Source organism: Rhizobium sp. PP-F2F-G48 (assembly GCF_004342335.1).
Classification (GTDB): domain Bacteria; phylum Pseudomonadota; class Alphaproteobacteria; order Rhizobiales; family Rhizobiaceae; genus Ferranicluibacter.
In genome coordinates this window covers 57,672-114,698 of record NZ_SLVH01000012.1, presented here as the reverse complement: position 1 = coordinate 114,698, position 57,027 = coordinate 57,672, and the positions used below count along the sequence as shown (strand labels likewise).

The window sequence follows — 57,027 nt, the reverse complement described above, 5'->3', positions numbered from 1 at the left end:
GGCTCGCGCGCGACGATCGACACCGTCTCCTCGCCGTCTCGGAAATCCCCAAGGGGTGCTCCGTTGGTCGTGGTCTGAAGCATCTGGCGAATGCGCTGCGAGGTGACGCCGAGCGCGCGGGCGCGATCCTGATCGACGATCAGACGCATGGCCGGCACGGGCTCCAGCCAGTCGTCATGGACGGCGCCCAGCATCGGATTGCCCTGGAAGCGCTTCTTCACTTCGTCCGCAATCCGGCGGACCTCGGCGCGATCGGTGCCGCTCACGCGCATCTGCACGGGCCATCCGGTCGGCGGACCGAGGAAGAGGCGGTCCACCTTGGAACGGATCGACGGGAAGTCCTTCGCAAGCATGTCGCGCAGCTTCAGGATCAGTCTTTCGCGGGCCGGCTCGTCGTTTGCCATGACGAGAAGCTGGGCGAAGTTCGGGTTGCGCAGCTGCTGGTCGAGCGGAAGGAAGAAGCGTGGCGCGCCTTCGCCGATATAGCTTGCCACGAAACGCTTGTCCGGATCATCCAGGATACGGGCTTCCAGCGCCTTGGTCTGGGCCTCGACCTCCTTGATGCTCGTGCCCTCGGGAAGCCAGAGATCGACCATGATCTCGGGACGCGAAGATTGCGGGAAGAAGTTCTGTGGGATGAACTGAAACGCCCAGAGGCTGGTCACGAAGGTGCCGAGCGTCAGAGCAATGACGATCAGGCGGTGGCGCACGCTCCAGGCGACGGTGGCGCGCAGACGGCGGTAGAAGCGTGTGTCGAAGACATCATGATGCCCGCCGGCATGCTTGCGTTGCTTCAGGATCATATGGCCGAGCCATGGGGTGAAATAGACCGCCACGAACCAGGACACCACGAGTGCGATGCCGACGACGTAGAACAGGGAGCGGACGTATTCACCGGCCGTCGAGGCGGCAAAGCCGACCGGAATGAAACCCGCGATCGTGATCAGCGTGCCGGTCAGCATGGGGAAGGCCGTCGAGGAATAGGCAAAGCTCGCCGCTTCGATCTTGACGAGCCCTTCGTCCAGCTTGCGCTCCATCAACTCGACGACAATCATGGCGTCATCGACCAGGAGGCCGAGTGCAATGATGAGGGCGCCCAGCGAAATGCGCTGCAGGTCGATGCCGATTTCATACATGATGGCGAAAGTGGCGGCGAGCACGAGCGGGATCGCGATCGCGATCACCAGTCCCGAGCGCCAGCCGATCGACAGGAACGACACGACAAGCACGATGATGAGCGCTTCTGCGAGCGCCTTCATGAACTCGCCGACGGCTTCGGTCACCACCTCCGGCTGGTTGGAGATCTGCTCGATGTCCACGCCATAGGGCAGCGCGTCTTCGAAACGTGCATAGGTCGCCTCAATCGCCTTGCCGACATCGATGACGTTGAAACCCTTGGCCATGACCACGCCGATCTGGACGCTGTCCTGCCCGTTGACCCGGTATTTTCTGGAAAAGGGGTCTTCGAGCCCGGATGACACCGCGGCGATATCGCCCAGGCGCGTGATCTGGTTGCCGGAGCGCAGACGCAGGTTCTTGATATCCTCGACCTTCCGAACATCGCCTTCGACGGAGATGCGCACGGAGCGGTCGCCGGTATCCACATTGCCGGCAGGGTCGATCGCGTTCTGCCCGGCGAGCGTATCTCTGAGGTCGTTCAGCGTCAGCCCGCGCTCGGCAAGCGCCTTCGACGAGACGTCGATGAAGATCTTCTCCGGCTGGTCGCCGATGATCACGGCTTTCTCGACGCCGGGCGTGGCGAGAAGCATGTCGCGCGCCGTGATCGCGTAGGTCTTCAGTTCGGGATAGCTGTAGCCGTTGCCCGTCAGGGCATGAAGCGTCACGAAAGTATCGCCGAATTCGTCGTTGAAGAAGGGGCCGATGATGCCCGAGGGAAGCTCGGAGCGGATGTCGCCGACCTTCTTGCGGACCTGATAGAAGGCATCGGCGACCTGTCGGGCGTCGGTGTCGCCCTTCACCTGCAGCGTGATGATCGTGCTTCCGGCGCGGCTGTAAGAGCGGACGAAGTCGAGATGCGGGGTCTCCTGGAGCTTGCGCTCGATCTTGTTGACCACCTGATCCTGCATGTCCTCGATGGAGGCGCCGGGCCAGAGCGCCTGGATGACCATGACGCGGAAGGTGAAATCCGGGTCTTCCTTCTGGCCCATGTTCATCAGTCCGAACACGCCGGACAGGATGATCAGGCCGAACAGAAACCGCGCGATGCTCGGATGGCCGATCGCCCAGCGCGAGAGATTGAAACGTTGACGTGCGTCGGTGCTGGACGACGGCTGCGCGCCGTCATTCCCAAGGCCGGCTTCCCTTGGCAAGGCATTCTTCGGACCGGAAAGGGGACCTTGAGGTTTCATGGCGTCGTTCCGTTTTCGTTTGCCGGCGCGCAGGAGGCGGCGTGGCCGGGCGCTGCGGCAAGGGTTCAATGGGGTCGGTTCGGTGTCCGGGCAGCGATCAGCGGGCGGCTGGGGCCGGTCCCGCAACGCTTGCCTGATGCGGCAAGGCGTCGTTCGGCAGTTTGACCTTGAGGTCTTCGCGCATGAACTGTGTGCCGGCCGTCACCACGATATCCCCGGGCTTCAGGCCATCGGCGATGGTGACCGCCACGCCGCTGAAATCGGCAACGGTCACCGGACGCGCATGCACCGTTTCCTTTGCCGCATCGACCAGCCAGACGAGCGTCGTGTCGCCGTCCTTGGCAAGCGCGCTCAAGGGGATGGAGGCGAGGGCAGGGCCGTTCTCCTGTCGAGCAGAGACGGATGCGGTCATGCCCAGGCGAACACGCTCGTTTTCCGGCAGGCTGACGCGGACGGCAAAGGTGCGAGATTGCGCATCGGCGCTGCCGGCGATCTCGCGGACCTTGCCCGGCAGGGTCAGGCCGGCGCTCGACCAGAGCGTGACATCGACGGCCTTGCCCGGCGTAAAGGCAAAGATGTCCGTTTCCGGCACCGCGATCAGCACCTCCTTCTGGCCATCGGCCGCAACGGTAAGAACCGGCGTCCCCGCCGCGACCACCTGTCCGACCTCGGCACTGACGGCTGTGACGATCCCATCCCGATCGGCGGGCAGGGAACCGTAAGCGACCTGGTTTCGGGCCTGATCGAGCGACGAGCGGGCGGAGTCGCGTGTGGAAACAGCCTGATTGTAGGCCAGTTGCGCCTGTTCGAGCTGTGACTTCGAGGAGACCTGGGACGCAAACAATTCTTCCGCCCGCTTGCGGGAGAGCTCTGCCGTCTCGGCCTGCCGTTCGGCGGCAGACAGATTGGCCTCGGCCGCGCGAACGGACAGCGTGGTGTCCGTGGTGTCGAGCCGGGCGAGGACCTCGCCCTTCTTCACGGGGTCGCCGACATCGACGAGGCGCTCCGTCACCTTGCCGGCAACCCGGAACCCGAGGGCCGTCTCCGTCCGCGCCCGGACCGAGCCCGAATAATCCAGCATGCGGACCGTCTGGTCCTGCGCCACCGTAATGACGCGAACCGGCCGGAGGACGTCCGGTTTGACCTCCGCCTTTTCTTCGGAGCATCCTGCAAGGGCCAATCCCGACGCGACCACAAGAGCGAACGCGGTTGCATGGCGGAATGCTGCGGCGAATGGTTTCGACATGGCCATAATCCTTGTGCGTGTGGGCCGAGCGGTTGGGAGACCCGCGCCGGCCTGATCGTGAGCGTGGTCTTGAACGCGGGTCATGCCTTGAGCGCCTGGATCGCGAAATCGACCAGATCGTGCGGCTGAGCGCGATTTTCCTTGGCGGCGGATTGAGCGGCCATTTGCGGGTGGCAGAGCATGACGGTTGCGGCGCTGAAACACTTCGCCGCGACATGCGGATCCTGCTTGCGGAATTCGCCGGAGGCGATCCCCTCGGCGATGATCCGCGCCGTCAGGTCGTTGACGCGATCGATGTGGCGTTCGATGACATGCCACTCCCGTTCGATGGCGACGACGACCATCTCATGGACTTTCTCCTCGTCCATCATCGTTTCCATCGTCAGATTATGTTGTTCCAGCGTGTAGCGGCGCAGACGCTCGCTGGCACTCAGCGGCAAGGCTGCGATTCTCTGGGCCAGATCGTAGCTCGCGCCCAGCATGCGGCTGCAGAGCGCCTGATGGATTTCCACCTTTGATGCGAAGAAGCGATAGATATTGGCTGTGGACATGCCGAGCTCGCGGGCGATGTCGGCAACATTCGTCTTGCCATAGCCGTAATGTCGGAAGAGCTTCTCGGCGGTATCGAGAATGCGCACGACAGTGTCCTGCCGCGCCGCCTCCATCGTTTCAGTGTTCATGTAACCACTACCTTACGACTGACGAATTCTGTATTTCGTCAGTCGTAAGACAAAACTCGACCATCGTCAATCCGTCTGCGGAATGCCGTCGCCGCCTGCTGCAGAGCTACGACCTGAGGTTCGGCTAAAGTGCGATGCCCTGGTCGTCGAAGCGATACAGGAATTCTTCGTGGGGTTTCACGGTGACGCTCTGCCCGACAGGCAGGACCAGACCGCCATGGGTGCGAATCTGCAGGCGCGGAGCGCCATCGACATCCACGACCAGATAGGTGTCGCTGCCGAGATACTCCGCCGAAACGACACGGCCTTGCCATCCTCCACCGTCGTTGGCGGTGCCGGTCGAGGCCTGCACATCGAAGTGTTCCGGGCGCACGCCGATGGTCGCGGCGCGATATCGGTCGGCCAACGGACCCGTAATCAGGTTCATCTGCGGTGACCCGATGAAGGTTGCCACGAAAATATTGGCGGGCTTGCGGTAGAGATCGAGCGGGTGGCCGATCTGCTCGACCTTGCCGCCGTTCATCACGACGATCTTGTCGGCCATGGTCATGGCTTCGACCTGATCGTGCGTGACATAGACCGTCGTCGTCGCAAGGCGTTGTTGAAGCTCGCGAATTTCTCCCCGCATCTGCACGCGCAGCTTTGCGTCGAGATTGGACAGCGGCTCGTCGAACAGGAAGACTTTGGGTGCGCGAACGATCGCGCGGCCCATGGCGACACGCTGGCGCTGGCCGCCGGAAAGCGCCACCGGCTTTCTGTCGAGATAGCGCGTGAGATCGAGGATCTCGGCCGCCGACGCCACGCGCTTGCCGATCTCGTCCTTTGCAAGGCCCGCGAGCCGCAGGGCGAAGCCCATGTTGGATTCGACCGTCATGTGCGGATAGAGCGCGTAGTTCTGGAAGACCATGGCGATGTCGCGGTCGCGCGGTGCAAGGTCGTTGACGCGCGTCCCCTCGATCCGGATGTCACCCGACGTGATCGCCTCCAGCCCGGCGATCGCGCGCAGCAGCGTGGATTTGCCACAGCCGGACGGGCCGACCAGCGCGAGGAATTCGCCGTCTTCTGCCGTAACGGAAATTCCGTGCAGCACTTCCAAGACCCCATAGGACTTTCGGATTTCCTCAAGTTCCAAACGCGCCATCATCATCCCTCCCGACACGGTGCCCGACACAGTGCTTGACACAAAACAAAAGTGATTTAATCTAATTTCCACGGCCTGGGAAGATCGTTGTTGGAGGCGACAGGGCCGGAAGGGGAGCAGAGGCGGCAGGCAATAGGCTTGTGGCATTCGCAATCCGCGAGACGAGGATGTAAACGCGCACCGCCGCTTCGGGCATCGCTTTGGGCGAGACGAGGTCGGCCGCCTGAAAACGTTTGGGGAGGACATTTGAAATGAACACCAGAATTCTCACGCTCCTGTCGGCCGTCGCCATGACGCTGCCGGTTTCAGCTTTCGCACAGGATACCATCACCGGCGACACCGTCGGCCCGGCCGATGCGCCGAACAAGCTCGTCTTCCGCATGACCTCGGATGGTCCGCGCAACAACGACCCGGTTCTCGCCGAAGGCTACAGCAAGCTCTTCAATGCGTTCGTCGCCAATCATGCGGGATGGCAGGTCGAGTTGCAGATGATGTCCGGCGACATCAGCCAGGAACAGGCCCGCATGCTCGAACAGGCCAAGTCCGGCAATGCACCGGATTGCGCCGCGGTCGACAGCTTCGTGCTGCCGCTCTTCAAAAAGTCCGGCGTCCTGCAGTCGTTCTCGCCCTATTTCAAGAAGGAAGAGATCGACCAGCTGTTCCCGTTCATTCGGGAGGGCGTGACCGGTGCCGACGGGCAGATCTATGCCTGGTGGTGGTCGACCGACCTTCGCGTGCTCTACCGCAACACCGAAATCATTCCGGATGCGCCCGAGACATGGGACGATACGAAGAAGGCGGCGCTCGCCTCCGTCGAAAAGGGCATGGAGGGCATCCTCTTCAACGGCGGTCGCTATGAAGGCACGACCTTCGATTGGCTCTCCAACTTCTGGGGCCAGGGCGGAAAGCTCGTGGACGATGCCGGCAAGCCGATCTTCGGCGAGGGTGAGAACCGGGAGAAATTCGTCAAGGCCGTCAACTACTATCGCGACCTCGTGGAATCCGGTGCGGCACCGAAGCGGGTGGCGACGATCGGCAATTACGACGACTTCAACGCGGCAGCGGCCGCCGGCACCTCGGCTTTGTTCGTCGGCGGCAACTGGCAGTACAGCCAGCTGAAGTCGGTCCTCGAGCCGGAAGAGCTTGCGAAATGGAGCTTCTCGCGGCTTCCCGGCCCGACGAAGGACGAACGCTCCACCGGCACCGGCGGCTGGACGGTCGCGGCCTTCTCCAAGGACCCGGCAAAGGTCGAGATGTGCGCCAATCTCGCCCGTGAGATCTACATGGGCCCGGCCAACGAGCTGCAGGAACAGCTGCCGACCCGCGCCGACTTCTACTCGACCTACAAGATCTTCTCGAGCGACACCAACAAGGCGTTCGGCGAAGCCCTGAAGGTCGGGCAGGCCCGTCCGGGCGCGCCCGTCTATCCGGAGATCTCCAACCAGATCCAGATCATGATGGGCAAGGTGCTGACCGGTGCCGAGACTACGGATGCCGCGGTGGACGAAGCCTTCAAGGCCTCGACCGCAGCCTTCAGCCGCCTCTAGCATCAAGGTTCGGCGCGGGGTCGGTCCCCGCGCCGCACATGTCTCGCAGAAGGCCGTCATCATCATGACCTTGCAGAACGCAACCTTTGAACGCCATATGGTCGCCGGGCTCGCCCGCGGCAGACGGCACGATGCGCCGCGCGTGGTTCCTTGGGTGCTGCCGCTGATCCTCGTGCTCGGGTTGTTCTACCTCTATCCCGTCTTCGACGTCATGCGACTGGCCTTCATGCGGGCGACGCTTCTGGCGAACGACGGCACCTACACGCTGTCCACGCTGATCGAAACGCTGTCGCGGCCGGAGCTCGGCCAGATCCTCTGGGTCACCTTCGTCTTTACCGGCTCGAGCGTCGTCGCCCAGCAGTTGCTCGGTCTCGTCATCGCCCTCGTGGTGGTGCGCGGGGAGGGGCGCGGGCTGTTCGGAACGACCATCGTCCGCACGACGGCCTTGATCGCCTGGGTGGTGCCCGGCATTGCCGGCGGCATCATCTGGAAAATGCTGTTCAACGAAGCGCCCTTCGGCGGGCTCAACAGTATCCTGCGTCTCATGGGTGCTGCACCCGTGCAGTGGTTGTCCGATCCGGATCTCGTCATGTGGTCGGTCGTGCTGTCGAACGTCTGGCGCGGCACCGCCTTTTCCATGGTCGTCATGTATGCGGCGCTGAAGGCGATCGATCCCGTGCTCTACGAGGCGGCCTCCGTCGATGGCGCCAATGCCCGCCAGAAGCTGTTCTACGTGACCCTGCCGCAGTTGCGCGCCGCCATCCTCGTCAACATGATCCTGATCACCATCCAGACGCTCAACACCTTCGACGCGATCATCTCGCTCACCGGCGGCGGTCCCGGACGGGCAACCGAAGTGCTCTCGCTCTACACGTTCAACATCGTCTTCCGGAACTATGATCTTTCGGTCGGTGCCGTGCTGTCGATCCTGATGCTCGCGATCAGCCTGGGGCTTGCGCTCATCTATGCCGTGTTCCTGCCGAAGGGAGACGAATGATGTCGGCTTCCTCCCGCGAGAGACTGGGCGACGCGTTCAGCTACCTGTTCATGCTGGTGATCTTCGTCTTCTTCGCCTGGCCGCTGCTCTGGCTCCTGTCGCTGGCGCTGCGCACCCGCAAGGAAGTCTTTCTCGGCGTCAGCCGCTTCATCCCGAAGGCGCCGACGCTCGACAACTTCGCCATGATCCTCTCCTCCGACAAGTTCCTCGGCTACCTCTGGAATGCCCTGAAACTGTCCTCGCTCAGCGCCATCGGCTGCCTCGTCGTAGCACTGCCGGCGGCCTATGCCTTCTCGCGCTTCAAGTTTCGCGGCAAGGGCGGCTGGATGATGGCCATCCTGTCGGTGCAGATGATCTCGCCGCTCGTCATCCTGGTGCCGCTCTATCGCTACATGGCCGCGATCGGGCTGACCGACAGCCATTTCGGGGTCGTGATGGTCTATATCGCGCTTGCCGTCCCCACGGTGACATGGATTCTCAAGGGCTCGATCGACGGCATCCCGCGAAGCCTCGACGAGGCCGCACTGATCGATGGATGCACTCGGTGGGGTGTCTTCGTGCGGGTCATCCTGCCGCTCTCGACGCCGGGCATCGCGTCCGCCTTCATCATCTCGGTCATCGCCGGCTGGTCGCAGTTTCTCGTGCCCTTCCTGCTCATCACCCGCGAAGCCCTGACGCCGATCGGGGTCGGCATTTTCCAGTATGCCGGCACCCAGAACGATAGCTCCATCCAGTTGCTCGCCGCTGCCTGCCTCGTTTCCGTGGTGCCGGCGATCATCGCCTTCCTCTCCCTGCAGCGCCTCATTCTCGGCGCCATGACCGCCGGCGCGGTCAAGGGTTGATCCTTTCATGACACAGACCAGGACTTGAAGATCATGACACTCACACTTGCCCAACGTCTCGAGCGCTTCCAGGTGCGCATGGCCGAACTCGAATTCTGGCGCGTCCACAAGACCGCGAAGATCGACGGCTGGCGTTTCAACGACACGCCCATCGCGCTTGGCGAGGCGTGGCCGCAGATCCATGGCACGCAGCGCTTTGCAGGCTCGGCCGCGGTGCCGGCCGGCTGGCCGCTGGAGGATACGCGGCTCTACGTCGATCTCGGCGGCGAAAGCCTGATCACCATCGCCTCGGACGACGGCGTTTCGAAAACCGTCGGTCTCGATCCCTACCACCGCGAATTCGGCGTCCCTGCCGCACGCTTCACGGTGACCTCGGAGACCGTCGCCCGACTGCCCTTCGGCGAACCCGTCCGCAAGCCGCATCTTGAGCGGGCCGAACTGCTCTGGCTGGAACCGTCCGTCGACAAGCTCTGGCTGCTCGTCCGCCAGATCGCGGAAGCCATCACCGTTCTGGAAGGCCACGACGTCGTGCCGCATCTGCTGGATGCCGGCGAAGACGCGCTTCGCTCGCTCGACTGGCCTTCAGCGACGGCCGACTATGTCTCGCGCACGTCGATGGCGCTCATGCAGCAGAAGATCTGGCAGCTGCCGGACCTGAAAGCCGAGCCGGCGGGCCTCGAGGATCATCATCGCGCCAGCGTGATCAAGGCCTATGACGCGCTGATGGCGCGGCTTGCCGGTCTTCGCGAGCGTTTCCCGCCGCAGGGAAAAATCGCGCTGACGGGCCATGCCCATATCGATCTGGCCTGGCTGTGGCCCTATGACGAAACGCGCCGCAAGATCCGTCGCACCTTCCACACGGCCTTGTCGCTGATGGAAGGATCCGCCGATTTTCGCTTCAACCAGTCGACCGCGCATTACTATGCGCAGATCGCGGAAGACGATCCGGATCTCTTGGAGCGCGTCAAGGAGCAGGTGAAGGCTGGCAAGTGGGAAACCGTCGGCGGCCTCTGGATCGAGCCCGATACCAACATGCCGACCGGCGAGAGCCTGTCGCGGCAGGTGCTCTACGGACAGCGCTACTTCGAGCAGACCTTCGGCGTGCGCCACACGGTGTGCTGGCTACCGGATTGCTTCGGCTTTACCGGCGCGCTGCCGCAGATCCTGCGTCAGGGCGGTATGACGAGCTTCTTCACAATCAAGGTCAACTGGTCGGAGACGAACCGCTTTCCGGCCGATCTCTTCTGGTGGGAAGGCATCGACGGCAGCCGCGTGCTGGCGCACACCTTCGACAACCCGATGCAGGGCTATAACGGCTTCGTGCGTCCCGACTGCTTCGTGCCGACCTGGAAGAATTTCCGCCAGAAGGACAAGCACGAGACGACGCTGCTGTGCGTCGGCTATGGCGACGGCGGTGGTGGCGTGACGCCGGAGATGGTGATGCGCGAAGAGCAGCTTCGCGTCTTCCCGGCCATCCCTCAAGCCGAGTGGACGCGCGTCGAGGACTTCTTCGACGGCGCGCACGAGACGGCGGCCAAAAAGGCGCTGCATGTCTGGCAGGGCGAGATCTATCTCGAACTCCACCGCGCGACCCTGACGAGCCAGAGCGCGGTCAAGCGCCTTCACCGAAAGGCGGAACGCACGCTGATTACAGCGGAAACGGTCGCAGGCCTTGCCCATCTGATGGGAGCGGGCCGTCCCGCTTCCCTGGAGCCGACATGGCGTGTCGTGCTGAAGAACGAGTTCCACGATATCCTCCCCGGCTCCTCCATCGCCGAGGTTTATGTCGATGCCGTCCGCGAGCTCGACGGTGCGATTGCCGAGGGAACGGCCGCGCTCGATCAGGCGATGACCGCCCTTGCAGGCCGCCTGCCGGCAGCGTCCGGCGGCGACAGCGGAGCGGTTCTGGTCGTCAATCCGTCGCTGTCGCCGCGCGCGATCCGGCTCGATCTGCCCGATGGCTCCGTTTCGGCTGAGGGCACCTTGCCCCCGCTCGGCATTGCCGTGCTTCCGGCCTCGGCGCTTGCGCCGGCACCGGGCCTCACGGTCACGAAGAACACGCTGGAGAATGCCACCATCAAGGTGACGCTCGCCGAGGACGGATCGATTGCCAGCATCCTCCACAAGCCGACCGGCCGCGAGGCCATCGACGGGCGCGGCAATCGGCTCTATGCCTATACGGCCGACAAGCCGCGCAACTGGGACGCCTGGGACGTCGAGAACGACTATATCGAGAAGGCCGAGGAGATCACCGGTTTCGACGCGATCGAGATCGTCGAGACGGGTCCTCACCGGGTGGCAATCCGCATCAAGCGCACCTGGCGCCATTCGAGCATCGTGCAGACGCTGAGCCTCGGAGCGAATGCACGGCGTCTCGACATCCATACGGAGATCGACTGGCACGACCGCCGCGTCATGCTGCGCAGCCTCAGCGAGCTTGCGGTGAAGAGCAAGACCGCGACTTGCGAATGCGCCTATGGCGTGCTTGAGCGGCCGACGGGCTCCAACACCTCCTGGGACGAAGCCATGTTCGAGGCGCCCGCGCACCGCTTTGTCGACCTGTCCGAGCCCGATTTCGGCGTGGCCCTGCTCAACGACGCGAAATACGGGCACAGCATGCGCGGGAGCGTGCTCGGCCTGTCGCTGCTACGCTCGCCGATCTATCCCGACCCGCTGGCGGACGAAGGGCATCAGGCTTTCACCTATGCGCTAATGCCCCATGCGGGCACTTGGTACGAGGGCGGCGTTCGCGAGGAAGCCGAGGACCTGAACCAGCCGCTGATCGCCCTGCCGGTCACGGATCGCGCCGTCGGCGCGTGGCAGCCGCTTGCGCCCAAGGGCATTGACGCGGCCCTTTCCGGTTTCAAGCCGAGCGAAGAGGGCGACGACCTTGTCCTGCGCGTTTTCGAGCCAACCGGCCGTCGGGGGGATTTCTCCGTCTCCCTGCCTGATGGCTGGGCGACGAGCGGACCGGTGACCATCCTCGAGGAACCGATGGACGGCGTCGCCGCCACCGGGCTCCTGCCCTTCGAGGTCAAAAGCTGGCGTCTGACAAGAACCTGATCCTTCGAGCCTTTCTCCCCCGGCCTCTTTGGCCTACCTTGGCCTGCACATCGCACGATGTGCGGGCCTTTTTCATTCGACTTGAGACGAACACGATGCAGCACGATGGAAGCCTTCCCCCGAACAGAAGAGGAGACGTCGCGTGACCTTTGCCGGCTCCAACGGCGAACAGGCGGCGGCGCAGAACCGCGCCACGATCCTCAGCGATATCTATCGCGAGGCGCCGATTTCGCGCACGGAACTGGCCCAGCGCGCCCGCTTGACCAAGCAGACCGTGACCCGCATCGTCGATCGCCTGCTCGACGAGGGACTGGTGATGGAGGCGCGGCGGCGCCAGGGGTTGCGCGGGCAGCCGGCGATCGAGCTGGAGATCGATCCCGAGGGCGTTTTTTCGATCGGCGCCAACATCGATCGCGATCATCTCACCGTCGTCGCCGTGGACGCAACGGGGGCCGTGCGCGGACGCATCCATCATGAAGAGCGCTTCCTGATGCCGGAAACCTTCGTTGCGCTGATGGGAGACGCGGTGTCGTCCTTCCTGAGGCGCAAGGTGATCCAGGAGCCGCGCCTTGCCGGGATCGGTCTTGCCATTCCCGACTGGCTGGGCGAGGTGCCGGTGATCGGCCGGCCGGCCAGCTACGGCCGCTGGAGCGGCTTCGATGTGCGCGGCGCATTGTCGGGCATTACCAGTCATCCCGTCTTCATCGACAACGACGCCAATGCGGCGGCGCTCGGCGAGATCGAATATGGCTTCGGAACGGAGATCGGCAGCTTCTTCTACATCTTCGTCAACGCGTGCCTTGGGGGCAGTCTCGTCATCGACGGCATGCGCCACAAGGGCGCAAGCGGCCTCGGCGGCGAAATCGGCTGGCTCCCCGTCGTGATCGAGGAGGGGCCGGCCGCCGGCAAGACGCAGCCGCTCGGCGAGATGTTTTCGCTCTTCATCCTCTACGACCATCTCCGGCAGCACGGCGTTTCCGTCTCCACACCCGCCGAGCTGGCCGCTCTGACGGGTGCTGCGCGGGGCCTTGTCAGCGCCTGGCTGCGTAGGATCAGCATCACGCTTGCCGAAGCCATCATCGATATCGGCATGATCGTCGATCCCGATGCCGTGCTGATCGGCGGGCGTCTTCCGGTGCGGATCATCGATGAGCTTCTGGTTTACACCCGCGAAGAAATTACCCGTCGTGGCGTTACGCCGCCCTCCCTGCACCGGGCCGCAGGCTCGGAGGATGCCGCGGCACTCGGCGCTGCGACCATGCCGCTTGCCCACAGGCTCTGCCTGCCGACGGCAGAGGCGGCACAGCGGGAGCGCGTGCCGCTGACGGCACACGAGACCGGCGTCAGGCCGATCGCGCCAGCAGAAGCTCCATCATAGGCGTCATCGCCGCGCCGATCGCAATGCCGCCGCCTTCCAGCGATACCCGCCGGATGGGGGGGATCCAGGGCGCGGCCACGAAGGTGCGCGCCTGATCGTTTCGCTGGACCTGCATTTGCGCGATGAGACCGTCGAGCACCGCATCCGGAAGCGCCCCGCCAAGCAGCAGCGCCCCGGGCGAAACGAAGCCGGCAATGGCGACGACGGCCTCCAGCAGGCGCCCGGCCACGGTCTCGGTCCAGTCGGCAAGGGCGGAAGGTCCGGCCCTCTGGGCGCGGCGATAGGCGTGGCGATTGGCAACCTCCGTCAGGCTCGGGTGCAGGCGTCCGGGACGCATCTCGCCGATCTTTCCCGCCCTCCCGTTCATCCCTCGGAAGGTTTTGCCGCCGATGAACAGCCCCGCCCGTACCGTCTCGTCGATCAGCACCACGACCAACCCGCCTTCCGGCTCGCCAAGGCCGAGCAGACGCTCGCCGGTCAGGCAGGCTTCGGTGTCCGGCATCACGAAGACCGGCCGGCCCGGCAGGAGCCTCTCGATCATCTCCGCTTCGGGTGCGCATTCCGGCGCGAAGGCAAGGCCGAGGCCGACCGGCATGCATCCAGCCGTGTCGGCGAGCAGCACTGCCACGGCTTCGGGGAGCCGCGCCTGAAGGTCAGGGCCGTGGATGTCCGACCGAGCGGCAACGGTGCCCAGCAGATCGACAAGCGCCACCTCTGCCTTGTCCCCCGCGAGGCTGATGCCCAGCCCGTAGGCGCCGCCGCGCTGCAATGCGAATTCCGCGGCGTGGTAGCGTCCGGTGCCGGAGCGCTTGCGTTTGAGAACCAGCCCCTGGGCGTCGAGGCGGTTCATGATGCCGGTTACCGCCGGTTCGGTCAGGCCGAGACGGGTTGCCAGTTCCTGCCGGGTCAGCGGCCCGAAGGTTCTGATGAGGCTCAGCGCCACACGCGAATTATGGTCGGCGATGTCGCCCGGGCTCATGCCCGGACCGGGCCCGAATTCCTCCGTTGCCGAGCTTCGAGGCCGCGGCCGCGTCAGCCGCTGCCCCGGTCTCATGTCTTTCGTCCGTCTGCGGCCGAGGCCGGTCGCGGGCGACGATGCGATCGCCTTTTGCCGGTCTCGTCGTCGTCAGGCATCTGGTCCATGTCTCTTTCACGTCCGTGCGATGTCCGTTCCCGCGCCAGAGGCTTGCGTTCGACGGAACTGACGCTCTATCCCGGCATGACCCTGCAACGTCTGCAACGTCCCCGCAAGGGAGGAAGCCGTTTGTGCCGGAAAATGACGAGCGGGCCGTTACGCGATCGAACCGATCGCCGTTCCCGAGGCGAGATAGGCACCCTGTTCGGCCGTGATGCGCAGGCGGCCCGAGCGGTGGGCGGTCACCTGCGTCTCCATCTTCATGGCTTCGAGCACGGCGATCAGATCGCCCTCCCGAACCGCGTCGCCGTCCGCCGCTTTCCAAACCTGCAGCGTTCCCGAGATGGGGGCTGAGATGGTTGCGGGGTCGATCTCGGACGGTGCTGCTGCGGACGTTCCGCCGGCTGCGCCATTGCCCGCGCCCAGACCCGCAAGCAGTGCCATCGGCAGGCCCACGGCGTGGAGGCGGCCGTCGATCTCGATATGCGTGCGCAGGATGCCCGCAGGCGCCGGCTGCAGGGGGCGGGGGGCGGCGTCGGGGAGGGCGGCGAAATCGGTCTCGATCCAGCGCGTATGCACCTTGAAGCCGTCATCGCCGCGGAAGTCGGCGGTGTCGATGGCGGCGCGGTGGAAGGGCAGCACCGTGGCGATGCCCTCGATGCGGAACTCGGCCAGTGCCCGCCGCGCGCGCGCCAGCGCCTGCTCGCGGTTCGCACCCGTCACGATCAGCTTCGACGTGAGGGAATCGAACGTGCCGGGCACGGTCGATCCTGTGACGACGCCGCTGTCGAGGCGAATGCCGGGGCCCGAGGGTGGGCTGAAGTCGGTGATGGTGCCGGGGGTGGGCAGGAAGCCGCGACCTGGATCTTCCGCATTGATGCGGAACTCGATCGAATGGCCGCGCGGCTCCGGTGTCTCCGTCACGCCGAGCGGAAACCCGTCTGCGATGCGGAGTTGCTCGACCACGAGGTCGATGCCAGTGGTTTCTTCCGTCACCGGATGCTCGACCTGCAGGCGCGTATTGACCTCCAGAAACGAGATCGTGCCATCGACGCCGAGTAGAAACTCGACGGTGCCGGCACCCGTATAGCCGGCCGCCTTGCAGATCTTTGCCGCGGACTGATGGATCTCGGTGCGCTGGGCCTCGCTGAGGAAGGGGGCCGGGGCCTCCTCGACCAGTTTCTGATTGCGGCGCTGGAGCGAGCAGTCGCGCGTGCCCAGCACCACGACATGGCCATGGCGGTCGGCGAGCACTTGCGCCTCGATATGGCGCGGCCGGTCGAGGAAACGTTCGAGAAAACATTCGCCGCGTCCGAAGGCGGCGGTGGCTTCGCGCACGGCGGACTCGTAGAGATCGGCGATCTCCTCGCGTTTCCACGCGACCTTCAGGCCACGCCCGCCGCCGCCATGGGCCGCCTTGATGGCGACGGGAAGGCCATGGGTGTCGGCAAAGGCGATGACCTCCGCCGCGGTTTCCACCGGGCCGTCGCTGCCGGCCACGAGCGGCGCCCCGACGCTGGTTGCTATCCGCCGCGCTTCGACCTTGTCGCCGAGTGCCTCGATGACGTGGGGGTCGGGTCCGATCCAGATGAGGCCGGCCTGCTGCACGGCTCGGGCGAACTCGGCACGCTCCGAGAGGAAGCCGTAGCCGGGATGCACAGCGTCGGCACCGGACCGTTTCGCAACCGCGATCAGTTTGTCGATGTCGAGATAGCTGTCGGCGGGGCGGTTTCCGTCAAGGCCGTGGGCCTCGTCCGCGAGACGCACATGCAACGCATCGATATCGCAATCGGCATAGACCGCAACGGAGCCGACGCCATAGTCGCGGCAGGCGCGGATGATCCGGACGGCGATCTCGCCGCGATTGGCGATCAGAACTTTCTTCATGAGTATCCTCCCTTTGGATGGGCCTACGATGCGGACACGAGCCTGCGCCTCAGGCCTTGGCCGGCACGATATCGGCGAACGGCGCGATCGGCCGGAACCGGATGTGAGCATTGACCGGGATCTGACCGGCAAGATCGAGATGATAGTCGGCCACCGTCGCGATGACGGGGTAGCCGCCGGTCAGCGGATGGTCGGCGAGGAACAGCACCGGCTGGCCGCTGTGCGGCACCTGTATCGCGCCGGTTGCCGTGCCCTCGCTCGGCAGCTCCGCCTTGTCCTTGCGTTCCAGCGGGATATCGGCGGAGAGACGGATGCCGACCCTGTTGGATTGCGGCGTCATGCGGAAGAGCTGGGACGAGAGCGTGTCGATACCCGCCTGCGTGAACCAGTCGCTGCGCGGGCCCATGACGACGTCCAGCGTCACGACCTCGTCGGCTGCGGGATGCGTGAAGGCCGGCGCCTCCTCGAGCGACACGGATGCGAGACCGACCGTGTCGGCCCTGACTCTCAGAACAGCATCTCTGGAAACCGGGTCCGGCCCGACGATGGCGAGCGTATCGGTGGACGTGCTGCCGAGAACCGGCGCGACATCGAAGCCGCCGCGCACCGCGAGATAGCTGCGCATGCCCTTGGGCGCCTGGCCGAGCGTGACGGTGTCGCCGGACTCGAGGGAAATGGGGCGGTATGTCTCGGCCTGTTGAACCCGACCCTCCGCGTCGCGGATTTCGATAGGGCAGGGGGCGCCGGTGATGCCGATGACCGTGCGGCCGGAAACCGCAACCGAGAAGCCGCCGAGCGTGATTTCGAGACAGGTCGCGCCGGTTGGATTGCCGACGACGCGGTTGGCGGCACTGAAGGCACCCTGGTCGAGTGCGCCGGCGGACGAGACACCCTGTCCGGTTTGGCCGAAGCGGCCCGCGTCCTGGAAGAGGGCCGGCATGGGTGCGGCAAGCACGGTGAAGGAAACGCCCTTTGACTCCTCCGTCGAGGCGGCGGCGATGACCGATGGCGCCGGTGAGGCGGCGGCATAGGCGCGTTTTGCCAGATCATGGAACCGCACCCGGTATCCCGGCTGGAACAGGGCCGGCGGATCGCGCGAGAGGTCCCACATTTTTTCCGGCGTCACACCGATGATCTGCCAGCCGCCGGGGCTTTCCTGCGGATAGACGCCGCTGAAGGCTCCGGCGAGCGCCACGGCACCGGCTGGTATTTTCGTGCGCGGGCTCTGGCGGCGCGGCACCTGCAAAGCGGGATCTCCGCCGACGAGATAGCCGAAGCCGGGTGCAAAGCCGCAGAACGCGACGGTGAATTCGCTTTCCACATGCCGGCGGATCACCTCCGCGACGGACAGGCCGGTGAGTTCGGCGACGTCGGCCAGATCCTCGCCGTCGTAGCGCACGGGGATTTCGACGCGCCTGTCGGACGGCGCGATGCGGGCGGAGAGATCGCGCATCGCCACCGCGCGCGCCAGCGCCTCGGGCGTCGTCGCGCCCGGACGGAACCGGATCATCAGCGTGCGTGCGGCCGGCACCATATCCACGATGCCGGGCACGGGGTCGGCCTCCAGCGAGGCGAACAGCGCCAGCGTTTCCTGGAGGTCGGCAAGTTCGACGAGCAGAGTGGTCAGGCTGACGGGAAGAAAGCGCATCGTGAACCTCAGGCGTGGTAGGCCGAATCCGGAATGTCGGTGATGAACATGTGCCCCGGCGCGTGGGTGATGGCAAAGGGCACGCCGGAGGCCATGACGGCGGCTTGCGGGGTCACGCCGCAGGCCCAGAACACGGGGACTTCGCCCGGTTCGATCCGCACGGCATCGCCGAATTCCGGCTTGGCAAGATCCGCGATGCCGATCTCGTCCGGCGCGCCGATATGAACGGGTGCGCCGTGGACGGCCGGGAAGCGGCCGGAGATGGTTGCCGCATCCGCGACACGGCCGGCCGGGATCGGCCGCATGGAGACGACGAGATTGCCGTGCAGGCGCCCCGCCGGACGGCAGGGGCGGTTGGTCAGGTACATCGGCACATTGGAGCCGTCGGTGATGTGGCGGATCTCGATGCCGGCATCGAGCATCGGTGTCTCGAAGGTGAAGCTGCAGCCGATGAGGAAGCTGACGAGATCGGGATGTTCGGCCCAGGCGGCGCTGGCATCGGCGGTTTCTTCCGCAAGCTTCCCGTCCCGCCAGATGCGATAAAGCGGCAGGTCGGTCCGCAGATCGGCGTCCGGTGCAAGCAGCGTCCTGTGCGAACCCGGGTCGGACACGTCCAGAACCGGGCAGGCTTTCGGGTTGCGTTGCGCGTAGAGCAGAAAGTCGAACGCCCAGTCGCGCGGCAGCACGATCATGTTGGCCTGGGTGAAGCCGTGCGCCACGCCCGATGTCGGCGCGACGCTGCCGGCGCGGTATTGCGCGCGGGCGCTTCGCGCGGGGGCTGCGTCGACATGGCGGAGATGTTCGATGGCGATCATGCCGATACCCTCGTCTCTTCGTTGGTCGCGAGGAAGGACGTGACCTGCAGGCCGTCCGCCTCGAAGGCGCTGCGGATTTCCCGGGCGATGGAGACCGCGCCCGGGCTGTCGCCATGGACGCAGATCGACTGGGCCTCGATGCGGATGGTGGAGCCGTCGATAGCGGTGAGCGTGCCGTCGCGCGCGAGCTGTACCATGCGCTGTGCGATGGCCTCAGGGTCGTGAAGCACGGCGCCGGCTTCCCGGCGGGAAACGAGCTGGCCCTCCGGCGTGTAGGCGCGATCGGCGAAGGCTTCCGCGACGACGACGAGGCCGGCGTGCTTCGCGAGATCGAGGATCGGGGTGCCGGCAAGGCCCATCAGGACGAGGGAGGCGTCGACCGCCTTGATGCCTTCGATGACCGCCTGGCCCTGTTTCGCGTCGTTGGCGATCCGGTTGTAGAGGGCGCCATGCGGCTTGACGTAGCGTACCGTCGTGCCTGCGGCAGCGGCAATGCCCTTCAGTGCACCGATCTGGTAGATGACATCGGCGATAAGCTCGTCGGAGGTCACGTCCATATCGCGCCGGCCGAAGCCGACGCGGTCGGGATAGGAGACATGCGCGCCGATCGCGACGCCTTTTTCAGCGGCGGCGCGAACGGTCTTCAGGATTCCCGAGGGGTCGCCCGCGTGAAAGCCGCAGGCGACATTGGCGCTGGAGACGATGGCGAGCATCGCCGTATCGTCGCCCATGCCCCAGGCGCCATAGCTTTCGCCGAGATCGCTGTTGAGATCGATGGATTTCATGTCAGTCTCTCCCTTGTTCATGCGCAGCCCGTTCGGGTCCGGGCGAAAGCCGTGTTTCGCCCGGAAAATGCGTGGGCTTACGCGGTCAGCAGCGCGAAGATCGGGCCGATCGACTTGTAGCCCATGTACCATGTGAGCGCGCAGGCGAGCACGCCGAGCACGAGGAGCCAGCGCGGATAGCGGTAGCCGCCCATGAGGTCCGACCGCGCCCAGGCGGCGTAGATGAAGATCGACAGGCCGATGGGCAGGATGAGACCGTTGAGGCCGCCGACGAACACCAGCATCTGTGCGGGCGGGGTCGTGATGAGCACATAGGCGATCAACGAGACGCCGATGAAGATGACGGTCGCGATATTGCGGGCGCGTTCGGTGATGTCCTGCTTGAAGACGGTGATGAACGACACAGACGTGTAGGCCGCCCCGATGACCGAGGTGATGGCGGCGAACCAGAGAACGGCGCCGAAGATGCGGTAGCCGACGTCGCCCGCCGCGGCCTGGAACGCCTGTGCCGCCGGATTTGCGCCCTTGCCGGAGATATCGATGACGGTGCCGCTGGCGACCACGCCGAGGATGGCGAGGAACAGCACGTAGCGCATCAGGCCGGTGACGGCGATGCCGGTCAGGGCCGCGCGATTGACCGCACCGAGATTTTCGACGCCGACCGTACCCTTGTCCAGCAGGCGATGCGCACCGGAATAGGTGATGTAGCCGCCGACCGTTCCGCCGACGATGGTGGTGATGGTCGCGAAATCGATCGTGCTCGGCAGGAAGGTCTGGAACAGCGCATCTCCGACCGGCGGGCCCGAGACGATCGCGACATAGAGCGTGAGCACGATCATGAGAATGCCGGCAACGACGATGAGGCGGTCGATCGCAACGCCGGCCTTCTTGGACAGGAAGATGGCGATGGCGATCAACGCGCTGATGGCGCCGCCCCATTTCGGATCCAATCCGAGCATCGCGTTCAGGCCGAGGCCCGCACCGCCGATATTGCCGACATTGAAGAACAGACCGCCGACGATGACGAGGACGGCGAGAAGATAGCCGGTGCCGGGGATGGCCGCATTGGCGATGTCCGATGCGCGCATTTTCGTCAGGGTGACGATCCGCCAGATGTTCAGCTGGACGACGAAGTCGATCACGATCGAGGCGAGGATGGCGAAGGCGAAGGCCGAGCCGAGCTTGGTGGTGAAGGTCGCGGTCTGGGTGATGAAGCCGGGGCCGATGGCCGACGTCGCCATCAGGAAGATGGCGGCGATGAGAGCCGCACGGCGGGTTTTCGCGGACATGCCTCCGGGCACGGGACTGCCTTGGGACGGCGCGGATGGAGATGCTGATCTGTCGGCCATTGTTACCCTCTTTGTTGACCACGTCGCCCCCGGAGCGTGGGGTCGAGCGGCTGTTATGAAAGCAAGGTCTCTCCGTTTCACAATCCTGTCAATATCGTTCAACGATTTTGTTGTATCGTTCACTTAAACTGTTCATTCCCGCGGCAGCGTGCCAAGCGAACGAGCAGGAAACGACGGTCGAAGCGCAACTTTTAGGCGCTCCGTTACCCGTCGTCTGCTGCCCGGCTCCGCGACCTCGATGGCGTGTCGCCGAAATCGAAGCGAAGGCGCCTTGTAAAGGTCATGGAGAGGTTTCCCTCCGACGGGATCCGCGATATCGCTGCGGCCGAAGTGCGCCGTAGAGGATGGGCGCCCGGGGGGACCGCGTTTTCGATGGCAGAGCAGGACACGATATCGGCGCTCGCGCCACGGCTTGCGGAAAAAATACGGGGCAGGTTGATCGCCGGGGAGCTGAAGCCGGGACAACGCCTGTCGGAAGCGGCGCTGAGTGCGGATTTCGCCGTGTCGCGAAACTCGCTGCGGGAGGCCTTTCGGTTGTTGACCAAGGAAGGGCTTCTGCGCCACGAGCCCAATCGCGGCATGTTCGTCGCTACGCCCAGCATGGCCTCGATCATCGATATCTACCGTGTCCGGCGGATGATCGAGTGTCAGGCTCTGGCCAAGGCCTATCCACACCATCCGGCGGTCGCCCGTATGCGCGGCGCGGTCGAGGCGGCACGGATCGCGCGCGATGAGAAGCAATGGGGACTGGTCGGCAGCCAGAACATGGTCTTCCACGCCGGCATCGTCGAACTGGCCGATAGCCAGCGGCTCAACGCGTTCTATGCCCAGATCGCCGCCGAGCTTCGCCTGAGCTTCGGCCTGCTTGCCGATCCCGAACTGCTCCACGCGCCCTATGTCGATCTCAACGCTGCGATCCTCGACCATCTGGAAGCCGGACGGACGCAGGAGGCCGCCGGCATGCTGGAGGTCTACCTCACCCAGTCGGAGCGAACCGTCCTCGCCGCGTTTTCCCGGATCGGCTGAACCGCGGCTCAGCCGTCCTTGCGCCGGCCGGTCGCGTCGAACACATGCAGCGCCTGCCGGCTGGCAGCAACCGGCACGATGTCGTCCATCAGAATGCGGGACCGGCCGGCGACGCGGAAGATGATCGGCTGGCCGTCCGTCAGATGTCCGTGAACATAGCTTTCCGCGCCGACAAGCTCGACAGCCGCAACCTTCACATCCGCGCGGAACGCCTCATCCGCAGCGCCTGCCTCCGACAGATGCAGGTCCTCCGGACGGATGCCGAGCGTCGCGCTTCCCGCTGGCAGCGCGACGTTCGAGCCCAGGCTCCAGGCCGGGCTCGAGAGACCAGGCAGCAGGTTCATGGAGGGCGAACCGATGAAGGTGGCGACGAAGGTGGTCGCCGGTTTTTCGTATAGCTCGATCGGCGTTCCCACCTGCTCGATCACGCCGCCGTTCAGCACCACGAGCCGGTCGGCGAGCGTCATCGCCTCCATCTGGTCGTGCGTCACATACACGCTCGTCGTCTTCAGCGATTTCTGCAGCCGCTTGATCTCGACGCGCATCTGCACGCGGAGTTTGGCATCGAGGTTCGACAGCGGCTCGTCGAACAGGAAGGCAGCGGGTTCGCGCACGATCGCGCGGCCCATGGCCACGCGCTGGCGCTGGCCGCCGGAGAGCTGACGGGGCTTGCGCTCCAGAAAGGCCTCGATTTCCAGCGCCTTGGCCGCATCGGATATCCGACGATCGATTTCGGCCTGCGGCGTGTTGCGGTTCTTCAGGCCATAGGCGAGATTCTGGCGCACCGTCATGTGCGGATAGAGCGCGTAGTTCTGGAACACCATGGCGATGTCCCGCTCGGAGGGTTCCAGCGTGTTGACGACACGCCCGCCGATAGAGATCTCGCCGCCGGTAATGCTCTCGAGGCCCGCGATCATGCGCAGCAGCGTCGATTTTCCGCAGCCGGACGGGCCGACGAGCACGAGGAACTCGCCGTCGGCGATATCGAGCGAAATGCCCTTGATGGCATCGACATTGCCATATTTCTTGCGGACGTCGTTGAGGACGATATTGGCCATTATTTTTCCGTCTCCACGAGACCTTTGACGAACCAGCGCTGCATGAGCACCACGACGAGAATGGGGGGGATGATCGCAAGGATCGCCGTGACCATCACATAGTTCCACGGCGTCGAGGCATCGGTGAAATCCACCATGCGCCGCAGCCCGATGATGACCGTGTTCATCTTCGCATCATTGGTCACGAGCAGCGGCCAGAGATACTGCGTCCAGCCATAGATGAACAGGATCACGAACAGAGCCGCGATATTGGTGCTCGACAGCGGCAACAGGATATCCCGCATGAAGCGGAACGGCCCGGCATTGTCGATGCGCGCGGCCTCCACGAGCTCTCCGGGTATGGTCAGGAAGAACTGACGGAAGAGGAACGTCGCGGTTGCCGAGGCCATCAGGGGCAGGGTCAGCCCCGCATAGGTATCGATCAACCCGAGATCGACGATCACCTTGTAGGTCGGCAGGATGCGAACCTCGACCGGCAGCATCAGCGTGACGAAGATCATCCAGAAGAAGGCCATGCGGAAGGGAAAGCGGAAGAAGACGATGGCGAAGGCCGACAGGAACGAGATGACGATCTTGCCGACCGCGATCGCCACGGCGACCACGAAGGAGTTGAACAGCAGCCGTTCGAGGCTGACCCCGACGACGCGCTCGACGCCGCCGGTCATCGCCTCGGTGTAGTTCTCGACGAAATGGCCGCCGGGCAGCAGCGACATGGGTGGGCGGATGATCGCCTCCGACGTCGCCGTGGAGGCGATGAACGTATAATAGATCGGGAAGGCGACGACGATGATCCCGAGGATCAGGATGACATGGCCGACGAAGTTGGCGATGGGGCGTTTTTCGATCATCTCGGGGCCTCAACCATAATGCACCCGCTTTTCGACGAAGCGGAACTGGAATGCCGTCAGCGCGATGACGATGACCATGAGGATGACGGACTGCGCCGCCGAGGAGCCGAGGTTCAGGTTGACGAAGCCGTCGTTGTAGACCTTGTAGACCAGCGTTTCCGTGGCTTTCGCCGGCCCGCCGCCGGTGACGGAATGAATGATGCCGAACGTGTCGAAGAAGGCGTAGACCGTGTTGACGACCAGCAGGAAGAAGGTGGTCGGCGCCAGCAGCGGAAAGACGATGGTCCAGAACCGCCGTGCGCCGCGGGCACCGTCGATGGATGCTGCCTCGATCAGCGATTTCGGAATGGCTTGCAGCCCGGCGACGAAGAACAGGAAATTGTAGCTGATCTGCTTCCAGGCGGCCGCGACCACGACGAGCCCCATGGCCTGATCGCCGTTGAGGAGCGGATCCCATCCAAAACCGTTTCGGCGCAAGAGATAGGCAAACGTGCCCATGGCCGGGTTGAACATGAAGAGCCAGAGCATGCCGGCGACGGCAGGCGCCACGGCATAAGGCCAGATCAGCAGCGTGCGATAGAAGGTCTGCCCGCGCACCACCTTGTCCGCGGCGGTCGCCAGCAACAGCGCCACGCCCATGGAGACGAGAGCGGTGAGAATGCTGAAGACCACGGTGACCTGCAGCGCGTGGATATAGTTCGGATCCGACAGCACGGAACGGAAATTGGCAAGGCCGACGAAGCCGCTTTTCAGGCCGAACGGGTCCTCGCGCATCACGGACTGATAGAGCGCCTGGCTTGCGGGCCAGAAGAAGAAGATGACCGTGAGGATGATCTGCGGGGCGACCAGCAGGTAGGGCAGTATCTTGTTGGGAAAGGCGACGTTGTGCACCGGGAGCTCCTCGGGACGACAGGCAGACGTCTCGCCGACCCTTGTAAGCGGGGGCCGGCGAGACGGTCAGGTGCGGATCAGTTGCCGTTGGCTTCCGCGATGGCCGCGTTGCCGCGCTCGACGGCCTTGTCGAGAGCAGCCTTCGCATCCTGCTTGCCGGCAAGCATCGCTTCGAACTCTTCGTTCATGATGTCGCGAACCTGTGGAAGGTTGACGAGACGCACACCCTTGGAGTTCTCGGTCGGCGCCTTGCCCATCATCTGCAGGATCGGCGTCTCGCGGCCTGGGTTCTTGTCGTAGAAGCCAGACTTCTTGGTCTCCTCATAGGCCGCATTGGTAACCGGCATGTAGCCGGAAACCTGGTGCAGCCGGGCCTGGATCTTGGTCTGCGACAGGAAGTTGAAGAACTGGGCGATGCCGGCATATTCCGCGTCGCTCTTGCCACCGAAGACCCAGAGGCTCGCGCCGCCCGGGATCGTGTTCTGCGGTCCGTGGCCTTCGTAATAGGGCAACTGGCCGATGCCGTATTTCACGCCCGACTTGACGATATCGCCGAGACCGCCGGAGGATTCCGTCAGGATCGCGCATTCGCCCGACATGAAGAGCTGCTTGGCCTCCGAGGTCCGGCCGCCATATCGGAAGGTGCCGTCCTTTGCCAGATCCGCAATCGCCTGGAAGTGCTCGACGAAGAGTGGCGCATTGAACTCGAGCTTGACGTCGGTGCCGCCCAGACCGTTCTCATTGGTGCCATAGGCGACATTGTTCCAGGCGGCCAGGTTCTCGGTCTGGATCCAGGTGAGCCAGGTCGAGGTGAAACCGCAGGATGCGGCACCGCTCGACTTGATCTTCTTGGCAGCCGCAAAGACGTCGGGCCAGGTCTTCGGCGGCGCCTCGGCGTCGAGGCCGGCCTTCGCGAAGATATCCTTGTTGTAATAGAGGATCGGCGAGGACGAGTTGTAGGGGAAGGACAGCATGGTGCCGTCGGGCTTCGAATAATAGGCCGCGATGCCAGCAAGATATTGCGACTTGTCGAAAGTGAAGCCGCCCTTCTGCAGCACTTCGGCGGCCGGCATGATCGCGCCTTCGGCACCCATCATCACGCCGCTGCCTGCGTCGAAGACCTGAATGATCGCCGGCGGCTGCTTGGAGCGGAAGGCGGCGATGCCGGCGTTCAGCGTTTCCGGATACGTGCCCTTGAACACCGGCGTGATGGTGTATTCGCTCTGGCTCTCGTTGAATTCCTTGGCAAGCTGGTTGACGACCTCATTGTTGGCGCCGGTCATCGCGTGCCACCACTGCAGGTCGGTCGCCGCTGATGCGGCCAACGGCCCGGTAGCCGACAAAGCAAGTGCGGCGACGGTCGCCTTCAGGGTCGATGCCTTCAGGAATGTCTTGAACATGAACGTCCTCCCGGTTGTGGCGAAGCAAGGTGTGCCGCTCCGCGATATCAGCGCGACGATCCTCCTCGACCGTCATTAGACGGTTACATATGCCGGGCTTTTTCTCGGGCGGCAACCTTCAATCGCCCCTCTTCCACGGCCAATCAACCGCCGAAGGGCGCGGCGGCCATCAAGTCGATAAAGTAAAACCTCTCGCTCTTCTCCATTAATACTTTGTTAATAATCTAGAGTTCGAGACAATTCAAATAAAATTGGAACAAAAGCTTTGCTCATCCATTTCAGCTGCAGTCTCAACGTCGAATGGGTATAGCGTCATGACCGAGAACACAGTCCGCCGGTGGCAGAGCCGTCCGATCATCGACTATCCCGTCGTGATCATCGAAGATCATCTCTTGCTGGCGCTCGACCTGGAAGATGCCGTTTCTGCGGCAGGCCTCAATGCCGGCGTCGTTGGCTTTGCCAGCCGCAAGAAGCATGCGTTGCGGATCGGTGGTCTTGCCGCCATCGCATTCGTCGATGTCAACCTTGCCGACGGGCCGAGCGGCCCGGAAATCGGCCGTATCCTGGCGCAGGATCACGACGTCACGGTTATCTTCACCACGTCGGATCCGGACATGCTGGGCAAGGGCGTTTCCGGCACGATGGGCGTCCTGAAAAAGCCTGTCAGCGCGGAAGCCGTCCGCGGCGCCCTGACCTATGCCATCGCCCGCCGTCGTGGCGATCTTGCCATCGTGCCGCCCGAGCTGACGCTGTTTGCCGGCTGACGGTCCCGACATTTCTGCCTTGACATGACGTCGATGGTCTAGCTTTCCGAGCCCGGCCATTGGCGCGTCCCCTTCAAACAACAAACCCTCCGACAGAGGCGCCAAGCGCCTGTCCAACCCCCAAGGCCTTGAGATGACGACCACCGTTTCGCTATCGCGCCGACGCTTTCTCGGATGCGCGGGCGTCGCCTCCGCGACGCTCCTGACGGGCTGCTCCACACAGAGCATTGGCGCGTTTCTGGAGCCCGTCGTCAACGTCATCGCACCGAAGACTTATGATGGCGAGCAACCCGATCCCGCCGTCATCTACGCGGCCCGCACCGACGAAGGCTTTAGCCTGCCGGCTATCCCTTACAAGAATATTCCGCAGCGGTTCTATCGCCAGCGCGTCATCGATCCCACCGGCGAAGCGCCCGGCACCGTCGTCGTCGATACGAAAGCCCGCTATCTCTATCTGGTCGAGAAGGGTGGAACCGCAATGCGCTATGGCGTCAGCATCGGCAAGGATGGATTCGCCTGGCAGGGCGAGGGGGTCATCCAGTGGCGCAAGAAATGGCCGCGCTGGACGCCGCCCGACGAGATGGTCGCGCGCCAGCCAAAGCTTGCCCGTTACTCGATCGCCAATGGAGGCCAGGAGCCGGGGATCAACAATCCGCTCGGCGCCCGCGCGCTCTACATCTTCCAGAACGGTCAGGACACGCTCTACCGGCTGCATGGCAATCCGGACTGGCGCTCGATCGGCAAGGCGCAATCCTCCGGCTGCGTGCGCTTCATCAATCAGGATATCATCGATCTTTACGATCGCGTGCCGGAAGGCGCTCGCATCGTCGTGCGGCAGTAGACGCTCCAGTGCCTGCCGCCTGACCTTTCCGGCAGACAGAGCGGGGCGCTATCGAACATCGGTCGCGTATGCGCGCATTCATTTCAGTCGCTAACCGAGCAAGGCGCATAACCTTCCTCATCTTCGGATCTGCCCGGATCCGAAGCATTCGCGACTTATAACTTGCATTTTGCAAGTTACTCCGGGATGATTGTCCATCACGGGAGCGCGGAACATGGACCGAACACGTTTTGGCGAAATGCAGTGCCCGATTGCGCGCAGCCTTGCGCGCGTCGGCGATCAATGGACGATCCTCATTCTCCGCGATGCCTTCAACGGCCTCAGCCGCTTCGACGAGTTCGAGGAGAGCCTCGGCATCGCACCCAACATCCTGGCGGCACGGTTAAAGGCGCTCGTCGAAAGCGGGTTGCTGGAAAAGCGCCGCTACAGCGAGCGGCCTGCCCGCAACGCCTACCTGCTGACAGAGTGCGGCCAGGATTTTCATCAGGTCCTCGTGATGCTTCAGGCGTGGGGCAACACGCACTTCGCGCCGGAGGGCAAGAGCGTCGCGCTCGTCAATGCGGAGACGGGACTGGAGGCACGGCCTATCGTGATCGACGCGATCAGCGGACGCTCGGTGCTCGATCCTGCCTTCCGCAACAGGCCGGGCCCTGCGGCAAATGAGCGAATCCGCAGCCGGTACGAGGACGGGCTATGACTCAACCCATGACAACACCCAAAATCTCTCTGGCCGAAGCGCGGACCTCCCGTATCCTCAATGCTCCGGTCCTCCCGCTGCTCCTCAGCATGGCGTGGCCGAATATCGTGATCATGGTGGCTCAAGCCTCGACCGGCCTTATCGAGACCTGGTGGGTGGCGAAACTCGGCACGGATGCGCTGGCCGGCATGGCGCTGGTCTTTCCGCCTGTGATGCTGATGACCATGATCTCTGCCGGCGCCATGGGGGGAGGGATTTCCTCGGCGGTCGCGCGGGCGCTTGGTGGCGGGCAGAGGGCAGAGGCGGATACGCTTGTCCTCCATGCGATCGTGATCAACATCGTTCTTGGGCTTGCTTTCTCCGCGATCTTCCTGGCGTTCGGCGAGCCGATCTACCGCATGCTGGGCGGAGAAGGCGCCGAACTCGAAGCGGCGCTGATCTATTCGAACGTCGTCTTCGCCGGAAACGTCTTCATCTGGCTCATGAACGGGCTCGCAAGCGTTATTCGCGGCACGGGAAACATGCTCTACCCGGCGATCGTCATCTGCGTTGGGATCGTTTTCCTCGTGCCGATCTCGCCCCTGCTGATCTTTGGCTTCGGCCCCATCCCGGCCATGGGAATTGCCGGCGGTGGCGCGGCTCTGCTGATCTTCTACCTTGGCGGCACGATCGCGATGGCCTGGTACATTTTCGCCGGACGCTGCGCGGTGCGTTTCCGCTGGGATCGACTCCGACGGGACAGCATGACGAGCATCCTGCGCGTCGGGGCGATGTCGGCCATCACGTCGATCCAGACCAATGTCACCATCGGCGGGGCCACCGCGCTGGTCGCCTCCTTCACCGCCGTGAGCGCCGTCGCCGGTTTCGGGACCGGAGCGCGTCTCGAATATCTGCTGATCCCGCTGATCTTCGGAATAGGTGCACCGTTGGTCGCCTTGGTCGGCACGAATATCGGTGCCGGGCAGCGTCAACGGGCGTTGCAGATCGCATTGACGGGAGGTGCGCTGGCCTTCGTTCTGACGGAGGCTATCGGGCTGGCGGCAGCGATCTGGCCGGAACACTGGCTCAGCCTGTTCAGCGCCGATCCCGACATGATCGAGACGGGCAGCGCCTATTTGCGGATTGTCGGGCCGACCTACGGCTTCTTTGGTCTTGGCCTGTCGCTGTATTTCGCGTCGCAGGGCGCCGGGCGACTGTTCTGGCCGCTGGCAAGCGGCTTCCTCCGCATCGCCATAGCGCTCGGTGGCGGATGGATCGCCTTGCGGTGGACCGGTTCGCTCAACGGCTTGTTCTATGCCATTGGCTTGGCGCTGGTCGTTTATGGGCTGACCATTCTGATCGCGGTACGCTCGGGTGCGTGGTTCAAGTGACAGACGGTTTTGGCCAGCGGCCCACCGATGGCACGTTGGCCGATCGGTGGGAGAAGGGCTGGTTCAGCTCAGTCCGACGTCGAAGGCGGCTTCCGTCGCATTTTCGATATCGGAGACGGTCACCCCGTCTGCCAGCTCGATCAATGTCATCCTCGCATCGCCGCGCCGCTGCAAGGTAAAGACGCCGAGGTCGGTAATGACCATGTCGACGACCCGCCGCCCGGTGAGCGGCAAGGTGCACTCGCGTCGAAGCTTCGGTTCGCCTTTGGCGGTGTGCTCCATCAGAACCACGACCTTGTTCACGCCGCTGACCAGGTCCATGGCGCCGCCCATGCCTTTGGCCATCTTGCCTGGGATCATCCAGTTGGCCAGATCGCCATTCTGGGCGACTTCCATCGCGCCGAGGATCGACAGGTCGATATGGCCCCCACGGATCATCGCGAAGCTTTCGGCGCTCGAGAAATAGCTGCTGCTTGAAAGCTCCGTGATCGTCTGCTTTCCGGCATTGATCAGGTCGGCATCTTCCTCGCCTTCCAGCGGAAACGGGCCCATGCCGAGCATGCCGTTCTCACTTTGCAGCTGGACCGAGATATCCTTGGCAATGAAGTTCGCCACAAGCGTCGGTATGCCGATCCCCAGGTTCACGTAATATCCGTCCCGCAACTCCTGCGCCGCGCGGGCTGCCATCTGCTCGCGTGTCCATGCCATTATCGGTTTCCTTCCATGGCGCCGGCTTTGCGGACGGTTCGTTGCTCGATATGCTTGATCGGATTGGGCACCTCGACGATGCGCGAGACGTAGATGCCCGGGGTGTGGATCGTATCGGGATCGATGTCGCCGGCGGAGACGAGATGCTCGACTTCCGCGACCGTTACCTTGGCGGCCGTCGCCATCACGGGATTGAAGTTCCGCGCCGTCTTGCGGAAAACCAGATTTCCTTCCGGGTCGCCCTTGTAGGCGTGAACCAGCGCAAGGTCCGCGAACAGGCCGCGCTCCATGATGAAGGTCTCACCATTGAACTCCGCCTCCTCCTTGCCTTGCGCAATGATGGTGCCGACGCCGGTCTTCGTGAAGAAGGCGGGGATGCCGGCGCCGCCGGCGCGGATCCGTTCGGCCAGCGTCCCTTGCGGCGTGAATTCAAGCTCCAACTGCCCGGAAAGATACTGCTCGGCGAACAGCTTGTTTTCCCCGACATAGGAGGAGATCATTTTCCGGATCTGGCGCGTGGCGAGCAACTTGCCGAGACCGACCCCATCGACGCCTGCATTGTTCGAGATCACGGTCAATCCGGTGACGCCGGAAAGCTGAACCGCTTCGATCAAAGCTTCCGGGATGCCACAGAGGCCGAAGCCTCCGCTCATGATGGTCATGTCGTCGCGTAGAAGGCCCGCAAGACTGGCGACCGCACCCTCGTAGATCTTTTTCTTCATTCCTGCCCCTCCCACGCGCCGGTCAATCGTTGACGCCATCGTATCGGCGGCGTTAAGCAGATGTGAGCCGTATTTTTACTGCATATGTGAGAATTGGAAGGCATCCCGGATGTTCCTGCTCGACGACATGCCGGTTCCCCTGGTGCATGCGACCTACCGGATCATTCGGGATTGCAATTCCGCTTTCGCAGAGCTTTTCGGCTATGCCACCGACGAGCTCGTTGGCCAAAGCTTTTCACGGCTTTATCCGCAAATCACCGACTTCATCCGCACGGGAAAATTATGGCAGTCTCAGCTGGGCGGCGGGAAAACCTATTATGACGAGCGGATCATGGCAGGGTCGCATGGCCTGCAATTCTGGTGTCGCGTCAACGGTCGAAGCGCCAATGCCGGCGATCCCTTCGCGGACGCGATCTATTGCTTCCAAACCATGGAACGCCCGGTCGCGGCGGAACTCGAAATTCTCACGGGGCGTCAGAAGCAGATCTTGACGATGATCGCTCAGGGCAAGACCAATGCCAACATCGCGCTGGAGACGAACCTTTCTCGGCGGACGGTCGAATCTCACCGGGCACGAATGCTGAAGGCGACCGGGATGAAGAATTCGACCGAATTGGTGGCCTGGTTCTCCTCAAGGCCAGCCCGGAAGGATTGAGGGCTGGCCGCTGCACGGGGATCCTCGATCGTTCGGACTTCCCCGGAACAGCGACCATGATCGGCGGCTCACCCCGTCGAGATCGACAGGAGAGTGTCTTTAGCAAGCCCTCAATCCAGGAGAACGATAGCCTCAACCTCGAACATCATGGGGTCAATGGCGAGCTTCGGCACCGGAACCAGGGTTTGTGCCGGCAGCTTTGCACCGAACATCCGCGTCACAGTCTCTGTCAGCACGCCGAGTTTCGACATATCGTGGTCGACGACGAAGACGGTCAGCTTGACGACCTGTTCCAGGCGAGCGCCGAGCGCGTCCATCACGGCAGCGAGGTTTGCATAAGCCTGCTTCACCTGTTCCCCGAAATCGGACGACAGCGCGCCCGTCCGATCCTGTCCGCCTTGGCCGGAAATGAAAGCCAGCCGGCCCGCGACAGGCGTAATGACCGCCGTGCTGTAGCCGTTCGGTGTCGGGTCGTTGAGGTGGGAAGGATTGACGATGATCGGCACTGCGGCGAGGGGCGTCGCAATAATTGTGGGGGCTTGGGATGTCATGAACAGGCTCCTTGTTGGGTTGCCATGATCACCTAAAGCAAATCGGTGCCAAAATTTGTCACCGATTATGCTACGGTTACCCCATGAACATCCGCCTCAGACATGATGCGATCGTGCGCATTCTTCGACGCAACGGAACCGCCACGATCGGCCAGTTGGCCGGAGAGATCGGCGCTTCGAGACGCACTGTGCTGCGCGACATCAGCGCTTTGCGCGATCAGGGTTTCGTCATCCATTCCGAATCCGGGCCGGGCGGCGGCGTTCAGCTCGATCCCGAAGCGCTGCGGAGCACGGCTCGCCTCTCCGTGACGGAAGTGTTCGCGCTCATCGTCAGTGTCGCGTCGATGCGTGCGGCCCGGTCTCTTCCCTTTTCCGATCTTGCCGACAGGGGACTGGCGAAGATCGAAATGGCATTGCCCGCCGACAAGGTGCGCGATTTGCGCCGGCTTCTCGCCTGTCTCTATGTCGGGCAGTTGTCGCCCATGCAGGACGTGTCAAACCTGGGCGCGATCGAATCCGAACTGCTGCCGGCCTTCGAGACGACGTTTCTCCAGAGGTTGTTCCTGCGGTTTCGCTATCGTGACGCCCAGGGCGTGGAGACCATTCGCGAGGTCGAGCCACAGGCCATGCTTATCCTTCCGCCTCTTTGGTATCTGGTGGCCTGGGATGCCGCCCGGGACGATTTCCGGCATTTCCGTATGGACAGGATCAGCCTGCCCGAAATCGTGGAAGGCACACAGTTTCGCCGAAGGCACGTTCCCTTCGAAGACGATGTCTGCCCATTCAGCGAGATGTCGCTTTGACGGGCCGCCGCCGGGGGCCCGTCTCGCTTCCACCCGCGGGCGCGCTTTCTCCCGTTAGAACAGTTTGACGATGCGAAGTTGCGTCACGAGGTCCTGCTGGAAGCCGCCTTTGGCGTAGACGTCCGTGCCGACCATCCCCTGAAGCTGGATCGTCGGGGAGACGAAGGTCGTGGCATAGAGGCGGAACTGGTCTTCGCGGGTGCGCAGGCCGGTATCGAAACCGTTATAGGTCTGTTTGCCGCCGAACAATCCGGAATAGCCGAAGGAGATCGAGGCTGCTTCGTTGATGTTGTAGCGAAGAAAGGCCTGGATCTGGTAGATCGGCTTCTGGCTGACCTCGATGCCGTTGTCGGTGTGATCGAAGCGGTAGTGGATGTCGCCCGCCAGATCGAGCACGAACCCGTTGCCGAGCCCCTGCTGGAGGCCGATCTGCTCAACGATCCCGACCGCGCCGGCACCCATCGACGGTTTCAACGGATCGTACTGGCCGACGGGCAGGATCAGGTAGGTCGAGGAACCGAGCGTCGTGCCGGTCGGCTCGTTCGAACTCATCGCCCAGAAGGCGGTGCCGAGCGTCAGGTCGCTCGTGCCGTTCTCCGTATCCGCATCGACGCCGCCGATGCGCGCATTGATGCTGCCATAGGGCATGACGGCCTGCATGGCCCACTCGAAGCCACTGTCGGTCTCGCCATAATAGACCAGACGCTCGATTCCGAAGGCCAGTCTGTCCTTGGAACCCGGTATCTTGTTGCCGTCCTTGTCCCGGAATGTATCGCCTTCCACGTAGTTGAAGTAGTTCACCAGAACGAAGGTCCCGTCCGGCAGGTGAACATAATCGTTCGGCGACAGATCGAGCGCCATCGCGCTCTCGCCCCAACAGCCGGCGGCCAGGGCAGCAAGTGCCCCCAACAGTGTCTTCCTCATCAATCCCCCCACGATGTCCTCCTATCGCTTGTTGAAATTCTGCACGTTCGCCTCGGCCGGTTCCTCGACGGGGTTCCTCCTCCCCGAATGGCCCGGTCGCGAGCCTCGTCCGCGTCGAACCCGTCTCCGGGCCGTGCGGATCATCTCTCCTGTTCGGCGCTGCGCTCCTTCGGCGAAGCCCCCCTCAAACCTGGCAACCCGCAAGCCCCCGCCCGCCCGCCGCTATTCGCTCAGCCACCAAGTGCGTTCAGCCCAGGAACGTTCTGGATCTCTCGGCGCAGCGCCTTCTTGTCGATCTTGCCGACGCTCGTGCGCGGCAGGGCGGCCAGAAAATGGATGCTGTCGGGCATCGCGTAGCGGCTGATGCGCCCGGCCGCGACCTGCTCGGCCAGGAAAGCTTTCAGCTGGTTCTCGGTCGGCGGCGGCAGAACCTGCGCCGCGATCACGAAGGCGAGCGGCCGTTCTCCCCATGTCGCCGACGGCGTTCCGATGACGGCGGCTTCGGTCACGGCCGGATGGGTCGTGAGAATATTCTCGATCTCGATCGAGGACACCCACTCTCCGCCTGTCTTGATCACGTCTTTCAGGCGATCGACGATGCGGACGCCCCCGTCCGCATCGATCTCGGCGATGTCCTGCGTGTGCAGCCAGCCGCCGGCCCAGAGATCGTCGGATGCCGCCTGGGTGCCGTAGCCCTGTGTCAGCCATGGTGCGCGGGCCAGAAGTTCGCCGCGTCCTTCCGGTTCGAGCCGCGTCTCGACGAGCGGAATGGGAAGGCCGGCGCGCATGCGCATGGCCGTCGGGTCGCCCGGTTTCGACCGCGACACCGTGAGGATCGGGCCCGTCTCGGACATGCCGTAGCCGACGAAAGCATCGATCCCGAGCGCGAGCGCTTCTTCTGCAAGGCTCTCGGAAAGCGCCGATCCACCGACGAGCATGGTCCAGGGCGCGAGGTTCTCTCCCGACACCTTCGCGGCATCGACGATCATCCGCAGCAGGGTCGGCACGCCGTGCGAGAAGGTGACGCCTTCCGTCTTCTTCAGCGAGAGGATGGTTTCGGCCTGATAGCGGCCGGGATAGACCTGCTTCAGGCCGAGCATCGTCGCGACATAGGGCAGGCCCCAGGCATGGACGTGGAACATCGGGGTCATCGGCATGTAGACATCCGACCGCCGCAGGGATTGCCCGTCCGGATTGCCGGCGAATGTCACGGCCGCCGCCAGCGCGTGGAGAACCATCTGCCGGTGGCTGAAGAACACCTGCTTCGGATCGCCGGTCGTGCCCGTCGTGTGAAAGGTCGTCGCGATGGCGTTCTCGTCGAAATCCTCGAAGGCGAAGTCCGGCGACGCCGCAGCGATCAGGTCCTCGTAGGTGCCCGGCTCGGGCGTGTCGGAGAGGCGGATGACGTGGCGCAGATCGGCGAGGCTACCCCTGAGCCGCTCGACCACCGGCGCGAAGTCGTCATGGTAGAGAATGACCTTTGCCTGCGACTGGCGCAGGGTGAAGCCGATGACATCCGGCACGAGCCGCACGTTCACCGTCTGCAACACGGCGCCCATCATCGGGATCGCGAAATAGGCCTCGAGATAGCGGTGGCTGTCCCAGTCCATGACCGCGACGGTATCGCCGGCCTCGACGCCATGGCTGGCCAGCAGCGAGGCCAGTCTGTGGATGCGCTCCACGAGATCGGCATAGGTGAAACGCTGCCCGGCGCTGACGATCTCCTGCGACGATTGCTGCGCGACATTGGCGAGCAGTTTCCGGATGAGAAGCGGATAATGATAGGCGCTGTCAGACCTGGTCTCCAGGATCCTGTGTTTCGACATGTCGGTCTCTCCCTCTCTTGGCGGAATGCGGCGGGCGATGTCGGCTGTGGCGGCGAGAGCCGCCGGTTTGGCACGGCTGCTGAGCGATAAAGCGGGCCTAGAGCGAACGCAGGAAGGTGAGGAGGGCATCGTTGACGGCCTCCGGCGCCTCCTGCGGGATCCAGTGGCCGCAGCCGGGAAGGATGATCTTGCCGCGCAGGTCGGTCACCACCTCTTCCGCGCGCGCGATGGCCTCCTGGCTCCAGATGGTCACGATGTCACGGTCGCCGCCGATATAGAGCGCGGGTACCGAAAGCGGCTTGCCCTGGTGGGGGCCGAGCGCATCCCAGTCACGATCGCCGTTCATGTAGTAGCCCAGCGCGTGGTAAATGCCGGTGGATTCGAGCTCTGCCACGCAATAGTCGAGGTCTTCAGGGCGAAGCCAGTCCGGCAGCGTGGCGGGCAGCTCAAGCAGCCCGGACATCCCGGCGCCCGAGGTGCGCGGCACGGAGATGGCAGCGCGCACCACCTCGCGCAGCACCAGATCCGGCAGCTTCGTCATGTCGAACGCGGCCAGTTCGGGCGGCAGAGGCTTATCGCCCGAAAGGCTGTAGAATGCGCTCGTCAGCCAGCTGCGCATGTCGGGTTCGGCTTCTGCGGCGGCCGCCTCGCGATGCAGCGCGAAATATTCGTGATAGAACATGCGGTCCGGGCCGGCCAGTTTGGCGGCCGCCTCGCTCGGGCGCGTTTCCCCGAACGGGCTACCCGGCAGGCATCCGAGGCCCGCGGCCCCGAAAGGCACGCTCATGCCGACGACGGCCCGGAAAACGTCCGGCCGGGTCCATGCAGCGGTCCAGGCGACGGGCGCGCCGAGGTCATGGCCGATAATCACGGCCGTCGTTTCTCCGAGGGCTTCCACCACGCCGACGCAGACGGCCACGAGTTCGACCGTTCCATAGGCGGCGGGGTTCGTGGGCTTGGAGGAGCGGCCGTATCCCGGCATGTCGATCGCGACGGCGCGATAACCGGCTTCTGAAAGGGCCTTCAACTGGTGACGCCAGGAATACCAGGATTCCGGGAAGCCATGACACAGGAGCACGAGCGGACCAGTCTCTCCTGCGATCCTCATATGGATCCGTTGCCCGTTCGAAATGACCGTCCGCTCTGTCCAGTTTTCCGTCGTCATGCCGGTTTCCTCTCCTGTTCTTGGTATGGACGGGCCGCGATGAGCGCAGCCCGGAAGGGGCGAGCGAGATCCGGCGGGCGGCATCGGCGCACGAGGCGACGGGCCGTCCTCCGGAAATCACCCTGCATCGACGTGTCGTGTCAGGCGCCCGTGGAGTAGGCGACGGTTCCGCCCTTCAGATAGCGGACAGGGCCGATGCCTTGCCGCTTCGAACACATCTCGACCAGATTGATGATGGTGATGGCATCGAGGACGGAGTGGAAATTGCCCTTGTCATCGAAGTTGATGTTGGCCCCGTAGACGATGAACAAGACGATCGTGTCCTCGGTATTGTCCTCGGGAACGACGAAGGTATGCACCGACGAGGCGGGCTCGTAGAGATAGGAGCCGGCGACCTGCGGCTGGTCGGGATACTCCTTGTAGTGCCACTTGCCCTGCAGCGTGTAGCCATGCACCGCGCCGGTGTGCAGATGCGCGCCGACGATGGCGCCGGGCTCGAACGTGGCGATGTTGACGGCGATGCCGATTTCCGGATCGAGCAGCAGCGGCTGAAAATGGATGCCCGGCCCGAGCGCGTCTTTCATCACCGGGACATCGGCGATGTTCGTCGTCAGGAGTTCGTCCTGCGGCAGAGAGAAGACCGGCGGTTTGACCTGCTCGATGGGTGCCTGAATGTTCATGATATCCTCCTCAAGGATCGGCTGGATTGTGGAACTGGCTTTGCTGGCGCGCGCTTGCGCGACGAGCAGGCGTTACGCGTCCTGCGGGTGAACGATGATCTTGATGTCGTTCTCGGGATTGGCGAGACGCGTGAACGCATCCGGCACGTCCTTCAGGCCGATCTGGCTGGTGATCAGCGGACGGACGTCCAATTTTCCGGACGCGATCTGCGTGAAGGCTTCGATGAATTCCTCGATCGAGAAGGCGATGCAGAACGCCAGATCGATTTCCTTCATGATGGCGTAGGTCGGCTGGAACCTGTCTTCTTCCATACAGAGCCCGACGACCACGACCTTCGAGCAGGGGGGCGCTCCGGCGAGGATCCGCTGGATCATGCCGGGGGCGCCGACGCATTCGAACACGACGCAGGGGCGGAAGGCATGGCCGGGAAACATCGGCGTCTGCCGGGCGATACGCTCGGGCTCGCTGACGGCGGCGACCTCCCGCCAGGCATCGTAGGGCGAGGTCTCGCGCGGATCGACGACGACATCGGCGCCGAGCGTCCTTGCCATCTCGCGCCGGGCGTTTGAGAAATCCGCAGCGACGATCGGCCCGATGCCGCGCGACTTCAGAACCGCGATGATGGCGAGTCCGATCGGTCCGCATCCGATGACGATCGGCACGGCGTCGCCTGCGACCGCGCCGCGATTGACCGCATGGACGGCGACGGCGAGCGGCTCGGCAAGGGTCGCCAGATCGTTGGAAACGTGATCGGGCACCGGAATGAGCAGGGCTTCGGAGAGAACCATGTACTGGCCGAGCCCGCCCGGCGTTTCCAGTGTCCCGAAGCCGAGCGTCACGGGCGTCGGCCGGATGATGAACGGCGCGGACACGACCCGTGTCCCGATCGCATGGATCTTGCGACAGTCGGGGCCGTATTCGACGATTTCGGCGCAGATTTCATGGCCGAGCACGATCCGTTCGGCGGGATCGAAGATCTCGATGCCGGCCACGGCGCGCGCGCTGGCGAGCAGCTTTTCGCCATGACTGACGGTGTGCAGGTCGCTTCCGCAAATGCCCGTTGCCAGCGTCCGGACCAGAACCTCGCCGGCTCCGGGTTTCGGTACGGAAACATCCGCAAGGCTGAGGGCTCCGTGTTGCAGCACGACGGCGCGCATGTTCATTGACGTGTTCCTCCCTTGCGATCGACCCGGCGGCAGGAGGCAATGCAAGGACGCGTCAAGACGCCTCGTGAAAGACACGAGTTGCAGGCATTCGGCGCTGAGGATCGGATCTGTTTCTCTCCCGGATGAAGCGCTCCACCGCTCCATCACCGCCGAAGATTAGCCAATTGCGTTGAAAAAAACTTGACATTACGCGACATTTATTTAGCATTTGCTGCCATGGGGGATATCATTCGCGGTGCGGTTCTCTTTAACTTCTCAGAGCTTGTGACAGAGCTCGGCGGAGATCCCGGGGCCATTGCCCGCGCGCAGGGCATCAACCCGGCCGCCATCGGCGACTTCGACAGCTTTCTCCTGTATTCCAAGGCTCTGGAGCTTGTGGGTGCAGCCGTGCGCGAGCTGCAGTGTCCCGATTTCGGCATGAGGCTCGGCGTTCGTCAGGAGATCCACTTCCTGGGGCCGCTCGCGGTTTTCCTGCGGCATTCCGAAACGGTCGCCGATGCGCTCGAAAGCGTCTGCCGCTACCTTTACCTCTTCGCGCCACCGGATGTCGCGGCCCTGAAGCGCGGCCCACAGGTCAGCGCCTTCACCTATTCGATCGCGCTGCGCCACGTCGCCCATCGCGATCAGATGATCGAGAAGAGCCTGGCCGTGACCATTTCGGCGTTTCGCCAGCTTCTCGGCAACGATTTCACGCCGCTCCGGGTGACGATGCAGCACCAGCCGATCGCGCGGCCCGAGTGCTACCGCGAGGTCTTCGGCTGTCCCGTCGAGTTCGGGCGGGAGGACAATGCGCTGGAGTTTCCGACACGGGCGCTCGACGGGGCCATTCCCGGGCGCGATGCCGCGGCGCTCGCGCTGGCGCAATCCTATCTCACCGATACCAAGCCGGGCCTCGATCTGGTCGATACCGTGCGCGAGATCACCCACAGGCTCTTGAAGCTGAACCGCGCCAGCCTCATCATCGCGGCGGATACGCTGAACCTGCACCCTCGCGTGCTGCAAAGGCGGCTCTTCGAGCGCGGCACGACATTCGAGGAGATCCTCGACGACCTGCGCCGGGATCTCTGTCGGCAGCTTGCGGGAACGGGCATGCATGTATCGGAAATCGCGACCGTGCTCGGCTACTCCGAACAAAGCAGCTACGCCCGCGCCTGCCGCCGCTGGTACGGCATGTCGCCGCGCAAGCTGCACAGCCAGCTTGCGGCGCATGGGCAACTGGCGGGGTAGGGGCAACTGGCCGGTTAGGGAAACCGGTCGCAGCACGCGAACGCACTGCAGCGATCGCCGCCGCCATCTTCCGATCAGGCTGGTGTGTCCCACCCGCCGATCTGGGAATAGATCGCATCGCGGAGATGGCGCACGTCTTCATTCAATGCGGCCAATTCCTGCGGTGTTTCGGTCGATGCCGCAAGCAAGGTATCGCTCAGGCAACCCGCTCTGTGTCGCAGAGCTCGGCCGTCTTCGGTCAACGCGATCATCACCTGCCGCTCGTTGCTGAGGTTTCTGGTCCGGCGCAACAAGCCGGATGTCTCGAGACGCTTCAGCAACGGCGTCAGCGTGCTGGATTCCAGGGCAAGAGCCTTGGCAATGGCGCCCACCGTTTGCCCGTCTTTGCTCCAGAGCACATTGAGCACGAGATATTGGGGATAGGTCAGTCCCAACTCGTCGAGAACGGGTTTGTACGCGCGCTGGATGGCAATGCCCGCAGTGTAGATCGCGTAGCACAGCTGGTCCTGCAGAGGTGGTGGATCGTTGTGGGGTTTGGTCATTCTGTGCTCCTGCACGCATCGATCGAACCGACACTACCACGAAAACAGATATCGCAATAAATATTATGTTGACGGAACCGCAAAAGCCTGCCAGCTTACAGTTATCGCGATAACAAATATCGCAGAAAAGATGGAGAGAGCCATGACGACCAAGACCAAGACCAAGACCGCCGTTGCTGCAATCGCTGCCGCATTGTCTGCCGCCATTCCGGCAGCTGCCGCCGACACGATTGCCAAGGATCAGTCCGTGAAAAACGTGGTGCTGGTCCACGGGGCTTTTGCCGATGGTTCCGGCTGGAAGGGCGTTTACGACAATCTGACGAAGCGCGGCTATCGCGTCACCGTCGTCCAGAACCCCCTGACCTCGCTTGCAGACGACGTTGCTGCGACCAAGCGTGCGCTGGAGCGGCAGGATGGTCCGGCCATCCTCGTCGGACATTCCTGGGGCGGCACGGTGATCACGGAAGCCGGCGTCGATCCGAACGTTGCGGGTCTCGTCTATGTCTCCGCTCTCTCCCCGGATGCTGGCGAGACGACAGCCCAGCAATATGAGGGATTTGCTCCCGCATCGGAATTCGTCATTGAAACGACGAAGGATGGTTTCGGCTATGTCAGCCCGGAAAAATTCAAGGCTGGCTTCGCGCATGACGTCAGCGATGCCGATGTTGCATTCATGAGGGATGCGCAGGTGCCGATCAACATGTCGTCATTCGGGACGAAGCTGGAAAATGCTGCCTGGCGAACCAAGCCGAGCTGGGCCGTCATCGCCACCGAGGACAAGGCATTCGATCAAGCCATGCTGATCCACATGGCAGAGCGCATCAAGGCCAGGATCACCAAGGTGTCGGCGAGCCACGCGCTCTTCATGACGCAGCCGAAGGTGGTTGCAGATACCATCGACCAGGCCGCCAAGGCCGTTTCGGCAAAGAAGTAGGGGAGAGACCCAGCGCCGTCGCAGGAACAGTCCTCCACGGCCCCGAGGGCACGAGCCCATCCGTCAATCCGGTGCAAGCGGGGCGGGCGCGAAGGAAAGGGACCGGCTGACCGCTATGCAAGTCAGCGGCGCGAAGTCCGGAGAACATGTACCGAAAGAAAGGCGGCACTCAATCGGGTGCCGCCTCGGTCTTTCGCCGCCCGTGTGCCCGAAGCGGAGTTTCCTTCCGCAGGAAGGAAGCCGATGGTTCGATGCTGCCGAGACGGCAAAACGCGCTGTCGGCTCACATGCCGACGGCTTACTTCGCTGCCTCTTTCACGGCTGCGATCGCCTGGTCTGCAAATTCACCCATGGTTCCCTTCGTTTCGCGGTAGTCGAAACCCTGGACGACCGCCACGGTGGTGTCACCAACGGCGATGCACTGGACGACATAGGCCCCTGTGCCGCTCGCACCACCATGGACAGTCACCAGTTGATCCGGGAAGCTTTTGAGATCGACACTCAGGCCGGCCTGTTGCGCGGCATCGGAGACGACGCTGCCGCAGGTATCGATGCTGAATTGCGCCGCGGGAATCCGTTCCACATGATAGGTCAGAGCGAAGCCCGCATCCTGGGCTGCGGCAACAGCCGGCAGGCTGAACATGCCGATCGCAGAGAGCAGAAGGGGGAACGGTTTCATCAGAATCTCCTTGTCAATTCGGGTCTGCGCTCTCAAGCGACCCAGCGCGATTTCGGCGCCACCTCGCAGAGTGTCTTCCGGACGACCGTTAAAGGCCGCTTCCGTCGGCGCGGTGACGTAAATGGTGCGCCACGGACGGATCGCAATATCGCGCTTTGTTAGAATTCCTCCCAGCTTTCCTTCACCGCGGCATTACCGACGAAGGCTTTGGCGACTTTCCCCGACAATTTTCTGGCCGGCGAGGCGATGGGTTGGTGGGACGGGGTGGCGGCCATGACGGATGCGGTCTGGCGGAGCGCGCCGGCAAGCCGGAACTGCGAGATGAGCTGACGCAGGCGCGAACTTTCGGTCGCCAGCGTCGCGCCGGCCGCGCTGGTCTCCTCGACCATCGCCGCGTTCTGCTGGGTCACCTGGTCCATCTGGTTGACGGCCGTGTTGACTTCGGCAAGGCCGACGGACTGCTCGCGGGCGGAGGTCGCGATCGAATCCATGTGCTGGTTGACGGTGACGATATAGCCTTCGATCGTCTTCAGCGCGTCGCCGGTTTCACTGACCAGCCGGACGCCGTTCTGCACCTCGACGGAGGAATTGCGGATCAGTTCCTTGATATCCTTGGCGGCCTTGGCCGAGCGCTGGGCGAGTTCGCGCACTTCCTGGGCGACGACGGCAAAGCCCTTGCCGGCTTCCCCGGCGCGCGCGGCCTCGACGCCCGCATTCAGCGCCAGAAGGTTGGTCTGGAAGGCGATCTCGTCGATCACCCCGATGATGGACGAGATCTGGTTGGAGGATTCCTCGATCTTCTGCATGGCATCCACCGCATGGGCGACGACGCGGCCGGACTGGGCGGCACTTTCATTGGCGATCGCCGCGACCTTGCGGGCCTCGTCCGCGCGCTTGGAAGAGTTGCCGACATTGACGGTGATCTGGTCGAGGGCGGCTGCGGTTTCCTCAAGCGATGCGGCCTGCTGCTCGGTGCGCTTCGACAGGTCGTCGGCGCCGCTGCTGACCTCCCGGCTGCCGCTGTCTATAGCGTCCGTCGCCAATGACACGGCGCGCAGCGTTTCGGAAAGCTGGGTCACTGCAGCGTTGAAATCGGCGCGGAGCGTTTCGAAATCCGTGGCGAAGGGCTCGGCAAGCCGGAATGTCAGGTCGCCATCGGCCAGATGCTTCAGGCCCTTGCCGAGGCCCACCGTCGCCTGCGCCATGTCCGCGGCACGCCTGCGGTCGGCCTCCGCCTTGCGCTGGCGTTCTTCTTCCGAAAGGCTGCGGTTGGCGGCCGCTTCCTGCTCGAGCCGAATCCGCGCAAGGTTGCTGTCGCGCAGCACCTCCAGCGCGCGTGCCATGTCGCCGATCTCGTCCTGGCGGGCCGTGTCCGGCAGGTCCGCATCCATGCGACCGGCCGCAATCGCAGTCGTCGCCGCGATGACCTTGCCGAGACGCGTGCGGAACCGGTTGGCGAGAAACGTCGCGACCGCGATGAGAAGGATGGTCGCAATGCCGACAACGATCAACGAGGTGATCGCCAGGCTCTTCAAACCGGCAAAGAGGGCAGGGATCGGAACCGAGACGACCGTGTACCAGGTCGTGCCGGGAATGATGTTGACCGGCACGGCGACGGCCAGGTTCTGCGAACCATCGGCGTTCACCAGGGTCACGGGCTCACCCTGATTGCCGATCACCTTGTTCCAGGCCTCAACATCCAGCCCGGAGTCCTTGAGCGATTTGCCGAGAAGAGACGCATCGGGATAGGCGACGATGCTGCCGCCCTGGCTGATCAGGGCAACGAAGCCTGCCCCAAGCGGCTTCAGGCTGGCGAGATCTTTCGACAGGCTGTCGAGTGCGGTATCGACGCCGGTAACGCCGATGAATTTCCCGTCCTTGAGTACGGGCACCATGAAGGACGTCATCAGCACCTCCTTGCCGTTGATGGCATAGAGGTAAGGCTCGGTGAACAGGTCCTTGCCTGTCTGTTTCGGCACCTGATAGTAGTCTCCGGCGCCCGGCTTGTCGTAATCGATGAGCGGATCATGGACGATCGTATCGCCGGAGCGCGCGAAATAGGGCACATAGCGCCCCGTTGCATCATGTCCCGGCTTACCCTTGAAATCGGCATCCTTGCCGTCGAAGGCGTTCGGCTCCCAGCCGGTGCTGACGCCGATAGCTGCCGGATTGTCGGTCAGGATCTGCCGAAGAAACGCGTCCGCGGCCGAGCGGGAAGACGTGCCGGCCTGCGTGGCGGAGACCAGGTACGAGCGCATGTTGAAGCTGAGCGTCTTCAGTGCGCCAAAGCGGGTCTCGACATTGGCTGCACTGGTCGCGGCCGCATTGGTCATTTCGGAGATCGAGCGGTTCCTGACCTCGTGATAGGCGAGGTAGAGCAGAATGCCGGCCGTGGCCACCGTCGTGGCGACGCCCGTTGCGACGATGGCGAACATATTGCGACCAGTAGCGGTTTTCGGCAACATCCGACGTCTCCAAACAATGTCATGGCATCAACGGGCAAGAGCCGGATCATCGGAAAGTCAAGACGAACCAAATTGCTCTGATGTGACCGGTTTAAAGCGTTTTGGTTGAAATTTATCTAACACTTACGAAACTGGATACGAACGAAGGTCTGTGCACCACCAACGGTCGTCGTCGCATGCCCGACGGGAAAGGCGGAGAGCGCGAGATCGACGGCCGTGCCTTCGGCGAAAACGTGTTGCACCATGGCCGGCGCCCGCAGAGCGAGCCGTCTGTGGGAGGATGCCGTTCCGAGCTTCTAGTTTGGCACCGCGGTGGGCGCATAGAGCGAAGCGCCAGCCTTCCGTGCTGCTGCCGCTAAACGCTTGTCCCTGGTCCACAACAGTGAACGCCGATCGAGCAGGGTCGACGCCAGCAGTTGCGCATCCGTGTAGCCGATGCCCATACTGAAAATCGCGTGTCGTTCGATCATCGCCATGACCTCGTCATGGGTCGCGACGAGAGCCTCTCGCTGGGCCGAAAAGAACGCCATGAGCATCTCGCGGTCGCGAAGACTGCCAAGGGCCAGTTCCCCGATAACGACAGGGTGGCTGAGCAGTCGGTCGTCCGCGATGATTTTGCACAACGCCGCGTCGCCGTGGCGGAAATGATCAATCCAGATCGACGTGTCGACCAAGATCATTTTGCCGTTTCGCTCCGGCGGCGAGGGGCTGCCTCTGCGTCCGGCATGGTGCCGCCAAGCGCGATGAGGCGTTTCCCGGACTCGACCCGCACAAGCGTTTCCAAAGCCTGACGGACAAGCGCCGCTGTTTCCTTGGTGCCGGTCAAGGATCTTGCGCGCTCAAGGAGGGTGTCATCGAGATTGATCGTGGATCGCATGCTGAGACTCCCGGTTCCGAGCAGCCTTATTAGCACCATCTGGTGCCGAAATCCATGCGTTGATCCGATGCCCGTTTCCACCAGGGATGGCGGGTCGCGCACGGCCGCGCCAGCCACGGCAAGCTGAAGCAGCCGGTCACTCACGTGGTCGGGCCGGATTTTCAGGCACAATCCCGTCGTGGCCGCCCGGATGATCTTGTTCTCGGCGATCAGCATATTCGCGCCGGACACTGTGTCGATATGCGTCCTGGAAGCGCGGCCTCTGGCAAAATGTTCGGATCAAAAAACCGTCCGGTGCGATGCAGATGCGCCGGACGGCTCGTGTCGATCAGCTGGCCAAGGGGAGCTTTGCCGAGCCCTTTTCCAGAAACGCGGCAAGGACCGCGTTGAATGTTTCAGGCTGCTCGATGAACGGGAAATGCGCGCCACACTGGCTCTCGTCGAAGATAACGAGTTCGGAGCCCTTCACCTGACCGTGGATCCATTCCTGCGACTGCGGATCGACGTGGCTGACGCGTCCGCCGATGACGAGCGTCGGACGGTCGATCCGTTTGAAGAGGTCGCTCCAGTCGATCGCACAATGATTGACGAAGAGTTCGGCAACAGTGCGGGGGTCTACCAAAAGGTTCTCAGCCAGCAACCAGTCGCGAAGATCCTTTGGAATACCCTTCGTTATCATGCTGCCGAGAAAGCCTTCGCGGGCGGCGTGTCCCTCCGGACCCGCGATCTGGGCCGCGACCGCCAGCATGGTCGTCCCGTCGAAGAGTGCGCCTGCGTTCTTCACATCCTCTTCCGACATTCCAGGCTGGATCATGACGGAGGCGGGCTCGTCAACGAAGACGAGGCGGTCGAGACCGGTGGTCCCGTAAAGGTCGATCATGGCCCAGAGAACCGAGGCACCCAGCGACCAGCCGAGCACGCTGGCCTTCTCGATCCGTTCATGCCGCAGGAGTTCGGCGACATCGGCCGCGAAGCGATAGATGCGGTAGCCGTGCTGCGCCTGCGGAGACAGGCCATGGCCGCGAAAGTCGAGCGCGATGACCCGGCGCTCTCTGGAGAAGCTTTCGATCTGATGCCGGAACATGGCTGCGGATTGCGACCAGCCGTGAAGCAGAACCAGGACCTCGCCCGAACCGCTATCGCTGTAACTCAGTGTCGCCCCGTCCGCTGTCGTGAATGTTTTCCTCATAAGACGTCCTCCCGGATGTTGAAGTGATGGGGCTTCCGGCGCCTCATTGCGCCGGAAGCCAAAGGCCCTTGATCAGTCGTCCTCTTCGACGATCAGAAGTTCGAAGGTGATGCAGACAGGGTCCGCCCCCTCGACGATCGCGCCTTCGAAGATCCGGCGGTCGGGATCGACGATCATCAGATCGAGCGCGACGCGCGTATCCCCCGCGGCGTCCGGTGCAAGCCGTCCCGATCGGATCAAGAGTTCGGACGCGGCTGCCGTCATCGTCTCTCCTGATTGGAAAGTGCAGCCGATCAGGCTGCCGATGCCATGGAGGGACGCCCGGACGATGCCATGGCTCGCGGCGATCGCTTCGATGGCGCGATGCAGCGGCTCGTTCGGCTTCAGGCGGCAAAGCACGGCCCGCCGTGGCGCGATCGGCGGCGCTTCCGCGTGGGGAAGGGGGGTGAACAGGCGGAACCGCGTTTCGCTGTCGTCCAACTGGTCCATGATCGCGCCGGAAATGCCCCAGACGGTGGCGTCCACGGGTTCCGCGAACTGCGCGTCGCTCGGCATCAGGTGTCCTGCCCCGCGATACCCGTCGGCGTGCTGCCAGACCCCATGGCAGTGGAGAAACGGCTGGCCGTCCCGTCGCCCGAAGACAATGGTCAACCTCTCGATCTCCGCCCGACCGGACGGCGCGTGGGTGTCGCTGTACCAGGCGGCGTGCAGGCCATCGGCCGGTATGATCGGCGTCACGTAGACGAGCGGCAGGAAGGCGCCCTGCGTCACTTCGATGACGGCGCTCTGGAAGCCCCTGGCCGCAAGAGCCTCATCGATCGCCGCGAGAACGCTTGTTCCGGGCTGGAACGTCAGCTGTATCGGCTCCGCATGGCAGCCGAGCGAAAGCGTGCGCGGCGTGAAAGCCGTGCCCGGTTGGTGATTGTGTCGCATCGTCATCCCTTCACGGCCAGTCCGGCGGTCGAAAATCCACCATCGACGGCAAGAACCTGTCCATTGACGTAAGTTGCATCATCCGAAATCAGGAAGGCGACGGCGGTCGCGATCTCGCGGGACGTGCCGTATCGCTGCTGGGGAATGCGCGCATGCCATTGCGCACGCACATCGCTCGTATGAATGGCGCGCGCCAGCGGCGTATCGATCGCGCCCGGGGCAATCGCATTGACGCGGATGCCGCTTGGGCCCAGTTCGGTCGAAAGGATGTGAGTGAGAATGTTCACCGCGCCTTTCGAGGCGCCATAGGCCGAGCGTCCGCGGCTGCCGAGAATGCCGGAGACGGACGAGATGTTGACGATGGCGCCGGGAATGGACGCCTTCTGCCAGTAGCGCGCGGCTTCGCGGCAGACGAGAAACGTGCCCGTCAGGTTGATGTCGATGATGCGCCGGAAATCATCGAGACCGGTGTCCACGGCCAGTCGGTCCATCGCGATACCGGCCGAGTTGACGACGGCCCGCATCGGCACCTGGGCGCACGCCGTTTCGACCGCGGCCGTAATGGCCTCCTCGTCGGTCACGCTGCACGCAATCAATTGCTGGGGCTCGAGCGACAGCAGCCGGCAGGCGTTTGCCAGTGCCTCCGTGTCCCGGTCGATCAGATAGATCTTCCAGCCGCGTTCGCTGAGGAGCCCGGCAATGTCGAGACCGATGCCCGAGGCGCCGCCTGTGATGAGGACGGAACGATCGGACGCGGTCATCGTACAACACCCTGCTTGGACGCGGATTGGGGAGCGGGCTTTGGAGCCGGCTCGTCCGGGAGTTCGCCGCGTTCTACCAATTGCTCGCGAATGGTTTTCTTGGTGATCTTGCCATAGGCGGATTTCGGCATTTCGCTCCAGAACACCACCTTCTTCGGCATCTTGTAGCGGGCGACCTTACCGTCAAGCCAGGTCTTCACCTCCGCTTCGGTGACGACGGCACCATTGCGGGTCACGCAGACCGCGATGCCCACTTCGCCCCAGACCGGATCGGGAACGCCGACGATGGCAACCTCGTTGAGATCGGGGTGCATCAACAGCTTCTCCTCGATCTCGCGCGGATAGACGTTCGATCCGCCGGAGATGTACATGTCGGAGGCGCGCCCCGTGATGTAGAGAAAGCCCTGCGCATCGACATGACCGAGGTCGCCGGTGCGGAACCAGCCGTTCCGGAATGCTTTTTCGTTGGCTTCCGGGTTGCGATAGTATCCGGCAAAGACCGCCGGGCCGATCACGCAGATTTCTCCGGTCGCGCCCTGTTCCACCTCGTCGCCGCGATCGTCCTGGATCTGGATCTGCATGCCCGTGCGTTCGAACCCGCAGGTGCCGATCCGCGCTTCCGTGTCCTCCAGGCTGTGATAGGCCGGGGGCAACACGGTGATGGCGCCGGTCACTTCGCCGAGCCCGAAATACTGCACCATGACGGCACCGAGCTTCTGCAACGCCTTTTTCTGGTCGGCTCGATACATCGGCGCGCCGGCATAGATGACGTAGCGCAGCGAGGAATGGTCGTGCTGATCGACCGACGGGTCCTCGACGAGCATTTTGACGATCGTGGGAACCGTGAAAAGATTGCTGACCTTCCACGTTTCCACCAGTCCCCAGAACTGGGGGATGTCGAGCTTGTCGGACGGCAGCAGAATGGTCGTCGCGCCCCGTGCGACCTGGCAGAGCTGGTGGACGCCCGCGCCGTGCGACAGCGGCGCCACCACGATGGAGCGATCCTCCTGCGTCGTGCCGGGAAACAGATCGCCATTGTGGTTGTTGACGACGAAAGTCATCTGCCCATGCGTCAGCACTGCCGCCTTGGGGCGTCCCGTCGTGCCGGAGGTATAGAAGTACCAGCACGGGTCGTCGCGATAGATCGGCGGGCCCGTGATCTTGTCGCCGCGATGGCGCTCGACCACGGCGTCGTAGTCCTCGCCGAAGCCGGCCGCGCCGATGGAGACGACGGATCGGATGTCGGGGCTCGCCTTCCGGCAGGCCTCCACATGGTCGGGAAAGGCGGACTGGCAGATCATCAGGCAGGCATTGCTCGATTGCGCGAGATAGGCCACGTCCTCCGGCGTCTGCCGGTAGTTCGTCGGCACCCAGACGGCGCCGGTGCGGAACACCGCAAACATCGATTCGAACAGCTGCAGGCAATTGGCGGACTGGACGAGAACGCGGTCGCCTTTCTGCACGCCGAATTCCGAGACGAGCGCATGCGCCATGGCGTCGACGCGGGCCTCGATCTCGCTCCAGCTCCACGCCCGCGCACCATGCACCAGAGCGATCTCGGCGGGATACCGTCGCGCTGCCTGCGTCAGGAAATGCGAGAGGTTCATCACGCGCGTCGTCTGCGGGGCGATCCCGCCGGCGGGGTCGGTTCGGGTCATCGTGCGCGCTCCAGAATGGACACGTAATTGGCCACGGCTGCGCCGCCCATGTTGAATAGTGCGGCAAGTTTTGCGTCGGGGATCTGCATGTCCCCGGCTTCGCCCATCAGCTGCATGGCCGAGAGCACATGCATGGAGACGCCGGTCGCGCCGACCGGGTGCCCCTTGGCTTTCAGTCCGCCCGAGGGATTGACGGGAAGGCGACCGCTTTTCGTCGTCGTGCCGTCCCGGACGACCCGATAGCCCTCTCCTGGTGCGGCAAGGCCCATCGCCTCGTATTCGATCAGTTCGGCGATGGTGAAGCAGTCATGGGTTTCAACGAAGGAGAGATCGTCGAGCGTCACGCCTGCGGCCGCAAGAGCACCCGCCCAGGCGCGGCGAGCGCCGTCGAACGCCAGGATATCGCGGCGGCTGAGCGCCATGACGTCATTGACCTGGACGCGCGCGCGGAAGGCGATGGCCCGCTGCAGCGTGGCGGCCGTCTCGGCATCGGCGAGAACCAGCGCCGCCGCGCCATCCGACACCATCGAGCAGTCCGTCCGGCGAAGCGGACCGGCAACCAGCGGGTTCTTGTCGGAAACCGTGTTGCAGAACTCGAAGCCGAAATCGCGGCGCATGTGGGCGTAAGGGTTCAGGGCGCCGTTGGCGTGGTTCTTGGCGGCGATCATCGCCAGTTCCTCGGACCGGTCTCCGTAACGCTGAAAATAGCTTTGGGCGATCCCGCCGAACACGCCGGCAAAACCGCCTTCGACATCGGACTCCTCCTTGCGGTAGCAGGCGCCGAGAAGAATGTCGCCGACCGCAGCGGTCGGCAGAGCCGTCATCTTTTCCGCGCCGACGACGAGGGCGATCCGTCCGCGTCCGGCTTCGATGAAGTCCATCGCGGCGTAAACGGCCGCCGAACCGGTGGAGCACGCATTCTCGAGACGAACGGAGGGAACGTTCGCAAGCGCCGCGTCGGTCATGCCGACAAGTGCTGCCTCGAAACCCTGCCGCGAGAAGCCGCCATTCATGACGCCGACGAAGATGCCGTCGACATCCCCGGTCTCAACGCCCGCATGAGCGAGCGCCGGTCCGATCACGGCCGCCATCAGCGCTTCGGTATCGGGATGCTCTGTCTTGCCGAACGGACTGTGGGACCAGCCCACGATCTGAGCCTTCGTCATGGGGAGGATCTCCTTTTCATGGCTTTCGGGGTGGATGCTTTTGCGTGGGTGGCCGGCTGCAGCCTGGTCTGTCTGCCGAACTGATCGGCCAGAATGGCCTCGATCTGAGCGGCCTCGTCTTTCAGGAGCAGCCCCAGTTCCTTCTGGCGCGGCGGCTGCATGCGGCTGTCGATGGCGGCGACGCTCAGCGCACCGGCCACCGTGCCATCGGGATTGCGTATCGCGACGCCGATCCCCCAGGAATTTGCGAGCACCAGTCCCGGATTGACCGAATAGCCGCGCTGCCGTGCGAGGGCGACCTGGCGGCGAAGTTCGTCCGGTGTCAGCGTCGGGTAGTCTTTTTCCAGAACGGCGGCATTCTTTGCCATCATGCTTTCGACCTCGGCATCGGGCAGGGCCGCCAACATGGCGAGAGACCCGGCGCCAGCGCCCAGCGGATGCTCGTAGCCCGTCTGGAGCGCGTGCGTGCGAATGGGAAACGTGCCTTCCTCTCGGTGAAGACAGACGGCAACGGCGTCTCTGCGGACCGACACGAAGGTCGAATCGCAGGTCTTGAGCGCGATCCGATGGATGCTCGGCATGGACATGCGCAGCAGCCCGTAGCGCGGCGATGCGAGCATGCCGAGAATGTAGGCTTCCTGGCCGATGAAATACCGGCGACCGTCGGCATCCTGATCGACGAGACCGGAGCGGATCAGCGCCAGAAGCAGGCGTCGCGCCGTCGGCTTGTTGATTCCGCTCTGCTCAACGATTTCGCTGAGCGCCATGCCCCGCTCGCCCTGACGCCCGACCAGCGACAGGAGTTTGAGGGCGCGATCGACGCTCTGGGAACCGGTCAGATCCTTGTCCACCGCGATGTCCATGGTTCAGCGCGCCTCCATGGCGGAGGACATCACGGTGCAGCTTTGACCGCCATCGACCGGCAGGCAGACGCCGGTGATGAACTTGGCTTCGTCGGAGGCGAGGAACAGCGCGGCATAGGCGATATCGAAGGCATCCCCCATCCGTCCGCCCGGTATCGCCGCGTTGCGCGCAGCGACCATCTCTTCCCGCGACGCATATTGCGACGAAATCTGCCGGTAGATCAGCGGCGTGTCGATCATGCCGGGAATGACGCAATTGGCGCGGATGCCCTGACGGGCATATTGCATGGCGATCGCGACGGTCGCCTGGTTGACGGCGGCTTTCGTGGCATAATAGGCGAAATAGGGATAGCCGACCCACCGGATACCGGCGAGCGAGGAGATGTTGATGACGCAACCGCCGCCTGCCTCGATCATATGAGGAATGACGACCTTGGCGGTGCGGTAGACGGATCCAAGATTGAGATCGATCGACTGCTGGAACTGCTCCTCGGTCAGTTCGACCGGGCCTGCCATATGGGTCACGCCCACATTGTTGTGCAGCACGGAAATCGTGCCGAAGGCCGCGATGACCTTGGCAACGGCCGCCTCGACCGAGGCCAGCTGCGTGACATCGGCCTCGACGGCAATCGCACTGCCGCCCTCGCTTGCGATGATCCCGGCAGTCTCTTCGGCCGCCGCGACGTTCCGGTCCACGCAGGCGACCTTTGCGCCTTCGCGAGCGTAGACCACCGCCGCGGCCTTGCCGTTGCCCCAGCCGGGGCCATCGGAGCCCGCACCGAAGACGATGGCCGTTTTTCCAGCGAGGCGAAGCCTTGCGCCATTCCGATGGTCGCTTTGGCTGGCGGTTTGGTTGGTCTCTTCGATCATGGGCTGAGAACCTCGGGGCAATAGCGTCCGCACCTGACGCCTTGGCAACCCAAGGCGCCCGGGAAAGCGGGCAGAGAGATGAGACGCGGAGGGCGGCCGCCCCTGAGAGCGGGCGGCGGCCTTGGTATGGAAGGTTAGGTCAGGCTGACGCCGACGGCTTTCTCGAGGATCGCCCAGGCTTCGTCGCCGAACTTGCCCTTCCACTCTTCATAGAAGCCGGCCTGGCGCAGCGTGTCGCGGAAGGCCGTCTTGTCGGGATCGGTGAAGGTCATGCCGCTCTTGGTCAGTTCCTCACGGACCGTGTCGTTCACCTTGGCCACATCCGTGCGCTGCGATAGGGCGCTGGTGTTCAGGTGCTTCGCCGTGATTTCGCGCAGATCGTCCGGGAGCCTTTCCCAGGCCTTCTTGTTGGCCAGCATCCAGAAACCATCCCACATATGGTTGGTCATCGCGCAGTTCTTCTGGACTTCGTAGAGCTTGGCGGTGGAGGCGATGGCGAGGGGGTTCTCCTGCCCGTCGACGATCCCGGTGCTCAGCGCCGTGTAGACTTCGGCAAAGTTGATGGTGGTCGGCGCGGCGCCGAAGGCGGAGAACATCGACTGCCAGAGCTTGCTCGGGGGGACGCGGATCTTGAAGCCCTTCAGGTCCTCCGGCGTGTTGATGGCGAGGTTCGAGCTGGTGATCTGGCGGAAGCCGTTGTCCCAGATCTTTTCCATGGGCACGAGGCCCTTCTTTTCGATCTCTGCACGCGCATAGGCGCCAAGCTCGCCGTCCATCGCCTTCCAGACGGTGGCGTAATCGGGAAACGCAAAGCCGATGCCGCTGATCGCGGCCTGGGGAACCAGTGTCGAGAGAATGAGCGGCGACAGGGAGAAGAACTCCGTCGCGCCGTTGCGCACCTGCGACAGCGTCTCCGTATCATTGCCGAGCTGGCTGCTCGGGAAGATATTGATCTTCATGCGCCCGCCGGACTCCTCCAGAATTCCGGCAGCGGCCTCCGCCAGGCGGATGTTGAGCGGATGGGTGAGCGGAAGGTTGTTGGCCAGCTTGTAGGTGAAGTCGGCGGCGTGGACCCTCGTGTGGAAAGCTGCACACAGTGCGAGCGTCCCGGTGCCCAGCAACATTGTCCTGCGGGTGGTTGTCATCGTCATTCTCTCCTCCTGATGTTCGATGATCGTTTCGTGTTTTAAAGCAAAGCCAGCGAGAAATACGGCACCGCGGCGATGAGCAGCAGGCCGGCGAACATCGCACCGATATAGGGCCAGATCGCACCCATCGCCTCGTCGGGCGAGACGTTGCCGATCTTGCAGGCGATGTAGAAGCCGACGCCGATCGGCGGCGCCATGAGGCCGATGTTCATGGCGGTGACGATGACCATGGCGTAGTGGATGTCGTGGATGCCGGCGGCACGCGCGATCGGAAACATGATCGGTGCCAGAAGGACGATGGCGGGAAGCCCTTCGAGCACGCAGCCGAGCAGCATGAAGACGGCAATCGACACCAGCATGAAGGTGAACCAGCCGCCGGGCAGGGCGCGCAGCATCTCGCTCAGTTCGAAGGCGAAGCCGGTCTGGGTCAGCGCCCAGGCCATGGCGGCGGCCGTGCCGAGAATGAGAAGGATGGCGCCGCTCATCGCCGCCGTTTCCACGAGCATCTTGTAGCAGCGTCGGGCGCTGATGCCGCCATAGAGGATGGCGCCGATGATGAAGGCATAGACGACGGCGATGGTGGAAACCTCGGTCGCCGTCGCCGCGCCGCTCGCCACCGCGCTGCGGATCAGGAACGGCAGGACCAGCGCAGGCGCGGCCACCAGCGCCGCCGTGCCGACCCGCTTCATTGACGGGCGCGTCACGCCATCGACGTTCTCATGCCGACCCTTGATGCGGGCAAGGATCGCCAAAGCCAGCAAAAGGACCATGGCGATGGCAAAGCCGCTGGTGAAAAGCCCCGCGATGGACACCCCGGCCACCGATCCGAGCACGATCAGCACGATGCTGGGCGGCACCGTATCCGCCATGGCCGCACCGGTCGCCAGAAGCGCGATCATCTCCTTCGGCTTGTGGCCGCGCCGTTTCATCTCCGGGAACAGCGCCGGTGCCACCGTCGCCATGTCGGAGACCTTGGAGCCGGAAATGCCGGACACCAGAAACAGCGATCCCAACAGCACGTAGGACATGCCGGCCTTGACGTGGCCGAGCATGGACGCAAGAAAATCGACGATCGCCTTTCCCATGCCTGTCGCATCGAGAATGCAGCCGAGCAGCACGAAAACCGGAACCGACAACAGGATGAGGCTCGACATGCCCTCGTCCATCCGCCCAATCAGAACCTCGAGCGGCATGGACGTGGTGAAGTTCAGGAACAGAAGCGTGGCAATGCCGAAACAGAAGGCGATCGGGATGCCCATGGCAAGGCAGATCATGCCGCCGAAGACGAGAAAGATGAAGATGTTGACGTTGCCGAGCTCCTCAAGGGTCGGTGACAGAAACCAGAGCGTGCCGAGAAGCGCCGCAACGATCAACGCAGACGCCACGACATCGACCCGTCTGGAACTCCGGATCAAGTCCGCAACGGCCAGAAGCGCCATCAGCAGCATGCCGCAGGCAATGGCCGAGGCACGATAGCCGGCGGGAATATCGAGGGCCGAGGTGGTGATATCCATCTCGCCGAGTGCATAGGCGTAGGCAGCCGGCAGGAGTGCGACGAGAAAGCCGAGAACGGCCATCATGCCGAATGTCTCGATGAACCGGCGCGCACGGGGAGGCAGGAGATTGAGGCCGACGGTCAGGCGCAGATGCTCGCTGCGGTCGATGGCAATGGCGGCACCCAGCATGACCAGCCACAGAAAGGCGGTCGAGGCGGCTTCATCGATCCAGACGATCGGGCGCGAGAGGCCATAGCGGAAGAAGACGCTTGCCAGAAGCATGGTGATGATCGCCATGAGCAGGACGGCGGCGATGGCTTCGACCGGTCGCATCAACGGCGAACCCCGACGCACGTCCAGTGTCTCCGCGAGCACCGAATACTCAGGAACGTCCTCGGTCAAAACCGTCATGTCTCGCTCTCCTCCCCTACAGTTCTAGATCGTCAATTGCCCGACCCCGTCGGGTCACGTCATGCACTGTCCTTCGGACGATCACGCCTCCCCTGTCCGAAATACCGATAGCCCTCCAAGCCATCATAAGCATCCCGTTCCACGCTGGATATCTGGTCCAGAGCGGTCCATTTTATTAGCCAAGGGCTGGATAAGCCGCAAACACAATATTCAAGCTAATGAAAAGAAATGATTTTTCCTTATTCCATTGGTCCATATTATAGACCATATGATCCGAGGTGAAGAAACGCGTCGCTGGGTGTTGTCCAGTCGCACGGTCTCATTGGTATATTCCACAAGGGACTTTTGGAAGGAAGGCCGCTCGTCGGACGCAATGCTGCAATGCAAAATGAGATGTGTCGGGACGGGGCAGCCAGTGTATTGTTGGAAGGACCCAAACAAGGATCCGTGTCATGACGCTGGCGAAGACGAAAAACAGCTCTGTATCTTTCCGCAAGGTCTGGGACGCAATCGTTCGCGCCCGTTCGACCGAAGCCTCGCGCCTCCTCCTGCAGGCAAACGAGCGTCGTCGCTAAGACCGACGAGCGCGACAACGGGTCTCCGATCCACGACCCTGCGATCGGTCAGCAGAAACGCTGCATCTTGGGCCTGTTGACGGGCCCCTGGCGGCTTTTCGCCTCGCAGCCTCGCTTTGCGAGATCGCAACGGGCGATGCGAAGCGTGTGGACCACGCCCTCATCGGGAATCGCCCTGCGGCAACGGCCGCGATATCCCTTTTACAGTCCGTTTCAGATCGAGCTTAAACAAGAGCCTCGACCTCCATCGACGTC

At 63.5% G+C, this 57,027-nt stretch carries 51 protein-coding genes (1 of these 51 cut by a window edge); 14 read left to right on the top strand and 37 right to left on the bottom strand.

All coding sequences use genetic code 11. The annotated features are described in order from the left end of the window. The 4 genes from C8J36_RS21825 to ugpC form a co-directional block, all read right to left on the bottom strand. Positions 1–2,369, bottom strand: partial view of an efflux RND transporter permease subunit gene (locus C8J36_RS21825; protein ID WP_132537441.1) — the 5' portion only. The gene continues 847 nt to the left of window position 1, outside the view; only the first 2,369 of its 3,216 coding nucleotides appear in the window; its start codon is at positions 2,367–2,369; the stop codon falls past the left edge of the window. A 97-nt stretch (positions 2,370–2,466) separates the two neighbouring features. Then, entirely contained in the window at positions 2,467–3,615 is a 1,149-nt protein-coding gene (locus C8J36_RS21820; protein WP_132537440.1) for an efflux RND transporter periplasmic adaptor subunit, read from the bottom strand. Positions 3,616–3,695: 80 nt separating this feature from the next. Beyond that, positions 3,696–4,295 (bottom strand): TetR family transcriptional regulator, encoded by a 600-nt coding sequence (locus C8J36_RS21815; protein ID WP_132537439.1) that lies wholly within the window; start codon positions 4,293–4,295, stop codon positions 3,696–3,698. 124 nt (positions 4,296–4,419) lie between these two features. After that, entirely contained in the window at positions 4,420–5,436 is a 1,017-nt protein-coding gene (gene ugpC / locus C8J36_RS21810) for a sn-glycerol-3-phosphate ABC transporter ATP-binding protein UgpC (RefSeq protein ID WP_132537470.1), read from the bottom strand. Positions 5,437–5,687: 251 nt separating this feature from the next. Here ugpC and C8J36_RS21805 point away from each other — a divergent pair, with 251 nt between their 5' ends. The 5 genes from C8J36_RS21805 to C8J36_RS21785 all read left to right on the top strand — a co-directional run bounded on the left by C8J36_RS21805 (position 5,688) and on the right by C8J36_RS21785 (position 13,263). Then, positions 5,688–6,983 (top strand): extracellular solute-binding protein, encoded by a 1,296-nt coding sequence (locus C8J36_RS21805; RefSeq protein ID WP_062596778.1) that lies wholly within the window; start codon positions 5,688–5,690, stop codon positions 6,981–6,983. Positions 6,984–7,080: 97 nt separating this feature from the next. After that, complete coding sequence (locus C8J36_RS21800) at positions 7,081–7,980, top strand: sugar ABC transporter permease (protein WP_062596779.1); 900 nt, start codon at positions 7,081–7,083, stop codon at positions 7,978–7,980. Beyond that, the gene (locus C8J36_RS21795) at positions 7,980–8,822 is read left to right on the top strand and encodes a carbohydrate ABC transporter permease (RefSeq protein ID WP_062596780.1); all 843 of its coding nucleotides are present in this window, start codon (positions 7,980–7,982) and stop codon (positions 8,820–8,822) included. The genes C8J36_RS21800 and C8J36_RS21795 overlap by 1 nt, the downstream gene beginning before the upstream one ends. 33 nt (positions 8,823–8,855) lie before the next feature. Next, positions 8,856–11,885, top strand: coding sequence for a glycoside hydrolase family 38 C-terminal domain-containing protein (locus tag C8J36_RS21790; protein WP_132537438.1), 3,030 nt, complete (start codon positions 8,856–8,858; stop codon positions 11,883–11,885). 142 nt (positions 11,886–12,027) lie between these two features. Further along, on the top strand, positions 12,028–13,263 hold the full coding sequence (locus C8J36_RS21785) for an ROK family transcriptional regulator (protein ID WP_132537437.1): 1,236 nt from the start codon (positions 12,028–12,030) through the stop codon (positions 13,261–13,263). Here C8J36_RS21785 and C8J36_RS21780 read toward each other — a convergent pair. From C8J36_RS21780 to C8J36_RS21755, 6 genes are all read right to left on the bottom strand, one after another. Then, complete coding sequence (locus C8J36_RS21780; protein WP_132537436.1) at positions 13,229–14,317, bottom strand: ROK family transcriptional regulator; 1,089 nt, start codon at positions 14,315–14,317, stop codon at positions 13,229–13,231. The two genes, C8J36_RS21785 and C8J36_RS21780, sit on opposite strands and share 35 nt — an antisense overlap. A 237-nt stretch (positions 14,318–14,554) precedes the next feature. Continuing rightward, positions 14,555–16,285, bottom strand: a complete 1,731-nt coding sequence (locus C8J36_RS21775; protein WP_132537435.1) for a biotin carboxylase N-terminal domain-containing protein — start codon at positions 16,283–16,285, stop codon at positions 14,555–14,557. 49 nt (positions 16,286–16,334) lie between these two features. Next, positions 16,335–17,933, bottom strand: coding sequence for a 5-oxoprolinase/urea amidolyase family protein (locus C8J36_RS21770; protein ID WP_132537434.1), 1,599 nt, complete (start codon positions 17,931–17,933; stop codon positions 16,335–16,337). A gap of 8 nt (positions 17,934–17,941) precedes the next feature. Next, the gene (locus C8J36_RS21765; RefSeq protein ID WP_132537433.1) at positions 17,942–18,748 is read right to left on the bottom strand and encodes a putative hydro-lyase; all 807 of its coding nucleotides are present in this window, start codon (positions 18,746–18,748) and stop codon (positions 17,942–17,944) included. Then, positions 18,745–19,533 (bottom strand): 5-oxoprolinase subunit PxpA, encoded by a 789-nt coding sequence (locus C8J36_RS21760; RefSeq protein WP_132537432.1) that lies wholly within the window; start codon positions 19,531–19,533, stop codon positions 18,745–18,747. Before C8J36_RS21760 ends, C8J36_RS21765 begins: the two co-directional genes overlap by 4 nt. Before the next feature lie 77 nt (positions 19,534–19,610). After that, entirely contained in the window at positions 19,611–20,822 is a 1,212-nt protein-coding gene (locus tag C8J36_RS21755) for an NRAMP family divalent metal transporter (RefSeq protein ID WP_062596787.1), read from the bottom strand. Between the two features lie 432 nt (positions 20,823–21,254). Between C8J36_RS21755 and C8J36_RS21750 the strand changes: the two genes are divergently transcribed. Next, positions 21,255–21,908, top strand: coding sequence for a GntR family transcriptional regulator (locus C8J36_RS21750; protein ID WP_132537431.1), 654 nt, complete (start codon positions 21,255–21,257; stop codon positions 21,906–21,908). Between the two features lie 8 nt (positions 21,909–21,916). Here C8J36_RS21750 and C8J36_RS21745 read toward each other — a convergent pair whose 3' ends face one another. The 4 genes from C8J36_RS21745 to ugpB all read right to left on the bottom strand — a co-directional run bounded on the left by C8J36_RS21745 (position 21,917) and on the right by ugpB (position 26,105). After that, complete coding sequence (locus C8J36_RS21745; RefSeq protein ID WP_132537430.1) at positions 21,917–22,966, bottom strand: sn-glycerol-3-phosphate import ATP-binding protein UgpC; 1,050 nt, start codon at positions 22,964–22,966, stop codon at positions 21,917–21,919. Beyond that, positions 22,966–23,814 (bottom strand): sn-glycerol-3-phosphate ABC transporter permease UgpE, encoded by an 849-nt coding sequence (gene ugpE / locus C8J36_RS21740; protein ID WP_132537429.1) that lies wholly within the window; start codon positions 23,812–23,814, stop codon positions 22,966–22,968. Before ugpE ends, C8J36_RS21745 begins: the two co-directional genes overlap by 1 nt. A gap of 9 nt (positions 23,815–23,823) precedes the next feature. Continuing rightward, entirely contained in the window at positions 23,824–24,705 is an 882-nt protein-coding gene (gene ugpA, locus C8J36_RS21735; RefSeq protein ID WP_062596791.1) for a sn-glycerol-3-phosphate ABC transporter permease UgpA, read from the bottom strand. 77 nt (positions 24,706–24,782) lie between these two features. Continuing rightward, a complete protein-coding gene (ugpB, locus tag C8J36_RS21730) occupies positions 24,783–26,105 on the bottom strand; it encodes a sn-glycerol-3-phosphate ABC transporter substrate-binding protein UgpB (RefSeq protein WP_132537428.1) in 1,323 nt (440 codons plus the stop codon). Positions 26,106–26,419: 314 nt separating this feature from the next. Here ugpB and C8J36_RS21725 point away from each other — a divergent pair, with 314 nt between their 5' ends. The 4 genes from C8J36_RS21725 to C8J36_RS21710 all read left to right on the top strand — a co-directional run bounded on the left by C8J36_RS21725 (position 26,420) and on the right by C8J36_RS21710 (position 29,777). Then, positions 26,420–26,869, top strand: a complete 450-nt coding sequence (locus tag C8J36_RS21725; RefSeq protein WP_132537427.1) for a response regulator — start codon at positions 26,420–26,422, stop codon at positions 26,867–26,869. 133 nt (positions 26,870–27,002) lie between these two features. After that, positions 27,003–27,710, top strand: a complete 708-nt coding sequence (locus C8J36_RS21720; protein ID WP_132537426.1) for a L,D-transpeptidase — start codon at positions 27,003–27,005, stop codon at positions 27,708–27,710. 214 nt (positions 27,711–27,924) lie between these two features. Next, complete coding sequence (locus C8J36_RS21715) at positions 27,925–28,407, top strand: helix-turn-helix domain-containing protein (RefSeq protein ID WP_132537425.1); 483 nt, start codon at positions 27,925–27,927, stop codon at positions 28,405–28,407. Between the two features lie 8 nt (positions 28,408–28,415). Beyond that, complete coding sequence (locus C8J36_RS21710) at positions 28,416–29,777, top strand: MATE family efflux transporter (protein WP_132537424.1); 1,362 nt, start codon at positions 28,416–28,418, stop codon at positions 29,775–29,777. A gap of 63 nt (positions 29,778–29,840) precedes the next feature. Here C8J36_RS21710 and C8J36_RS21705 read toward each other — a convergent pair whose 3' ends face one another. Further along, the gene (locus C8J36_RS21705; RefSeq protein ID WP_062596796.1) at positions 29,841–30,485 is read right to left on the bottom strand and encodes a 3-oxoacid CoA-transferase subunit B; all 645 of its coding nucleotides are present in this window, start codon (positions 30,483–30,485) and stop codon (positions 29,841–29,843) included. Then, a complete protein-coding gene (locus C8J36_RS21700) occupies positions 30,485–31,207 on the bottom strand; it encodes a CoA transferase subunit A (protein ID WP_132537423.1) in 723 nt (240 codons plus the stop codon). Before C8J36_RS21700 ends, C8J36_RS21705 begins: the two co-directional genes overlap by 1 nt. Positions 31,208–31,316: 109 nt before the next feature. On the opposite strand from C8J36_RS21700, the gene C8J36_RS21695 reads away from it, so the two are divergent. Next, complete coding sequence (locus C8J36_RS21695; RefSeq protein WP_132537422.1) at positions 31,317–31,862, top strand: helix-turn-helix transcriptional regulator; 546 nt, start codon at positions 31,317–31,319, stop codon at positions 31,860–31,862. Positions 31,863–31,972: 110 nt separating this feature from the next. Here C8J36_RS21695 and C8J36_RS21690 read toward each other — a convergent pair whose 3' ends face one another. Next, positions 31,973–32,413, bottom strand: coding sequence for a RidA family protein (locus C8J36_RS21690; protein ID WP_132537421.1), 441 nt, complete (start codon positions 32,411–32,413; stop codon positions 31,973–31,975). Between the two features lie 14 nt (positions 32,414–32,427). Here C8J36_RS21690 and C8J36_RS21685 point away from each other — a divergent pair, with 14 nt between their 5' ends. Then, a complete protein-coding gene (locus tag C8J36_RS21685) occupies positions 32,428–33,216 on the top strand; it encodes a WYL domain-containing protein (RefSeq protein ID WP_245506693.1) in 789 nt (262 codons plus the stop codon). A gap of 54 nt (positions 33,217–33,270) precedes the next feature. On the opposite strand, the gene C8J36_RS21680 is transcribed toward C8J36_RS21685, so the two are convergent. The 5 genes from C8J36_RS21680 to C8J36_RS21660 form a co-directional block, all read right to left on the bottom strand. After that, positions 33,271–34,125: a transporter gene (locus C8J36_RS21680; RefSeq protein ID WP_162242463.1), complete on the bottom strand. Its 855-nt coding sequence runs from the start codon at positions 34,123–34,125 to the stop codon at positions 33,271–33,273. Between the two features lie 245 nt (positions 34,126–34,370). Then, positions 34,371–35,966, bottom strand: a complete 1,596-nt coding sequence (locus C8J36_RS21675; RefSeq protein WP_132537420.1) for a long-chain-fatty-acid--CoA ligase — start codon at positions 35,964–35,966, stop codon at positions 34,371–34,373. Between the two features lie 97 nt (positions 35,967–36,063). Beyond that, positions 36,064–37,131, bottom strand: a complete 1,068-nt coding sequence (locus C8J36_RS21670) for an alpha/beta hydrolase (RefSeq protein WP_207897592.1) — start codon at positions 37,129–37,131, stop codon at positions 36,064–36,066. A gap of 140 nt (positions 37,132–37,271) precedes the next feature. Then, complete coding sequence (locus C8J36_RS21665) at positions 37,272–37,811, bottom strand: 2,4'-dihydroxyacetophenone dioxygenase family protein (RefSeq protein WP_062596804.1); 540 nt, start codon at positions 37,809–37,811, stop codon at positions 37,272–37,274. Positions 37,812–37,883: 72 nt separating this feature from the next. After that, positions 37,884–38,975: a zinc-binding dehydrogenase gene (locus C8J36_RS21660; RefSeq protein ID WP_132537418.1), complete on the bottom strand. Its 1,092-nt coding sequence runs from the start codon at positions 38,973–38,975 to the stop codon at positions 37,884–37,886. Positions 38,976–39,194: 219 nt separating this feature from the next. On the opposite strand from C8J36_RS21660, the gene C8J36_RS21655 reads away from it, so the two are divergent. Further along, on the top strand, positions 39,195–40,205 hold the full coding sequence (locus tag C8J36_RS21655) for an AraC family transcriptional regulator (protein WP_132537417.1): 1,011 nt from the start codon (positions 39,195–39,197) through the stop codon (positions 40,203–40,205). A gap of 74 nt (positions 40,206–40,279) precedes the next feature. Here C8J36_RS21655 and C8J36_RS21650 read toward each other — a convergent pair whose 3' ends face one another. After that, positions 40,280–40,747, bottom strand: a complete 468-nt coding sequence (locus C8J36_RS21650; protein WP_132537416.1) for a MarR family transcriptional regulator — start codon at positions 40,745–40,747, stop codon at positions 40,280–40,282. Between the two features lie 142 nt (positions 40,748–40,889). On the opposite strand from C8J36_RS21650, the gene C8J36_RS21645 reads away from it, so the two are divergent. After that, positions 40,890–41,681, top strand: coding sequence for an alpha/beta hydrolase (locus tag C8J36_RS21645; RefSeq protein WP_132537415.1), 792 nt, complete (start codon positions 40,890–40,892; stop codon positions 41,679–41,681). A gap of 298 nt (positions 41,682–41,979) precedes the next feature. Here C8J36_RS21645 and C8J36_RS21640 read toward each other — a convergent pair whose 3' ends face one another. From C8J36_RS21640 to C8J36_RS21575, 14 genes are all read right to left on the bottom strand, one after another. After that, positions 41,980–42,360 (bottom strand): DUF6180 family protein, encoded by a 381-nt coding sequence (locus C8J36_RS21640; protein ID WP_132537414.1) that lies wholly within the window; start codon positions 42,358–42,360, stop codon positions 41,980–41,982. Between the two features lie 158 nt (positions 42,361–42,518). Further along, positions 42,519–44,825 carry a methyl-accepting chemotaxis protein gene (locus C8J36_RS21635; protein WP_132537413.1) on the bottom strand — a complete coding sequence of 769 codons (2,307 nt, stop codon included), beginning with the start codon at positions 44,823–44,825 and terminating at the stop codon, positions 42,519–42,521. A gap of 116 nt (positions 44,826–44,941) precedes the next feature. Continuing rightward, positions 44,942–45,070 (bottom strand): hypothetical protein, encoded by a 129-nt coding sequence (locus C8J36_RS25660; RefSeq protein WP_132537412.1) that lies wholly within the window; start codon positions 45,068–45,070, stop codon positions 44,942–44,944. Between the two features lie 51 nt (positions 45,071–45,121). After that, positions 45,122–45,505: a type II toxin-antitoxin system VapC family toxin gene (locus C8J36_RS21625; protein WP_132537411.1), complete on the bottom strand. Its 384-nt coding sequence runs from the start codon at positions 45,503–45,505 to the stop codon at positions 45,122–45,124. Beyond that, complete coding sequence (locus C8J36_RS21620) at positions 45,502–45,702, bottom strand: type II toxin-antitoxin system VapB family antitoxin (RefSeq protein ID WP_062597045.1); 201 nt, start codon at positions 45,700–45,702, stop codon at positions 45,502–45,504. The genes C8J36_RS21625 and C8J36_RS21620 overlap by 4 nt, the downstream gene beginning before the upstream one ends. Positions 45,703–46,030: 328 nt before the next feature. After that, positions 46,031–46,891 (bottom strand): alpha/beta hydrolase, encoded by an 861-nt coding sequence (locus C8J36_RS21615; protein WP_132537410.1) that lies wholly within the window; start codon positions 46,889–46,891, stop codon positions 46,031–46,033. A gap of 72 nt (positions 46,892–46,963) precedes the next feature. Beyond that, positions 46,964–47,824: a DUF296 domain-containing protein gene (locus tag C8J36_RS21610; protein WP_132537409.1), complete on the bottom strand. Its 861-nt coding sequence runs from the start codon at positions 47,822–47,824 to the stop codon at positions 46,964–46,966. A gap of 2 nt (positions 47,825–47,826) precedes the next feature. Continuing rightward, positions 47,827–48,585 carry an SDR family oxidoreductase gene (locus C8J36_RS21605; RefSeq protein WP_132537408.1) on the bottom strand — a complete coding sequence of 253 codons (759 nt, stop codon included), beginning with the start codon at positions 48,583–48,585 and terminating at the stop codon, positions 47,827–47,829. After that, entirely contained in the window at positions 48,582–50,243 is a 1,662-nt protein-coding gene (locus C8J36_RS21600; RefSeq protein WP_132537407.1) for an acyl-CoA synthetase, read from the bottom strand. The genes C8J36_RS21605 and C8J36_RS21600 overlap by 4 nt, the downstream gene beginning before the upstream one ends. Continuing rightward, a complete protein-coding gene (locus tag C8J36_RS21595) occupies positions 50,240–51,409 on the bottom strand; it encodes an acetyl-CoA acetyltransferase (protein ID WP_132537406.1) in 1,170 nt (389 codons plus the stop codon). The genes C8J36_RS21600 and C8J36_RS21595 overlap by 4 nt, the downstream gene beginning before the upstream one ends. Beyond that, positions 51,406–52,272, bottom strand: coding sequence for an IclR family transcriptional regulator (locus C8J36_RS21590; protein WP_132537405.1), 867 nt, complete (start codon positions 52,270–52,272; stop codon positions 51,406–51,408). The genes C8J36_RS21595 and C8J36_RS21590 overlap by 4 nt, the downstream gene beginning before the upstream one ends. Positions 52,273–52,275: 3 nt before the next feature. Continuing rightward, positions 52,276–53,142 carry an SDR family oxidoreductase gene (locus C8J36_RS21585; RefSeq protein ID WP_132537404.1) on the bottom strand — a complete coding sequence of 289 codons (867 nt, stop codon included), beginning with the start codon at positions 53,140–53,142 and terminating at the stop codon, positions 52,276–52,278. Positions 53,143–53,276: 134 nt separating this feature from the next. Further along, the gene (locus C8J36_RS21580; RefSeq protein WP_132537468.1) at positions 53,277–54,287 is read right to left on the bottom strand and encodes a TRAP transporter substrate-binding protein; all 1,011 of its coding nucleotides are present in this window, start codon (positions 54,285–54,287) and stop codon (positions 53,277–53,279) included. A gap of 41 nt (positions 54,288–54,328) precedes the next feature. Further along, positions 54,329–56,197, bottom strand: a complete 1,869-nt coding sequence (locus C8J36_RS21575) for a TRAP transporter large permease subunit (RefSeq protein WP_132537403.1) — start codon at positions 56,195–56,197, stop codon at positions 54,329–54,331. Positions 56,198–57,027 lie beyond the last annotated feature (830 nt).

What these genes read in the sequence shown, in the direction of transcription:
- C8J36_RS21790 (WP_132537438.1), top strand. Translation starts at nt 8,856, where the DNA reads ATGACACTCACACTTGCCCAACGTCTCGAGCGCTTCCAGGTGCGCATG.
- C8J36_RS21675 (WP_132537420.1), bottom strand. Translation starts at nt 35,966, where the DNA reads ATGTCGAAACACAGGATCCTGGAGACCAGGTCTGACAGCGCCTATCAT.
- C8J36_RS21645 (WP_132537415.1), top strand. Translation starts at nt 40,890, where the DNA reads ATGACGACCAAGACCAAGACCAAGACCGCCGTTGCTGCAATCGCTGCC.
- C8J36_RS21665 (WP_062596804.1), bottom strand. Translation starts at nt 37,811, where the DNA reads ATGAACATTCAGGCACCCATCGAGCAGGTCAAACCGCCGGTCTTCTCT.
- C8J36_RS21700 (WP_132537423.1), bottom strand. Translation starts at nt 31,207, where the DNA reads ATGAAGAAAAAGATCTACGAGGGTGCGGTCGCCAGTCTTGCGGGCCTT.
- ugpC (WP_132537470.1), bottom strand. Translation starts at nt 5,436, where the DNA reads ATGGCGCGTTTGGAACTTGAGGAAATCCGAAAGTCCTATGGGGTCTTG.
- C8J36_RS21585 (WP_132537404.1), bottom strand. Translation starts at nt 53,142, where the DNA reads ATGATCGAAGAGACCAACCAAACCGCCAGCCAAAGCGACCATCGGAAT.
- C8J36_RS21820 (WP_132537440.1), bottom strand. Translation starts at nt 3,615, where the DNA reads ATGTCGAAACCATTCGCCGCAGCATTCCGCCATGCAACCGCGTTCGCT.
- C8J36_RS21690 (WP_132537421.1), bottom strand. Translation starts at nt 32,413, where the DNA reads ATGACATCCCAAGCCCCCACAATTATTGCGACGCCCCTCGCCGCAGTG.
- C8J36_RS21800 (WP_062596779.1), top strand. Translation starts at nt 7,081, where the DNA reads ATGGTCGCCGGGCTCGCCCGCGGCAGACGGCACGATGCGCCGCGCGTG.
- C8J36_RS21695 (WP_132537422.1), top strand. Translation starts at nt 31,317, where the DNA reads ATGTTCCTGCTCGACGACATGCCGGTTCCCCTGGTGCATGCGACCTAC.
- C8J36_RS21635 (WP_132537413.1), bottom strand. Translation starts at nt 44,825, where the DNA reads ATGTTGCCGAAAACCGCTACTGGTCGCAATATGTTCGCCATCGTCGCA.
- C8J36_RS21620 (WP_062597045.1), bottom strand. Translation starts at nt 45,702, where the DNA reads ATGCGATCCACGATCAATCTCGATGACACCCTCCTTGAGCGCGCAAGA.
- C8J36_RS21590 (WP_132537405.1), bottom strand. Translation starts at nt 52,272, where the DNA reads ATGGACATCGCGGTGGACAAGGATCTGACCGGTTCCCAGAGCGTCGAT.
- C8J36_RS21765 (WP_132537433.1), bottom strand. Translation starts at nt 18,748, where the DNA reads ATGATCGCCATCGAACATCTCCGCCATGTCGACGCAGCCCCCGCGCGA.
- C8J36_RS21715 (WP_132537425.1), top strand. Translation starts at nt 27,925, where the DNA reads ATGGACCGAACACGTTTTGGCGAAATGCAGTGCCCGATTGCGCGCAGC.
- C8J36_RS21705 (WP_062596796.1), bottom strand. Translation starts at nt 30,485, where the DNA reads ATGGCATGGACACGCGAGCAGATGGCAGCCCGCGCGGCGCAGGAGTTG.
- C8J36_RS21670 (WP_207897592.1), bottom strand. Translation starts at nt 37,131, where the DNA reads ATGACGACGGAAAACTGGACAGAGCGGACGGTCATTTCGAACGGGCAA.
- C8J36_RS21725 (WP_132537427.1), top strand. Translation starts at nt 26,420, where the DNA reads ATGACCGAGAACACAGTCCGCCGGTGGCAGAGCCGTCCGATCATCGAC.
- C8J36_RS21575 (WP_132537403.1), bottom strand. Translation starts at nt 56,197, where the DNA reads ATGACGGTTTTGACCGAGGACGTTCCTGAGTATTCGGTGCTCGCGGAG.
- C8J36_RS21650 (WP_132537416.1), bottom strand. Translation starts at nt 40,747, where the DNA reads ATGACCAAACCCCACAACGATCCACCACCTCTGCAGGACCAGCTGTGC.
- C8J36_RS21600 (WP_132537407.1), bottom strand. Translation starts at nt 50,243, where the DNA reads ATGACCCGAACCGACCCCGCCGGCGGGATCGCCCCGCAGACGACGCGC.
- C8J36_RS21795 (WP_062596780.1), top strand. Translation starts at nt 7,980, where the DNA reads ATGTCGGCTTCCTCCCGCGAGAGACTGGGCGACGCGTTCAGCTACCTG.
- C8J36_RS21720 (WP_132537426.1), top strand. Translation starts at nt 27,003, where the DNA reads ATGACGACCACCGTTTCGCTATCGCGCCGACGCTTTCTCGGATGCGCG.
- C8J36_RS21625 (WP_132537411.1), bottom strand. Translation starts at nt 45,505, where the DNA reads ATGATCTTGGTCGACACGTCGATCTGGATTGATCATTTCCGCCACGGC.
- C8J36_RS21640 (WP_132537414.1), bottom strand. Translation starts at nt 42,360, where the DNA reads ATGAAACCGTTCCCCCTTCTGCTCTCTGCGATCGGCATGTTCAGCCTG.
- C8J36_RS21770 (WP_132537434.1), bottom strand. Translation starts at nt 17,933, where the DNA reads ATGCGCTTTCTTCCCGTCAGCCTGACCACTCTGCTCGTCGAACTTGCC.
- C8J36_RS21815 (WP_132537439.1), bottom strand. Translation starts at nt 4,295, where the DNA reads ATGAACACTGAAACGATGGAGGCGGCGCGGCAGGACACTGTCGTGCGC.
- ugpB (WP_132537428.1), bottom strand. Translation starts at nt 26,105, where the DNA reads ATGTTCAAGACATTCCTGAAGGCATCGACCCTGAAGGCGACCGTCGCC.
- ugpE (WP_132537429.1), bottom strand. Translation starts at nt 23,814, where the DNA reads ATGATCGAAAAACGCCCCATCGCCAACTTCGTCGGCCATGTCATCCTG.
- C8J36_RS21615 (WP_132537410.1), bottom strand. Translation starts at nt 46,891, where the DNA reads ATGAGGAAAACATTCACGACAGCGGACGGGGCGACACTGAGTTACAGC.
- C8J36_RS21780 (WP_132537436.1), bottom strand. Translation starts at nt 14,317, where the DNA reads ATGAGACCGGGGCAGCGGCTGACGCGGCCGCGGCCTCGAAGCTCGGCA.
- C8J36_RS21580 (WP_132537468.1), bottom strand. Translation starts at nt 54,287, where the DNA reads ATGACAACCACCCGCAGGACAATGTTGCTGGGCACCGGGACGCTCGCA.
- C8J36_RS21750 (WP_132537431.1), top strand. Translation starts at nt 21,255, where the DNA reads ATGGCAGAGCAGGACACGATATCGGCGCTCGCGCCACGGCTTGCGGAA.
- C8J36_RS25660 (WP_132537412.1), bottom strand. Translation starts at nt 45,070, where the DNA reads ATGGTGCAACACGTTTTCGCCGAAGGCACGGCCGTCGATCTCGCGCTC.
- C8J36_RS21805 (WP_062596778.1), top strand. Translation starts at nt 5,688, where the DNA reads ATGAACACCAGAATTCTCACGCTCCTGTCGGCCGTCGCCATGACGCTG.
- C8J36_RS21605 (WP_132537408.1), bottom strand. Translation starts at nt 48,585, where the DNA reads ATGACCGCGTCCGATCGTTCCGTCCTCATCACAGGCGGCGCCTCGGGC.
- C8J36_RS21660 (WP_132537418.1), bottom strand. Translation starts at nt 38,975, where the DNA reads ATGAACATGCGCGCCGTCGTGCTGCAACACGGAGCCCTCAGCCTTGCG.
- C8J36_RS21775 (WP_132537435.1), bottom strand. Translation starts at nt 16,285, where the DNA reads ATGAAGAAAGTTCTGATCGCCAATCGCGGCGAGATCGCCGTCCGGATC.
- C8J36_RS21745 (WP_132537430.1), bottom strand. Translation starts at nt 22,966, where the DNA reads ATGGCCAATATCGTCCTCAACGACGTCCGCAAGAAATATGGCAATGTC.
- C8J36_RS21610 (WP_132537409.1), bottom strand. Translation starts at nt 47,824, where the DNA reads ATGCGACACAATCACCAACCGGGCACGGCTTTCACGCCGCGCACGCTT.
- C8J36_RS21760 (WP_132537432.1), bottom strand. Translation starts at nt 19,533, where the DNA reads ATGAAATCCATCGATCTCAACAGCGATCTCGGCGAAAGCTATGGCGCC.
- C8J36_RS21710 (WP_132537424.1), top strand. Translation starts at nt 28,416, where the DNA reads ATGACAACACCCAAAATCTCTCTGGCCGAAGCGCGGACCTCCCGTATC.
- C8J36_RS21655 (WP_132537417.1), top strand. Translation starts at nt 39,195, where the DNA reads ATGGGGGATATCATTCGCGGTGCGGTTCTCTTTAACTTCTCAGAGCTT.
- C8J36_RS21595 (WP_132537406.1), bottom strand. Translation starts at nt 51,409, where the DNA reads ATGACGAAGGCTCAGATCGTGGGCTGGTCCCACAGTCCGTTCGGCAAG.
- C8J36_RS21755 (WP_062596787.1), bottom strand. Translation starts at nt 20,822, where the DNA reads ATGTCCGCGAAAACCCGCCGTGCGGCTCTCATCGCCGCCATCTTCCTG.